This window comes from Streptomyces sp. NPDC014882 (genome assembly GCF_043081325.1).
In the GTDB taxonomy this organism is placed as follows: Bacteria; Actinomycetota; Actinomycetes; order Streptomycetales; family Streptomycetaceae; genus Streptomyces.
The window spans coordinates 1-57,671 of sequence record NZ_JBIBWL010000001.1; the positions used below are offsets into that span (position 1 = coordinate 1).

General features: G+C 71.8%; 44 protein-coding genes and 1 rRNA gene (1 of these 45 running past the window's edge). 13 read left to right on the plus strand and 32 right to left on the minus strand.

All coding sequences use genetic code 11. The features are described from left to right. The 4 genes from ACF09K_RS00005 to thyX all read right to left on the minus strand — a co-directional run. Window positions 1-79: ribosomal RNA gene (locus tag ACF09K_RS00005) — 16S ribosomal RNA — on the minus strand; the annotation flags it as partial. A 525-nt stretch (window positions 80-604) separates the two neighbouring features. Next, complete coding sequence (locus ACF09K_RS00010) at window positions 605-2,290, minus strand: ribonuclease J (protein WP_392240191.1); 1,686 nt, start codon at window positions 2,288-2,290, stop codon at window positions 605-607. Window positions 2,291-2,417: 127 nt separating this feature from the next. Next, on the minus strand, window positions 2,418-3,317 hold the full coding sequence (gene dapA / locus ACF09K_RS00015) for a 4-hydroxy-tetrahydrodipicolinate synthase (protein ID WP_392240192.1): 900 nt from the start codon (window positions 3,315-3,317) through the stop codon (window positions 2,418-2,420). 216 nt (window positions 3,318-3,533) lie between these two features. Then, window positions 3,534-4,274: an FAD-dependent thymidylate synthase gene (gene thyX, locus ACF09K_RS00020; protein ID WP_392240193.1), complete on the minus strand. Its 741-nt coding sequence runs from the start codon at window positions 4,272-4,274 to the stop codon at window positions 3,534-3,536. Window positions 4,275-4,465: 191 nt separating this feature from the next. On the opposite strand from thyX, the gene ACF09K_RS00025 reads away from it, so the two are divergent. Then, window positions 4,466-4,702 carry a hypothetical protein gene (locus ACF09K_RS00025; protein WP_392240194.1) on the plus strand — a complete coding sequence of 79 codons (237 nt, stop codon included), beginning with the start codon at window positions 4,466-4,468 and terminating at the stop codon, window positions 4,700-4,702. An 89-nt stretch (window positions 4,703-4,791) separates the two neighbouring features. Continuing rightward, complete coding sequence (locus ACF09K_RS00030; protein WP_392240195.1) at window positions 4,792-5,346, plus strand: hypothetical protein; 555 nt, start codon at window positions 4,792-4,794, stop codon at window positions 5,344-5,346. 117 nt (window positions 5,347-5,463) lie between these two features. On the opposite strand, the gene ACF09K_RS00035 is transcribed toward ACF09K_RS00030, so the two are convergent. From ACF09K_RS00035 to rpsO, 5 genes are all read right to left on the minus strand, one after another. Then, complete coding sequence (locus ACF09K_RS00035; protein ID WP_392240196.1) at window positions 5,464-5,922, minus strand: hypothetical protein; 459 nt, start codon at window positions 5,920-5,922, stop codon at window positions 5,464-5,466. A 13-nt stretch (window positions 5,923-5,935) separates the two neighbouring features. Next, a complete protein-coding gene (gene dapB / locus ACF09K_RS00040; RefSeq protein ID WP_392240197.1) occupies window positions 5,936-6,688 on the minus strand; it encodes a 4-hydroxy-tetrahydrodipicolinate reductase in 753 nt (250 codons plus the stop codon). A 58-nt stretch (window positions 6,689-6,746) separates the two neighbouring features. Beyond that, window positions 6,747-8,126, minus strand: coding sequence for a M16 family metallopeptidase (locus tag ACF09K_RS00045; RefSeq protein ID WP_392240198.1), 1,380 nt, complete (start codon window positions 8,124-8,126; stop codon window positions 6,747-6,749). Further along, window positions 8,123-10,342: a polyribonucleotide nucleotidyltransferase gene (locus tag ACF09K_RS00050; RefSeq protein ID WP_392240199.1), complete on the minus strand. Its 2,220-nt coding sequence runs from the start codon at window positions 10,340-10,342 to the stop codon at window positions 8,123-8,125. The genes ACF09K_RS00045 and ACF09K_RS00050 overlap by 4 nt, the downstream gene beginning before the upstream one ends. Window positions 10,343-10,635: 293 nt before the next feature. Beyond that, entirely contained in the window at window positions 10,636-10,926 is a 291-nt protein-coding gene (gene rpsO / locus ACF09K_RS00055; protein ID WP_363092053.1) for a 30S ribosomal protein S15, read from the minus strand. 319 nt (window positions 10,927-11,245) lie between these two features. Between rpsO and ACF09K_RS00060 the strand changes: the two genes are divergently transcribed. Continuing rightward, on the plus strand, window positions 11,246-11,539 hold the full coding sequence (locus tag ACF09K_RS00060) for a DUF397 domain-containing protein (protein ID WP_392240200.1): 294 nt from the start codon (window positions 11,246-11,248) through the stop codon (window positions 11,537-11,539). A gap of 36 nt (window positions 11,540-11,575) precedes the next feature. Here the strand turns inward: ACF09K_RS00060 and ACF09K_RS00065 are convergent, their stop codons facing one another. Together ACF09K_RS00065 and eccD are read right to left on the minus strand one after the other, a co-directional pair. Further along, on the minus strand, window positions 11,576-13,120 hold the full coding sequence (locus ACF09K_RS00065) for a PQQ-binding-like beta-propeller repeat protein (protein WP_392240201.1): 1,545 nt from the start codon (window positions 13,118-13,120) through the stop codon (window positions 11,576-11,578). A 577-nt stretch (window positions 13,121-13,697) separates the two neighbouring features. Next, window positions 13,698-15,203, minus strand: coding sequence for a type VII secretion integral membrane protein EccD (eccD, locus tag ACF09K_RS00070; protein ID WP_392240202.1), 1,506 nt, complete (start codon window positions 15,201-15,203; stop codon window positions 13,698-13,700). Between the two features lie 362 nt (window positions 15,204-15,565). Between eccD and eccCa the strand changes: the two genes are divergently transcribed. The 4 genes from eccCa (at window position 15,566) to ACF09K_RS00090 (ending at window position 23,008) form a co-directional block, all read left to right on the plus strand. After that, on the plus strand, window positions 15,566-19,537 hold the full coding sequence (eccCa, locus tag ACF09K_RS00075) for a type VII secretion protein EccCa (RefSeq protein WP_392240203.1): 3,972 nt from the start codon (window positions 15,566-15,568) through the stop codon (window positions 19,535-19,537). Between the two features lie 195 nt (window positions 19,538-19,732). Continuing rightward, a complete protein-coding gene (locus ACF09K_RS00080) occupies window positions 19,733-20,179 on the plus strand; it encodes a hypothetical protein (protein WP_392240204.1) in 447 nt (148 codons plus the stop codon). A 5-nt stretch (window positions 20,180-20,184) separates the two neighbouring features. Continuing rightward, the gene (locus tag ACF09K_RS00085) at window positions 20,185-22,356 is read left to right on the plus strand and encodes a hypothetical protein (RefSeq protein ID WP_392240205.1); all 2,172 of its coding nucleotides are present in this window, start codon (window positions 20,185-20,187) and stop codon (window positions 22,354-22,356) included. After that, window positions 22,349-23,008: a hypothetical protein gene (locus tag ACF09K_RS00090; RefSeq protein ID WP_392240206.1), complete on the plus strand. Its 660-nt coding sequence runs from the start codon at window positions 22,349-22,351 to the stop codon at window positions 23,006-23,008. The genes ACF09K_RS00085 and ACF09K_RS00090 overlap by 8 nt, the downstream gene beginning before the upstream one ends. Before the next feature lie 828 nt (window positions 23,009-23,836). Here the strand turns inward: ACF09K_RS00090 and ACF09K_RS00095 are convergent. From ACF09K_RS00095 to eccB, 7 genes are all read right to left on the minus strand, one after another. Further along, window positions 23,837-24,139 (minus strand): WXG100 family type VII secretion target, encoded by a 303-nt coding sequence (locus ACF09K_RS00095; RefSeq protein WP_392240207.1) that lies wholly within the window; start codon window positions 24,137-24,139, stop codon window positions 23,837-23,839. Between the two features lie 78 nt (window positions 24,140-24,217). After that, window positions 24,218-24,556: a WXG100 family type VII secretion target gene (locus tag ACF09K_RS00100; RefSeq protein ID WP_366061613.1), complete on the minus strand. Its 339-nt coding sequence runs from the start codon at window positions 24,554-24,556 to the stop codon at window positions 24,218-24,220. A 93-nt stretch (window positions 24,557-24,649) separates the two neighbouring features. Further along, on the minus strand, window positions 24,650-25,924 hold the full coding sequence (locus ACF09K_RS00105) for a S8 family serine peptidase (protein WP_392240208.1): 1,275 nt from the start codon (window positions 25,922-25,924) through the stop codon (window positions 24,650-24,652). A 27-nt stretch (window positions 25,925-25,951) separates the two neighbouring features. After that, window positions 25,952-27,664: a hypothetical protein gene (locus ACF09K_RS00110; RefSeq protein ID WP_392240209.1), complete on the minus strand. Its 1,713-nt coding sequence runs from the start codon at window positions 27,662-27,664 to the stop codon at window positions 25,952-25,954. Next, a complete protein-coding gene (locus tag ACF09K_RS00115) occupies window positions 27,664-28,098 on the minus strand; it encodes a hypothetical protein (protein WP_392240210.1) in 435 nt (144 codons plus the stop codon). The genes ACF09K_RS00110 and ACF09K_RS00115 overlap by 1 nt, the downstream gene beginning before the upstream one ends. A gap of 260 nt (window positions 28,099-28,358) precedes the next feature. Beyond that, entirely contained in the window at window positions 28,359-29,597 is a 1,239-nt protein-coding gene (mycP, locus tag ACF09K_RS00120) for a type VII secretion-associated serine protease mycosin (RefSeq protein WP_392240211.1), read from the minus strand. Between the two features lie 14 nt (window positions 29,598-29,611). Next, window positions 29,612-31,138, minus strand: a complete 1,527-nt coding sequence (eccB, locus tag ACF09K_RS00125; RefSeq protein WP_392240212.1) for a type VII secretion protein EccB — start codon at window positions 31,136-31,138, stop codon at window positions 29,612-29,614. 236 nt (window positions 31,139-31,374) lie between these two features. On the opposite strand from eccB, the gene eccE reads away from it, so the two are divergent. The 3 genes from eccE to ACF09K_RS00140 all read left to right on the plus strand — a co-directional run bounded on the left by eccE (window position 31,375) and on the right by ACF09K_RS00140 (window position 37,249). Beyond that, window positions 31,375-32,709: a type VII secretion protein EccE gene (eccE, locus tag ACF09K_RS00130; RefSeq protein WP_392240213.1), complete on the plus strand. Its 1,335-nt coding sequence runs from the start codon at window positions 31,375-31,377 to the stop codon at window positions 32,707-32,709. Further along, the gene (locus ACF09K_RS00135; RefSeq protein ID WP_392240214.1) at window positions 32,706-33,470 is read left to right on the plus strand and encodes a hypothetical protein; all 765 of its coding nucleotides are present in this window, start codon (window positions 32,706-32,708) and stop codon (window positions 33,468-33,470) included. The genes eccE and ACF09K_RS00135 overlap by 4 nt, the downstream gene beginning before the upstream one ends. A 386-nt stretch (window positions 33,471-33,856) precedes the next feature. After that, window positions 33,857-37,249, plus strand: a complete 3,393-nt coding sequence (locus ACF09K_RS00140; protein WP_392240215.1) for an SCO5717 family growth-regulating ATPase — start codon at window positions 33,857-33,859, stop codon at window positions 37,247-37,249. Window positions 37,250-37,320: 71 nt separating this feature from the next. Here the strand turns inward: ACF09K_RS00140 and ACF09K_RS00145 are convergent, their stop codons facing one another. The 9 genes from ACF09K_RS00145 to rimP all read right to left on the minus strand — a co-directional run bounded on the left by ACF09K_RS00145 (window position 37,321) and on the right by rimP (window position 49,399). Then, complete coding sequence (locus ACF09K_RS00145; protein ID WP_392240216.1) at window positions 37,321-38,271, minus strand: bifunctional riboflavin kinase/FAD synthetase; 951 nt, start codon at window positions 38,269-38,271, stop codon at window positions 37,321-37,323. Between the two features lie 179 nt (window positions 38,272-38,450). Continuing rightward, window positions 38,451-41,963: a trypsin-like peptidase domain-containing protein gene (locus ACF09K_RS00150; RefSeq protein ID WP_392240217.1), complete on the minus strand. Its 3,513-nt coding sequence runs from the start codon at window positions 41,961-41,963 to the stop codon at window positions 38,451-38,453. Between the two features lie 335 nt (window positions 41,964-42,298). Next, window positions 42,299-43,204, minus strand: coding sequence for a tRNA pseudouridine(55) synthase TruB (gene truB, locus ACF09K_RS00155; RefSeq protein WP_392240218.1), 906 nt, complete (start codon window positions 43,202-43,204; stop codon window positions 42,299-42,301). Next, window positions 43,201-43,653 carry a 30S ribosome-binding factor RbfA gene (gene rbfA / locus ACF09K_RS00160; RefSeq protein ID WP_392240219.1) on the minus strand — a complete coding sequence of 151 codons (453 nt, stop codon included), beginning with the start codon at window positions 43,651-43,653 and terminating at the stop codon, window positions 43,201-43,203. Before rbfA ends, truB begins: the two co-directional genes overlap by 4 nt. A 44-nt stretch (window positions 43,654-43,697) precedes the next feature. After that, complete coding sequence (locus ACF09K_RS00165) at window positions 43,698-43,994, minus strand: DUF503 domain-containing protein (protein WP_392240220.1); 297 nt, start codon at window positions 43,992-43,994, stop codon at window positions 43,698-43,700. A 179-nt stretch (window positions 43,995-44,173) separates the two neighbouring features. Then, window positions 44,174-47,275: a translation initiation factor IF-2 gene (gene infB / locus ACF09K_RS00170; protein ID WP_392240221.1), complete on the minus strand. Its 3,102-nt coding sequence runs from the start codon at window positions 47,273-47,275 to the stop codon at window positions 44,174-44,176. A gap of 147 nt (window positions 47,276-47,422) precedes the next feature. Next, the gene (locus ACF09K_RS00175) at window positions 47,423-47,719 is read right to left on the minus strand and encodes a YlxR family protein (RefSeq protein WP_392240222.1); all 297 of its coding nucleotides are present in this window, start codon (window positions 47,717-47,719) and stop codon (window positions 47,423-47,425) included. A 163-nt stretch (window positions 47,720-47,882) separates the two neighbouring features. Further along, a complete protein-coding gene (gene nusA / locus ACF09K_RS00180) occupies window positions 47,883-48,869 on the minus strand; it encodes a transcription termination factor NusA (protein ID WP_392240223.1) in 987 nt (328 codons plus the stop codon). A 2-nt stretch (window positions 48,870-48,871) separates the two neighbouring features. Further along, window positions 48,872-49,399 (minus strand): ribosome maturation factor RimP, encoded by a 528-nt coding sequence (gene rimP, locus ACF09K_RS00185; RefSeq protein WP_392240224.1) that lies wholly within the window; start codon window positions 49,397-49,399, stop codon window positions 48,872-48,874. Window positions 49,400-49,673: 274 nt separating this feature from the next. Here rimP and ACF09K_RS00190 point away from each other — a divergent pair, with 274 nt between their 5' ends. The 3 genes from ACF09K_RS00190 to ACF09K_RS00200 are packed head-to-tail and all read left to right on the plus strand — an operon-like array spanning window position 49,674 to window position 51,751. Beyond that, on the plus strand, window positions 49,674-50,291 hold the full coding sequence (locus tag ACF09K_RS00190) for a hypothetical protein (protein WP_392240225.1): 618 nt from the start codon (window positions 49,674-49,676) through the stop codon (window positions 50,289-50,291). Further along, window positions 50,288-50,830 (plus strand): ferritin-like domain-containing protein, encoded by a 543-nt coding sequence (locus ACF09K_RS00195; protein ID WP_392240226.1) that lies wholly within the window; start codon window positions 50,288-50,290, stop codon window positions 50,828-50,830. Before ACF09K_RS00190 ends, ACF09K_RS00195 begins: the two co-directional genes overlap by 4 nt. A 27-nt stretch (window positions 50,831-50,857) precedes the next feature. Further along, window positions 50,858-51,751, plus strand: a complete 894-nt coding sequence (locus tag ACF09K_RS00200) for an aminoglycoside phosphotransferase family protein (protein WP_392240227.1) — start codon at window positions 50,858-50,860, stop codon at window positions 51,749-51,751. A gap of 245 nt (window positions 51,752-51,996) precedes the next feature. Here the strand turns inward: ACF09K_RS00200 and ACF09K_RS00205 are convergent, their stop codons facing one another. From ACF09K_RS00205 to ACF09K_RS00225, 5 genes are all read right to left on the minus strand, one after another. After that, the gene (locus ACF09K_RS00205; RefSeq protein WP_392240228.1) at window positions 51,997-53,700 is read right to left on the minus strand and encodes a proline--tRNA ligase; all 1,704 of its coding nucleotides are present in this window, start codon (window positions 53,698-53,700) and stop codon (window positions 51,997-51,999) included. A gap of 122 nt (window positions 53,701-53,822) precedes the next feature. Next, window positions 53,823-54,353, minus strand: coding sequence for a GNAT family N-acetyltransferase (locus ACF09K_RS00210; RefSeq protein ID WP_392240229.1), 531 nt, complete (start codon window positions 54,351-54,353; stop codon window positions 53,823-53,825). A gap of 161 nt (window positions 54,354-54,514) precedes the next feature. Further along, window positions 54,515-55,363: a GNAT family N-acetyltransferase gene (locus ACF09K_RS00215; RefSeq protein ID WP_392240230.1), complete on the minus strand. Its 849-nt coding sequence runs from the start codon at window positions 55,361-55,363 to the stop codon at window positions 54,515-54,517. A 231-nt stretch (window positions 55,364-55,594) separates the two neighbouring features. Beyond that, window positions 55,595-56,752, minus strand: a complete 1,158-nt coding sequence (ispG, locus tag ACF09K_RS00220; protein ID WP_392240231.1) for a flavodoxin-dependent (E)-4-hydroxy-3-methylbut-2-enyl-diphosphate synthase — start codon at window positions 56,750-56,752, stop codon at window positions 55,595-55,597. A gap of 218 nt (window positions 56,753-56,970) precedes the next feature. Continuing rightward, window positions 56,971-57,671 carry the 3' portion of a M50 family metallopeptidase gene (locus ACF09K_RS00225; RefSeq protein ID WP_392240232.1) on the minus strand. 604 nt of this gene lie beyond the right edge of the window, so only the last 701 of its 1,305 coding nucleotides appear in the window; the start codon falls outside the window, past its right edge — the gene reads right to left on this strand; it ends in the stop codon at window positions 56,971-56,973.

A 57,671-nucleotide genomic window follows, 5' to 3' on the forward strand; every position in this document is an offset into this window, starting at 1 on the left:
AAGTGGTTCATCGTTCGACTTGCATGTGTTAAGCACGCCGCCAGCGTTCGTCCTGAGCCAGGATCAAACTCTCCGTGAATGTTTACCCGTGATCGGGTGCACACATCACGAGAGCGGAACAGCCAGGCGGAATAGGCCCGGCCGTTCACAGCGTCCTCGCTGTGTTTTTTTCAAAGGAACCTCATCTCCGACTATCACTGCCGGGGACGGGGTATCAACATATCTGGCGTTGATTTTTGGCACGCTGTTGAGTTCTCAAGGAACGGACGCTTCCTTCGTACTCACCCGAGAGACTCTCTCAGGCTTTCCTCCGGGCGCTTCCCTTCGGTCCTGCGTTTCCGACTCTATCAGACCGTTTCCCGGCCCGATCTCCTCGGCGCTTTCCAGAATCCCGCGCTTTTCTTCGCGGTTTCCTTTCCGGCGGTTCCGACTTTATCAGAAGTTCTGAGTCGGTTTTCCCGGCCCTTCCCGGTGGCCGATCCGACACACAAGGTGTCGGGGGCTTCCCGTTCAGGCGGAGCCGTAAACGTACTGGAGCGGGGCGCCCCGATGCAAATCGAGGTGCCCCGCCCCAGGTTGACGTCTGCGAGGAGTCGTCGGTCCGTCAGACCTCCACGACGACCGGGAGGATCATCGGCCTGCGCCGGTAGGTGTCGGAGACCCACTTGCCCAGGGTGCGGCGAATGAGCTGCTGCAGCTGGTGGGGTTCGACGACCCCGTCCTGGGCCGAGCGCTCCAGGACCTCGTTGATCTTCGGCACGACGGCCCCGAAGGCGGAGTCGTCGATCCCGGACCCGCGGGCCTGGATGTGCGGGCCGGCGGTGATCTTGCCTGTCGAGGAGTCCACGACCAGGAAGACCGAGATGATGCCCTCGTCCCCCAGGATCTTCCGGTCCTTCAGCGCCGGCTCGCCCACGTCGCCGACCGAGAGGCCGTCGACGTACACGTACCCGGCCTGGACCTTGCCGGAGATCCTGGCCCTGCCCTGGATCAGGTCGACGACGATGCCGTCCTCGGCGATGACGATGTGGTCGTGCGGGACGCCGGTGAGGGCGCCCAGTTCGGCGTTGGCGCGCAGGTGACGCCATTCGCCGTGGACCGGCATCAGGTTCTTCGGCCGGCAGATGTTGTAGAAGTACAACAGCTCGCCCGCGGACGCGTGGCCCGAGACGTGCACCTTGGCGTTGCCCTTGTGGACGACGTCGGCTCCCCAGCGGGTCAGGCCGTTGATCACGCGGTAGACCGCGTTCTCGTTGCCGGGGATGAGCGACGACGCGAGGATCACGGTGTCGCCGTCGACGATGCGGATCTGGTGGTCGCGGTTGGCCATGCGCGAGAGGGCGGCCATCGGTTCGCCCTGGGAACCCGTGCAGACCAGGACCACCTCGTGGTCCGGCAGGTCGTCCAGGGTGCGGACGTCCACCACCAGGCCGGGCGGGACCTTCAGGTAGCCCAGATCGCGGGCGATGCCCATGTTGCGGACCATCGAGCGGCCGACGAAGGCGACCCTGCGGCCGTACTCGTGGGCCGCGTCCAGGATCTGCTGGATGCGGTGGACGTGGCTGGCGAAGCTCGCCACGATGATCCGCTTGCGGGCGTTCGCGAAGACCGTGCGCAGGACGCTGGAGATGTCGCGCTCGGGCGGGACGAAGCCCGGGACCTCCGCGTTCGTCGAGTCGGAGAGGAGGAGGTCGATGCCCTCCTCGCTGAGCCGGGCGAACGCGTGGAGGTCCGTGAGGCGGTTGTCCAGCGGGAGCTGGTCCATCTTGAAGTCGCCCGTGTGGACCGCCATGCCGGCCGGGGTGCGGATGGCGACCGCGAGGGCGTCCGGGATGGAGTGGTTGACCGCGACGAACTCGCAGTCGAACGGACCGATGCGCTCACGGTGCCCCTCCGCCACCTCGAGGGTGTACGGGCGGATGCGGTGCTCCTGGAGCTTGGCCTCGATCAGGGCGAGGGTCAGCTTGGAGCCGATCAGCGGGATGTCCGGCTTCTCCCGGAGGAGGTAGGGGACGCCGCCGATGTGGTCCTCGTGGCCATGGGTGAGGACGATGCCCTCGATGTCGTCGAGACGGTCCCGGATGGACGTGAAGTCCGGCAGGATCAGGTCGATTCCCGGCTGCTCCTCCTCGGGGAAGAGCACTCCGCAGTCGACGATCAGCAGGCGACCGCCGTACTCGAAGACCGTCATGTTGCGGCCGATCTCGCCGAGGCCGCCGAGCGGGGTGACCCGCAGGCCTCCCTCGGGGAGCGGCGGGGGCGGGCCCAGTTCGGGGTGCGGATGACTCAAAAGACTCTCCTCAAACACGCGCGCCACGTACCGGTGGGGCACGTGGCGCGCGTGACGTTCGTGCAGAAGCAGTTGTCGATGTGCGCAGGCACCGGTGGCCTGCCGTATTCAGTTGTGAAGTCTGGTGTCAGAGCTGTACCCCGCCGGCGGCAAGATCGATCTTGAGCTGGGCGGTCTCCTCCGCGGTGAGTTCCACCATGGGCAGCCGCAGCGGGCCCGCGGGCAGGCCCTGGAGGGCGAGCGCGGCCTTCGTGGTCATGACGCCCTGGGTGCGGAACATGCCCGTGTAGACCGGGAGCAGCTTCTGGTGGATCTCCGTGGCCTTCTGGACGTCACCCGAGGTGAAGGCGTCCACGAGGGCGCGCAGGTCCGGGGTGACGACGTGGCCGACGACGGAGACGAAGCCGACCGCGCCCACGGAGAGCAGCGGCAGGTTCAGCATGTCGTCGCCGGAGTACCAGGCCAGGCCCGAGCGGGCGATGGCCCAGCTCGCGCGGCCGAGGTCGCCCTTGGCGTCCTTGTTGGCGACGATCCGCGGGTGCTCGGCCAGGCGGACCAGCGTCTCGGTGCCGATCGGGACGCCGCTGCGGCCGGGGATGTCGTAGAGCATGACCGGCAGCTCGGTGGCGTCGGCGACGGCCGTGAAGTGCCGGCGGAGGCCCTCCTGCGGGGGCTTGTTGTAGTACGGCGTCACGACGAGCAGGCCGTGCGCGCCGGTTCGCTGCGCCGCGCGCGCCAGCTCGATGCTGTGGTGGGTGTCGTTGGTGCCGACTCCGGCCACGACGTGGGCCCGGTCTCCGACGGCCTCCAGGACGGCTCGTACCAGGTCCGATTTCTCCGCGTCGCTGGTGGTGGGCGACTCGCCGGTGGTGCCGTTGACGATCAGGCCGTCGTTGCCCGCGTCCACCAGGTGGGTGGCGAGCCGCTGTGCGCCGTCGAGGTCGAGTGCGCCGTCCGCCGTGAAGGGCGTGACCATGGCGGTGAGGACCCTCCCGAAGGGGGTCTGCGGAGTGGAGGTCGGAGCCATGGGTAACACGCTACTCGTTGATCAGGGCGGGGTCTGCCCTCGGGGCGTACGACAAGTGGTGACAAATGCGGAGCCCGGCACTGCCTGCTCGGGGGTTCAAGCAGTGCCGGGTCCGTTTGATCAGGCTAGATGAACTTCTCTAAATGCCGCAATACGGACACTTCGCGCGGATGATCCGTACATACGTCTCCGTTGCGGAGCGGCTGACGGGACGGCTTACGGGGCCACCCTGCCGTTGGCGTTGAAGGCCGCGTGGGTGAGGGGCATGAGCTTCGCCCACTCGGCCTCCATCTTCTCGCCGACCATCTCGATCTCCCGCTGCGGGAAGGACGGGACCTTGGCCAGTTCGTGCTGGGTGCGCAGACCGAGGAAGTGCATCAGGGAGCGGGCGTTGCAGGTGGCGTACATCGAGGAGAACAGGCCGACCGGGAGGGTGGCGCGGGCGACCTCGCGGGCGATGCCGGCGGCGAGCATCTCGCGGTAGGCGGAGTAGGCCTGGCGATAGGAGTCCTCCATCGTGCGGTTGACCAGCGCCTGCTGCTCCTCGCTGCCCTCCACGAAGACGTACTTGCCGGGGCGCCCCTGCTGCACGAGCTTGCGGGAGGCGTCCGGGACGTAGAACACCGGCTGGAGCTCCCGGTAGCGGCCGGACTCCTCGTTGTACGACCAGCCCGCGCGGTGCCGCATGAACTCGCGGAAGACGAAGATCGGGGCGCTGACGAAGAAGGTCATCGAGTTGTGCTCGAAGGGGCTGCCGTGGCGGTCCCGCATCAGGTAGTTGATGAGCCCCTTGGAGCGCTCGGGGTCCTTCTTCAGCTCGTCCAGGGACTGCTCGCCGGCGGTCGAGACGCGGGCGGCGAACAGGACGTCGGCGTCGGACGCGGTGTGCTTGACCAGTTCGACGGTGACGTCGCTCCGGAGGTCGATCTTGAAATCGTCGTCGGGGGTGGGGGTCACGGTGCGGGGGTCCTTCCGTCGCGTCTTCGGAGCGGCGCCAACTTTACGACGGCCGAGGGGCCCGGTTTTCACGGGCGCCTCGGGATTCCCGGGTGACGTCTGCCGATATGGGGCACGTTTTCGGGCACTCGCTCGTCTGTACCGATGACGACGCCGACGTCACGTGAGTCCAGCAGGAGGACGTACCCGCCATGTTCCGCCGACGCGAGCCCGTACCCTTCGCCTTCCTCGCCGAGGCCGACGGATTCCGCAGCAACGTCGCTCCCCCGCCCCCGGAGCGGTCCTCGTTCGGGCAGCTGGCCGGGCGCTGGCTGCTGGGGCTCACCATCGTGGCCGCGCTGGTGGGCTCGCTGGTGATCGGGATGCCGGCGCTGTCCGCGGATCACTCCGTCCAGGACCAGCCGTCACAGGCCTCCCGGGGCCGCTGACCCCATCCGGACCCCCGAAGGTGGTGGGCGGGGACACGGACGGATAGCCTCACCGGCACAGCCCACGCATGGACGAGTGAGGACCAGCCGTGCCCCTGCCCTTCCTGACGGCCGACCGCGCGTTCGAGGCGGCGGACGAGGTCGCGCTGCCCTTCGACGACCGCGAGCACTGGCGGCGGCCCTACCGGCCCGGTCCGTGGCGGGTCGCGGCGGCCGCGCTGTGCCTGCTGCTCGCGTCGTACGTGCTGTTCGCGGCGGTGATCATCGCGTTGACCGGCTCGGTGTCCGAGGCCGGGGTCGTCTTCGGTCTGTCGCTGCTGGTGATCGCCGGCGCGCTGCGGCTGCTGCGGATGGGGGTGTGGGTGAGTGCGCGCGGGGTGCGCCAGGTGAACTTCCTCGTCACCAGGACGGTGACCTGGAACCGGGTCGTGGCCGTACGGACCGTGCAGCAGCCCGTGCGCTGGATGGGTCTGCCGCGGACCGTGCAGGGTCAGGCGCTGACCCTCGTGCGGCGGGACCGGGCCGCGGAGGGTGCCGTACCACTGCTCACCTCGCACGGGGCCGACTTCATGGCGCGGCCGGAGGCGTTCGACCGGGCCGCGGACTCCGTGGAGGCGTGGGCGGACGAGTACCGGCGGCCCTGACCCCGGGGACACGCGTGAGGCGGCCCGGTCCGGATGCGCGGACCGGGCCTTGTCGCGCCCGGCCCCGGGACCGGTGCACGGCCCCGGGACGCACGGTCTCGGGGAAAGTGCGCGGCCTCAGGAGGAGGCCGGGTGCCGTGGGGTGCCGTGCAGGCTGATGGCGCGCTGCATGGCCTTGCGGGCGCGCGGGGTGTCACGGGCGTCGTGGTAGGCGACGGCGAGGCGGAACCAGGTGCGCCAGTCGTCGGGGGCGGCTTCCGTCTCGGCCTTGCGCCGGGCGAACACCTCGTCGGCCGAGTCGCGGTCGACGCGGCCGCTGGGGGTGCGCTTCAGGTCGTCGACGGGCAGTCCGCCCTCGGCGTCGAGTTCGGCGGCGAGCTGGTTGGCCCGGCGGACGAACTGGGTGTTCTTCCACAGGAACCAGACGCCGATGACCGGCAGGATCAGCACCGCCACGCCGAAGGTGACGGTGAGGAGCGTGCCGGACCGGATGAGCATGACGCCGCGGCTGCCGGCCAGGACGAAGTAGAAGACCAGGACGGCGGCCGTGAGGGCGTAGGAGAGCTTCGCGCGCATGGCAGTCAGGGGCTCAGTTCAGGTCCAGGAAGTGCTCCAGGCCGAAGGTCAGGCCCGGAGTCGTCACCACGCGGCGGGTGCCCAGCAGGATGCCCGGCATGAAGCTGCTGTGGTGCAGGGAGTCGTGGCGGATGGTGAGGGTCTCGCCCTCGCCGCCCAGCAGGACCTCCTGGTGGGCCAGCAGACCGCGCAGGCGGACGGCGTGGACGGGGACGCCGTCGACGTCCGCGCCGCGGGCCCCGTCCAGGGCCGTCGCCGTGGCGTCCGGGGCGGGGGCGCAGCCGGCGGTGCGGCGGGCCTCGGCGATGAGCTGGGCGGTGCGCGTGGCGGTGCCGGAGGGGGCGTCCACCTTGTTCGGGTGGTGCAGCTCGACGACCTCGACCGACTCGAACCACGGCGCCGCGATCTGCGCGAACTTCATGGTCAGCACGGCCCCGATGGAGAAGTTCGGCGCGATGAGCACGCCCGTCTCCGGGGACCGCTCCAGCCAGCCGGTGAGCCGCGCGAGGCGTTCCTCGGTCCAGCCGGTGGTGCCGACGACGGCGTGGATGCCGTGCCGTACGCAGTAGTCGAGGTTGTCCATGACCGAGGCCGGGGTGGTCAGTTCCACCGCGACCTGGGCGCCGGTCCCGGCCAGCGTCTCCAGGTCGTCGCCCCGGCCGAGGGCGGCCACCAGCTCCATGTCCTCGGCGGCCTCGACCGCCCGGACGGCCTCGGCACCGATACGGCCCTTGGCGCCGAGGACCGCCACGCGCAGCTTGCTCATCTGTTGCTTCCTTACGGGAGGGGTGGGGACCTGTCCGGCGGATCGTGCCGGACAGACCCTAGGCGACGGCCTCGTGCAGTCGGGACGCCTGCTTGTCCTTGAGCGGGCCGATGACCGACAGCGACGGGCGCCGTCCCAGGATGTCGCGGGCCACCTCGCGGACCTCGTCCGGGGTCACGGCCTCGATCCGGGTCAGCATGTCGTCGACGGACATCTGCTCGCCCCAGCACAGTTCGCTCTTGCCGATGCGGTTCATGAGCGCGCCGGTGTCCTCCAGGCCGAGGACCGTGGAGCCGCGCAGCTGGCCGATGGCGCGGCCGATCTCCTCGTCGGAGAGGCCGTGTTCGGCGACGGTGTCGAGTTCGTCGCGGCAGATCTTCAGCACGTCGTGCACTTGGCTGGGCCGGCAGCCGGCGTACACGCCGAACAGTCCGCAGTCGGCGAAGCCGGAGGTGTAGGAGTAGACGCTGTAGGCCAGGCCGCGCTTCTCGCGGACCTCCTGGAACAGCCGGGAGGACATGCCGCCGCCGAGGGCGGTGTTCAGCACGCCGAGGGCCCAGCGGCGTTCGTCGGTGCGGGGCAGGCCGGGCATGCCGAGGACGACGTGCGCCTGTTCGGTCTTGCGGCCGAGCAGTTCGACGCGGCCCGCGGTGCGGATGGTGCGCCGGCCGTCGCGCGGGGCGATGGGGGCGGCGTCGGTCTCCCTGAGCGCGCCGGCCTTCTCGAAGGCGGCGCGGACCTGCCGTACGACCTTGTTGTGGTCGATGTTGCCCGCGGCGGCGACCACCAGGTGGGTGGGGTCGTAGTGCTTCTTGTAGAAGCGGCGGATGCGGTCCGCGGTGAGGGCGTTGACGGTGTCGACCGTGCCGAGGACGGGGCGGCCGAGGGCGTTGTCGCCGAACATCGTGTGCGCGAACAGGTCGTGCACGCAGTCGCCCGGGTCGTCCTCCGTCATCGCGATCTCCTCGAGGATCGCGCCGCGCTCGACGTCGACGTCCTCCTCTCGGATGAGGGAGCCGGTCAGCATGTCGCTGACGACGTCGATGGCGAGCGGCAGGTCGGCGTCGAGCACGCGCGCGTAGTAGCACGTGTACTCCTTCGCCGTGAAGGCGTTCATCTCGCCGCCGACCGCGTCGAGGGCGGAGGAGATGTCGAGCGCGGACCTGCGCCGGGTGCCCTTGAAGAGCAGGTGCTCGAGGTAGTGGGTGGCGCCGTTCAGCGCCGGGGTCTCGTCGCGGGAGCCGACGTGTGCCCAGATGCCGAAGGTCGCGGAGCGGACCGAGGGGAGGGTCTCGGTGACGATGCGCAGGCCGCCCGGGAGGGTGGTCTTGCGGACCGTGCCGATGCCGTTCTCGCCCTTGATGAGGGTTTGGGTACGGGCGACGGCCCGCGCCTCCGAAGAGGGGCGGGCCGTCACCTTGGAGCTACGGGACGTCACTGCTCGGCGTCGTCCTTCTTGTCGTCGTCGGACGATTCGCCCTCGATCACGGGGATGAGGGAGAGCTTGCCGCGGGAGTCGATCTCGGCGATCTCGACCTGGACCTTGGAGCCCACGCCGAGGACGTCCTCGACGTTCTCCACGCGCTTGCCGCCGGCGAGCTTGCGGATCTGCGAGATGTGCAGCAGACCGTCCTTGCCGGGCAGCAGCGACACGAACGCGCCGAAGGTGGTCGTCTTCACGACCGTGCCCAGGTAGCGCTCGCCGACCTCGGGCATCGTCGGGTTGGCGATGCCGTTGATCGTGGCGCGGGCGGCCTCGGCGGACGGGCCGTCGACGGCGCCGATGTAGATGGTGCCGTCGTCCTCGATCGTGATGTCGGCGCCGGTGTCCTCCTGGATCTGGTTGATCATCTTGCCCTTGGGGCCGATGACCTCGCCGATCTTGTCCACGGGGATCTTGACGGTGATGATCCGCGGGGCGTTGGGGGACATCTCGTCCGGCGTGTCGATCGCTTCCATCATCACGTCGAGGATGTGGAGGCGGGCGTCACGGGCCTGCTTGAGGGCGGCGGCCAGGACGGAGGCGGGGATGCCGTCCAGCTTGGTGTCGAGCTGGAGGGCGGTGACGAACTCCTTGGTGCCGGCGACCTTGAAGTCCATGTCGCCGAAGGCGTCCTCCGCACCGAGGATGTCGGTGAGGGCGACGTAGTGCGTCTCGCCGTTGATCTCCTGGGAGATCAGGCCCATGGCGATGCCGGCGACGGGGGCCTTCAGCGGCACACCGGCGTTCAGCAGCGACATGGTGGAGGCGCAGACGGAGCCCATGGACGTCGAGCCGTTGGAGCCGAGGGCCTCGGACACCTGGCGGATCGCGTAGGGGAACTCCTCGCGCGTCGGCAGGACCGGCACGATGGCGCGCTCGGCGAGGGCGCCGTGGCCGATCTCGCGGCGCTTCGGGGAGCCGACGCGGCCGGTCTCGCCGACGGAGTACGGCGGGAAGTTGTAGTTGTGCATGTAGCGCTTGCGGGTCACCGGGGAGAGGGTGTCCAGCTGCTGCTCCATGCGCAGCATGTTGAGGGTGGTGACGCCCAGGATCTGGGTCTCGCCACGCTCGAACAGCGCGGAGCCGTGCACGCGCGGGATGGCCTCGACCTCGGCGGCGAGCGTACGGATGTCCGTGACGCCGCGGCCGTCGATGCGCTTCTTCTCCTTGATCACGCGCTCGCGGACCAGCTGCTTGGTGAGCGAGCGGTACGCGGCGGAGATCTCCTTCTCGCGTCCCTCGAACTCCGGCAGGAGCTTCTCGGCGGCGAGCGCCTTGACGCGGTCCAGCTCGGCCTCGCGCTCCTGCTTGCCGGCGATGGTCAGCGCGGCGGACAGCTCCGGGCGGACGGCGGCGGACAGCGCCTCCAGGACGTCGTCCTGGTGGTCGAGGAAGATCGGGAACTCGCCGGTCGGCTTGGCGGCCTTGGCGGCGAGGTCGGCCTGGGCCCGGCAGAGCACCTTGATGAAGAGCTTCGCGGCGTCCAGACCGGAGGCGACGACCTCCTCGGTGGGCGCCTCGGCGCCGCCCTCGATCAGCTTGATGGTCTTCTCGGTGGCCTCGGCCTCGACCATCATGATCGCGACGTCGCCGTCCTCCAGGACGCGACCGGCGACGACCATGTCGAAGACGGCGTCCTCGAGCTCGGTGTGCGTCGGGAACGCGACCCACTGGCCGCGGATCAGCGCGACGCGGACGCCGCCGATCGGGCCGGAGAAGGGCAGGCCGGCCAGCTGCGTGGACGCGGACGCGGCGTTGATCGCCACGACGTCGTACAGGTGGTCGGGGTTGAGCGCCATGATGGTGGCGACGACCTGGATCTCGTTGCGCAGGCCCTTCTTGAAGGACGGGCGCAGCGGGCGGTCGATCAGGCGGCAGGTGAGGACGGCGTCCTCGGAGGGGCGGCCCTCGCGGCGGAAGAAGCTGCCGGGGATCTTGCCTGCGGCGTACATCCGCTCCTCGACGTCCACCGTGAGGGGGAAGAAGTCGAGCTGGTCCTTGGGGTTCTTGGAGGCGGACGTGGCCGACAGCACCATGGTGTCGTCGTCCAGGTAGGCCACGGCCGAGCCGGCGGCCTGGCGGGCCAGACGGCCCGTCTCGAAGCGGATGGTGCGGGTGCCGAAGGTGCCGTTGTCGATGACGGCTTCGGCGTAGTGGGTCTCGTTCTCCACTAGTGTTTTCTCCTCGTCTTCGTCCCCTGGGCTGCCCGTGTGGCAGGGGGACGGTGGCGGAGAGGCGCTCCGTGCGGTGCGGGCCGGTCTTCGATCGAAGCACCCGGGCTCTCTTTCCCCCGGGGGCCACTACCGAGGACCGGCGGCCGCTGCGTGCGCCTCTCCTCGTCGTGTCGTGCGTATTGCGTTCTGCTACCACACTACAAAGCGTGGGTGACACTCCGCACGTTTGCGTACGTACGGCAAAGGGAGCGGTCCCCGATGACGACGGGAACCGCTCCCTTCATGGCGTCCTACTTGGCGCCGCCGGCCGCACCGCGGCGGATGCCGAGGCGGTCGACCAGGGCGCGGAAGCGCTGGATGTCCTTCTTGGCCAGGTACTGCAGCAGCCGGCGGCGCTGACCGACCAGGATGAGCAGACCGCGGCGCGAGTGGTGGTCGTGCTTGTGGGTCTTGAGGTGCTCGGTCAGGTCGGAGATCCGACGGGAGAGCATGGCGACCTGGACCTCGGGGGAGCCGGTGTCGCCCTCCTTCTGGCCGAACTCGGCGATGATCTGCTTCTTCGTAGCGGCGTCGAGCGACACGCGTACTCCTCGTAGTCTGTGGTGGCCACCGAGTGCCCCCGGTCTGTGTCTCGGGGGAGCTTCCGTTACTCGGGAGGCGGGGATCCGCTGGGCGCGGCCTCCAGGACCATCAGGGACCGTCAGGATGTGCCGAGGGTCTGCTGAGGGCGATCCGGGGGTGCGTACACGAACGGCCGTCCATCAGGGTACCAGGAGGTGGCGGGCGCTTCGGCCGCGGTCCGCGAACCCCTGAGGGGGCGCCGGGGCGGCCACTAGGGTGGGCGGCTCGGATGGTTCTTTCGTCGGGTACGTCGGGAAGTCGGGAAGGGGTCGCTGCGGCATGGCGGAGACGGCAGAGGAGACCAAGGCGCGCAAGGAGCGGGAGAGGGACGAGCTGTACGCCCTCGACATCTCCGGCGTCGAGTGGCACAGCGCGCCGGGCACGGAGGAGCACGAGGAGCGGGTGGAGATCGCCGATCTCCCCGGCGGTGCCGTGGCGATGCGGTCGTCGCTCGACCCCGGCACCGTGCTGCGCTACACGGAGGCGGAGTGGCGTGCCTTCGTCCTGGGTGCGCGGGACGGCGAGTTCGACCTGGAGCCGGCGCCGCACAACGGCGGGCAGGCGGCGCGGTAGGCGGCGCGGGTCCGCGCCGCCGTCACCTCCCCGCCGTCACCTCCCCGCCGTCGCGCCCTGCAGGCCGAGGACCAGGTAGGTCCACTTCGGCCGGCCGGCGGCGGGGCCCTCGGCCTTCTTGACGCCGAAGAAGAGGCGGCCGTTCTGGACGACGACGTCGTGGTGTTCGGTCGTCGTCATCAGTTCGGCCTCGGCCGGCAGGCCGAAGAAGAAGTACGGCGTCTCGCGGCCGGTCTCCGGGTCCAGGGCGACCAGCGCGTTGGGCGCGATGTGGTCGGCGCTCACGCGTACGGCGAGGAGCCGGCTGCCGCTGGTGCGCACCGGGTAGAGCAGGGATCCGGGTCCGGAGTCGAACTTCTCGGTGGTGTTCCCCGTGGCCAGGTCGAAGCCGATGATCCAGTTGGCGTCGGCCGGGGCGCCCGCCTCCTTGCTGCGCAGGAAGACCTGGCCGGCGCCGACGGCGATGGTCGGGCAGTCGTCGACGACCAGGTAGTCGTCGTAGGAGCACTCGCCCAGGTAGGTGCCGCTCTGGAGGCGGATCGTGGCGCGGTTCTCGCCCTTGCCGTCGAGGGAGAGCAGCTCGGAGATCCCGGTCTCACCGGCCTGGACGGCGAGGACGGCGGGTTCGGCGGAGGGGATGTTCAGGTCCCGGACGCCCTTGGCGGCGGAGTAGGTCCACAGGACCTCGCCGGTTTCCGGGTCCACCTTGCGCGCCTTGTAGGCGAGGCGCTCCAAGGAGTCGACGGGCAGGCTGTCGTCGTCGTTCCAGCACTGCTGTCGGACGATCAGCGCGCGTCCGCCGGCGGCTCCCATGTCCTGGCAGGCGCCCGTGGACGTGGTGCGCCACAGGCGCCTGCCGGTGTCCATGCCGTACGCGTCGGTGCCGCCGCCCCAGGTCACGACGACCGTGCCGTGGGTGAGGGTCACACTCGGGGTGTCCTGCTCGTCGCCGTTCCTGGGCAGGCCCGGGGAGTCGGCGTACGGGGAGTAGGGGAAGTCGCTCTCCCAGACCTGCCGGCCGTCGTCGAGGTCGAAGAAGACGACGTGGTTGCAGTAGGCGCCGCCGCGGTCGTTGGCGCGGAAGAGGACGGCGGTGCGGTTGTCACCGGTCACGTGGCGGGTGTAACCGCAGATCGGGCCGTCGAGGGGGAGCTTCCACCTCTCGTCGCCGGGGGCGGCGTCGGTGCCGAGGGGCAGGCCGACGACGGTCTTGTTGATGCCCTTGGCGAGGATCTTGTCCGTGGCCCACATGCCGGGCATCTCGTAGTGCTCGCCGGGGCCCATGTCGTCCACGGAGAAACGGAAGGCCATGGTGCCGAGGGTGCCGGCGGGCGGCTTCTCGACCGTCTCGCGGACGTCGAGGCGGCTCTGGGCGGAGGGGGCGCTTCCCTTACCGCCGTCCCGGCCGCCGTCGTCGTCGCTGTCATTGCCGGTCAGGAGGAGCAGGCCGCCCGTGCCCAGCGCCACGACGAGGACGACCGCGAGGGACCAGCCCAGCAGCCTGCGGCGGCGCTCGGTCCGGACGGGCGCCGTCGTCGCGGAGGGCTGGGTGTACACGGACGGGGGCGGGCCGAAGCTCACGCTCTGCGTTCCTTCCTGTGATTGCTGCGGTTCCCGTGCCGGTCCGACGAACTGACGAACTGACGGCCGGACAGCCTGATGGCCTGATGACCTGACGACCTGACGACCTGACGACCTGACGAGCCGACGGTCGGCTGATCCGGCGACCGGACGACCCGGTGATCAGGTGATCAGGTGATCAGGCGGCCGGACGATCGGACGGTCCGAGGCCCTGGACCCTACGGCCGGACATCCCGGCGGCCGGCGGCCCGGTTGCCCGATTGCCCGGTACGGCTGGGGTGGTCGACGGCGGACGGGCTGACGGCAGACAGCCGGTCGGTCCGGCCAGCCGGACACCGGACAATCGGATGACCCGACGAGTCGACAGTCGGCCGATCCGGCGACCGGACAATCCGGTGATCCGGTGATCCGGTGATCCGGTGATCCGGCGGCCGGACGATCGGACGGCCCGAGGCCCTGGACCCTACGGCCGGGCACCCCGGCGTCCCGCGGCCCGGTCGCCCGGTGCGGCTGGGTGGTCGGCGGCAGAGTGACGGGCGGCGGGCGCTCGGCCGGGCCGGCCGGTCCGGCCGGCCCGTCAGCTCGTCATCGCCCGGGCGGCCGCGTAGACGTCGAAGACGGCCAGCGCCAGGGGGACCAGAGTGAGCAGGACGAAGCCTTCGGCGATCTCCGTGAACCGTCCCCAGAACGGCGTGAGACCGCCGCGCGAGCCGATCAGACCGATCGCGGTGATGAGCGCGGACGCCGCCGCGATCGCCGCGACCAGCCAGATCGTCCGCACGTCCAGGTCGGTGCGGTCGCCCATCAGAGCGTCACGGAACACCGACACGGGCGGGTTGAGCGCCAGTCCGAGGCCGAGCAGCACGAGGGAGGCGAGGCCGGCGGCGAGGACGGGGGCGACCTGCGCGGTGTAGCGGAAGAGGTGGGCGCGCATGAGCAGGGCGATGCCCACGGCCAGGGCCAGCAGTTGGGCCCAGAGGTCGTCGGAGAAGCCGAGGACCGAGCAGGCGCCGACCGCGATCAGGGCGCAGCCGCCGACCAGTCCGACGAGCAGTTCGTGACCGCGGCGGGCCTGGGCGGTGATCCGCTCGACGTCGACCGGTTCCTGGGGCGCGGGGTCGGCGCCGTACGCGCTGCGCCGGGTGGTGTCGGGGGTGTCGAAGCCGATGGGCAGCCGGGCGAAGCGCATGGAGAGGCCGGGCAGGAAGGCGAGGGCGCCCACGGCGACGGGCGCGCACAGGGCGGCGGTCTCGGACGGCGTCCAGTGCGCGAGGATCGCCGCGAACACCGCCGCGAGGCCGGCGCCGGACGCCACGACGAAGGCGACGAACGGACCGTCCCCGCCCGGCGAGCACAGCGTGAGGAGCACCGCGGCCAGCAGTACCGCCGCGCAGGCCAGGAGGAACTGGAGCTTGCCGATGCCCTGGCCGTCGGCGAGCGGGAGGAGCCCCGATCCGGCCACGCCGACGTTGGGCAGCGCGCCGAGTCCGAGGGCGACGGCCGAGGGCCGGTCGTCGTAGACGCGGGCGCGGACGCAGGCGAGGGCGACCAGCAGGACGCCGACGACCGCGGCGAGGATGCCGGGCAGGGAGTGCATGTCGTGGCGCGGGTCGCCCGTCCAGGCCACGAAGGCGAGCAGGACCGGCAGGACGCCGCCCCCGACCAGGCCCGCGGCCCGGGTCAGGTCGCCGCCCCACAGGGCGTGCTCGCGGGTCACGGCCGCGGCGACCGCCTCGGAGACGTCGTCGAAGACGGCGGGCGGCAGCGACTCCGAGAAGGGGCGCAGCGTGAGGAGTTCGCCGTCGAGGATGTGCTGCGCGGCGAACGAGCGGGAGCCGTCGAGGACGGTGCCGTCCCGGCGTACGAGGTGGTAGCCGACGGGGGCGCCCTCGGCGGGGCTCTGCCGGGAGAGCCGGAGGATCTCCGGGTAGAGGTCGACGACCGGGATGTCGTCGGGCAGCGCCACGTCGATCCGGCTGTCGGGCGCGACGATCGTGACCCGGCAGAAGCCGAGGCCCGTCCCGGAGACGGCGCCCGGTCCCTGCCCTCCTCCAGTGGCTGCCGCAGAAGCCGTGATGCTCACCTGCTGCTCCCCCTCCGTGATGGTTCCGCCTCGGCGACGGTTCCGCCTCGGTGGCGGTTCCGCGTCGGCGGTGTGAAGATTTCCGGGCCGTGCCGTGCCGCGTGGGACCGGTGGGTCCGGCCGGGCGGCGGAACGGACGCCGTCGGGCGGCCGGAGAGCACCGGACCGTTCCCGTTCTCACGGAATGTCCCGGCTCGTCCGGAGCTCGTCCGGACCGACTCGCATGTGCTCACGCGAACATCCGGCACCCTACCGCCCCCTCGTCGCACGAGAAGTCAGTAGGATCACGCGGCGGCCTGCGTCCGCCTGACACGGGGTGGCGGACGGTACTTTCCCGGGGCCGGCAAGGGAATTGGTGAGCAGTGAGCCACATCGTCGTGAAGCGCCCTCCCCGGGCCCTGCCGTCCGAGGTGCCCACGGGCGAGATCGCCGTGCAGCCCCCGCCCGAGCTGCCGCGGGGGCATCAGGAGAGCGTACTGATGCAACTGCTGCCCACGCTGGGCATGGGCGGTTCGGTCGTCTTCTTCTTCACGAGCGGTCAGCCGTTCATGCGCATCATGGGCATGGTCATGATCGCCTCGACGGTGGCGATGTCCATCGCGATGGTGGTCCGCTTCCGCCGCGGTACGCAGGGGCAGTTGGCGGACCTGCGCCGCGACTACCTGAGCTACCTGGCGCAGACCCGGCTGACGACGATCGCCACCGCCAAGGCGCAGCGGGACGCCCAGTACTACCTGCACCCCTCCCCCGAGCAGCTGTGGGCCCTGGTCGCCGAGGGCAGCCGGGTGTGGGAACGGCGTCCCGGTGACGAGGACTTCGCGCAGGTCCGCGTCGGCCTGGGCGCCCAGTCGCTGGCGACCCCGCTCGTCAGCCCGGAGACCGGCCCCGTGGAGCAGCTGGAGCCGCTGACCGCGGGCGCGTTCCAGCGTTTCCTCGCCGTCCACGGCACCCTGGACGCCCTGCCGATGGCGGTGTCGCTGCGCGCCTTCTACCACGTCACGGTGAGCGGCGATCCGCAGTCGGTACGGTCCTGCGCCCGCGCCATGGCCGGTTCGCTGGCCGCGCTGCACTCGCCCGAGGACCTCGTCCTCGTGATCGCGGCGGGCCGGGAGGAACTCGCGCACTGGGAGTGGGCCAAGTGGCTGCCGCACGTGCAGGCGCCGGGCACGGTGGACGGGGCGGGCAGCCGCAGACTGATCGGCGGTGACACGCGCGAACTGGAGGACCTGATCGCCTCCCGGCTCAGCGGCCGGCCGCGGTTCCACCCGGACGCGGCCCCGCTGCCGGAGGAGCCGCACGTCGTCGTCGTCCTCGACGGCGTCTCGCTGCCGCCCGACTCGTTCCTGGCCAACCCCGAGGGGCTCCAGGGCGTGACGGTCCTCGAGGTCGTCCCCGGTGAACTGACCGGGCCCGGCGGCGAGCTGTCCATCGTCGTGGAACCCGGCGTGCTGCACCTGGAGTCGGGGCACGGGACCGTCTACGAGGGAACGCCTGACGCGCTGTCGTACGAGTCCGCCGAGGTGCTCGCCCGGCAGCTGGCGCCGCTGCGGATGGCCTCCGGTGGCGACGACGACGAACCGCTGCTGGCCAACCTGGAGTTCACCGACCTGCTGAACCTCGGTGACGCGGCGTCCGTGGACCCCAAGCGCACCTGGCGACCGCGTTCGCTGGCCGAGCGGCTGCGGGTGCCGATCGGTGTGGGCGAGGACGGGCGTCCGGTGATGCTGGACCTCAAGGAGGCGGCGCAGGAGGGCATGGGTCCGCACGGTCTGTGCGTCGGCGCCACCGGCTCCGGCAAGTCCGAACTGCTGCGCACCCTGGTGCTGGGCCTGGCCGTCACCCACTCCTCGGAGACCCTGAACTTCGTCCTCGCCGACTTCAAGGGCGGCGCGACCTTCGCGGGCATGGCCCAGATGCCGCACGTCGCGGCCGTGATCACCAACCTGGCGGACGACCTGACGCTGGTCGACCGCATGGGCGACTCCATCCGCGGCGAACTGAACCGCCGCCAGGAGATGCTGCGCGACGCGGGCAACTACGCCAACATCCACGACTACGAGAAGGCGCGCGCGGCCGGCGCCCCGCTCCAGCCGATCCCCTCCCTCGTCCTGGTGATCGACGAGTTCAGCGAACTGCTCACCGCCAAGCCGGACTTCATCGAGATGTTCGTGCAGATCGGCCGCATCGGCCGGTCGCTCGGCGTGCACCTGCTGCTGGCCTCGCAGCGCCTGGAGGAGGGCCGGCTGCGCGGCCTGGAGACGTACCTGTCGTACCGCATCGGTCTGCGCACCTTCTCGGCGGCCGAGTCGAGGGCGGCGCTGGGCGTGCCCGACGCGTACTCGCTGCCCAACGTGCCGGGTTCCGGCTTCCTGAAGTTCGGCACGGACGAAATGCTGCGGTTCAAGGCGGCGTACGTCTCCGGCGTCTACCGCTCCGGCCCGCAGCGGGCGGCGCTCGGCGGCGGTCAGCTGCCGGTGGACCGGCGGCCGGTGCTGTTCACGGCGGCCGAGGTGGCGGTGCGGTACGCGCCCGTGCCCCGGCAGCGCCCCGCGGGGGACGATCCCGAGGTCGACGAGGCTCTCGCCGACACCGTCCTCGACGTCATCGTGCGCCGCCTGGAGGCGCAGGGTCCGGCGGCCCACCAGGTGTGGCTGCCGCCGCTGGACAGCCCGCCCTCGCTCGACGCGCTGCTGCCGGGTCTCACGGGCGTGCCGGGCCGCGGGCTCACCCAGCCCGGCTACGAGGGCGCGGGCCGCCTGGTCGTGCCGGTCGGCCTGGTGGACAAGCCGTTCGAGCAGCGGCGCGACGCCCTGTGGGTGGACTTCTCCGGCGCCGCGGGCCACATGCAGATCCTCGGCGGCCCGCAGTCCGGCAAGTCGACGCTGCTGCGCTCGCTGATCTGTTCCTTCGCCCTCACCCACACGCCGCACGAGGTCCAGTTCTACGGCCTCGACTTCGGCGGCGGCGGCATGGCCTCGCTGGCCGGGCTGCCGCACGTCGGCGGGGTCGCCTCGCGGCTGGACCCGGAGCGGGTGCGGCGCACGGTGGCCGAGGTGTACGGCGTGCTGGTCCGCCGCGAGGAGTACTTCCGCTCCGCGGGCATCCCCTCGATCGCCGACTTCCGCAACCGGCGGGCCAGGGGCGAGATCTCGGTCACCGACCAGCCGTGGGGCGACGTCTTCCTCGTCATCGACGGCTGGGGCAACTTCCGCTCGGACTACGAGGCGCTCGACCAGATCATCCACGAGATCGCGGGCCGCGGCCTCGGCTACGGCATCCACCTGGTCCTGACGGCCTCCCGTTCGATGGAGGTCAGGGCCGCCCTGAAGGACCACCTGATGAACCGCCTGGAGCTGCGGCTCGGCGACACGATGGACTCCGAACTGGACCGCAAGGCCGCCGCGAACGTCCCGACGGGCGTTCCCGGCCGGGGTCTGTCCCCGCAGAAGCTGCACTTCATGGCGGCGGTGCCGCGCATCGACGGACTCGCCTCCGACACCGACCTCGCCGACGCGACCCAGGCGCTGTCCGCCGAGGTCTCCCGCCACTGGGAGGCCCCCGGCGCTCCCGACGTACGGCTCCTGCCGCGCGAGTTCCCGGCCGGGCAGCTGCCCGCGGGCGACCGGTTCCCGCGGCGCGGGGTCGCCTTCGCCCTCGACGAGGACAACCTCGAGCCGGTGTACCTCGACTTCGACCAGGACCCCTTCTTCCTCGTCTTCGGCGAGAGCGAGTCGGGCAAGTCGAACCTGCTGCGCCTGCTGATCAAGCAGCTCTCGGAGCGGTACGCGGGCGACGCGTGCAAGTTCTTCGTGGTCGACAACCGGCGCTCCCTGCTGGACGCGACGCCGGCCTCGCACCTGGCCGAGTACATCCCCATGTCCAACGCGATGGACCACCACATGTCCGCGCTGGCCGACCTGATGAAGCGCCGCTCCCCGACGGCGGACGTGACGGCGCAGCAGCTCCGGGACCGCAGCTGGTGGCGCGGGCCGACCGTGTTCGTCGTCATCGACGACTACGACCTCGTCGCCACGTCCAGCGGCAACCCGCTGGCGGGACTGACGGAGCTGCTCCCCTTCGCCCGGGACGTCGGCGTCCGCTTCATCGTCGCCCGCTCGACGGCCGGCGCCGGCCGCGCCTCGTACGAGGCGTTCATGCAGCGCATCAAGGAACTCGGCGCCCAGGGCGTGGTGCTGGCCGGCGACCCCGGAGAGGGCGACCTCCTCGGCGGGGTACGCCCGCGTCCGATGCCCGCGGGCCGGGGAATCTTCGTGTCCCGTCGGCGGGGGAAGCCGTTGGTTCAGGTGGGGTTGATGGCTGAGGGTGAGTACTGAGGGCGGGGACGTACTGGAGCATCGCTTTACCGCCACGGCAGCCGTCGAGCCGTACGACGGGGGATGCGGAAAGTACGGTGGAGTCACGAACTCATTTGATCTGCAGTTGAGTTCGACGAACCGGCCTGGCGACGGTTCGGTGCTTCCGCACCGTCCGCCGCGCAGGCTTCACGGGGCACGGGGAAGGGTTCGTAGATGGCCTGGGACGAGTGGGAGCAGCTCAAGAGCAGGGCGGCAGAGCGGCACTCCACGCGGATGCAGCTCAACCAGTACCCCGCCGACCAGGGCGGGGACGGTACTCAGGGAGATCTCGTAGCGGGACACCAGGATCTCGAGGCGGTCGGCAAGGCGGCCCATGACCTGTTCGAGGACTTCACGACCTACAGCGGGCACGCGCGCGTGGCTTCCGCGGCGGCCGCGGGGGGCCTCAAAGGTGAGGGCTTCGCTCTGGGAGCCGCGCTGGAGCACGTGACGGAGCGTTGGAGCGAGCAGACGAAGACCCTGCTGGACGCCTGTGCCCACATCTCCAACCATCTGCGGTTCACGAAGAACCAGCATGCCGCCGACGACTCCTATATCTCCGGCACCGTCAGCAGCATCTCGCTGCTCGACGAGGGCTTCGACGACCGGAAGGGCCACTGACACCGATGGACCTCGACGCCCTGCGCTACGGGGATTTCTCCAGACTCGGTGAAGCGGTCACCGACTGGGAGCAGATGACGAAGAAGCTCGCGGACCTGCAGAAGGACGCCGAGAACAACCTCAAGGCCAAGGCCGACAAGGCCAAGTGGGCCGGCGTCAACGCCACCGTCAGCCGCGAGTTCATCACCAAGACCGCCGCCGAATTCGCCGACGCGCACACCCAGGCCGACTCCATCACCAAGATCCTCAGCGACACCCGCGGTGAACTCATCGGCTACCGCACGCAACTGAACGACGCGATCACGCGGGCCACGCAACAGAACCTGACGGTGGTCGACACGGGCGAAGGCACCTTCACGGTCACCGGCAACACCCGGCCCGACTGGGCCTCCGACCCCAGCGGAAAGACCGGCGCGACGGACCAGAAGGCGGCGAACGACCTCCGCGACGAGATCCAGGGCATCCTCACCAAGGCGACGCAGAGCGACAACAGCGCCGCCAAAGTTCTGCGCCTGCTCGTCGACCAGGCCAAGTACGGCTTCACCGACGCTTCCTACGCCGACCGGGACTCCGCGGCCAAGGCTGTCGCGGCAGCGGAGAAGCTGGCGAAGATGGCCAAGAACCCGGCCGACATGAGCCTCGACGACATCGCCGACTTCAACCGCACGATGGGGCTCTACAACGGCGACTCCCTGTTCGCGGAACAGTTCGCCACCCGCCTCGGCCCCAAGGGAACGCTCCAGTTCTGGACCGAGATGACCTCCGCGCACGCCGGTGCCAGGGGCTCGGAACTCGACACGATGAAGAGCCTGCAGAGCAATCTGAGCCTGACCTTGGCCACGGCGTCGTTCTCCGACTCGGAAGCCATGCAGGACTGGAAGAAGGACCTCGTCGCGGAACGGAACACCAACTTCCGCGCCGCGAACTCTTTCAGCCCCGTCGGTGCCCTCGGCTCCCAGGTGATCAGCAGCCTGATGCGGGAGGGGCAGTACGACACCGAGTTCTTGGACGACTACCGGAAGACGCTTTTCAAGGCGGACAAGGGAGCAGGGGAATCAAACACCGATGCGTTGTGGGTGAAGGGCTACGACGCTCTCGACCTCGTCTTCGGTGACGGCAACGGTCGGGATCCTCTGGAGGGGCTGTTCGAAGGTCTTTCCCACAACCCCGAGGCGGCGACGCACGCATTTGAGTCCAAGGCGGATCTGGACCACATGCTGGGCACCACCGTGTACACGGATCGGGGAGAGTCTCTGGGGGAGGCGCTGGAGGCCGCCGTCACCGGGGTCGCCGCTGGCGACTCCGCATCGCCGGTTCCGCCTCATAGCACCGCGCAGGTGGAGATCATGGCCAACATCATGAACGCGGTGGCACAGCCGGGCGGAGGCGCGGACCTGGTGAGCAAAGGGCTGGGGGACAGCTTCGGAAACATGGCGGCCTCCTACATGCCGGAGATCAGCCGAGCATTCGGAAGCGCCAACGCGGAGGTGTACCTCACCAACAGCGAGAACCCCGATGGGCTGGAGCCGACGAACGTGACCCGGTTCCTTTCGGCTGTCTCCCTCGATCCTGCGGGCAGAGCCGGGGTCATCTACGGAGAGAGCATCTACACCGGCAACCTCCTTGAAGCACACCTTTCGAATCCCTCCTTGTTCGATGGCGACCGGGAGCAGGTCCTTGCCGACATCGGCAGGAATGCGGGAATCATTGAGGGAATTGTCGGACATTCTGTCGCAGACGCGGAAGTCAGCAATGCTATTGCTGGACAGACAGAATACAACAACGCATTGAAGGCGAAGGGAGATTTCGCCAAAACCTGGGTTACGGTTGGTTCAACCTTCATCGAGGTCCCCGAAAGACTCGGAGGGGCTGGAATGGGAGCAGTAGTTGGAGGAATGACCGGAGCCGTCGCTGGAGCAGCAATTGACCGCATGGTCGAAGGTCAGCAACTCGAGGGCATCAAGGACGAGTCTTTGTATGGGAGCGCCAAGGACCTCTACAAGATGCGAGATTCAGTGAATCAGCAAACACAATGGTCGACCATGGACGCTCTTGAGCGGCATCATGCGGATCTCCCCAAGGGCGGGGCGGGCAACACCATCCGCGTAGCCGTCAATGAGGGGTGGGACGACGCCGGTGAATTCCTGACCAATTCCAAGGAGCGGCCGCATGTCTGAGGATCTTCAAAACAAGGAACGGGAGGCCACCAAAGCGAGTGTGAAAGGTTTCCTCGTCTGCCTGACGGTGCTCTGCCTTGTTGGCGCTGCTGCCTGGTTCGCGTTGACCACGGGGCTCGAACGCCTGCCGTCGAAAGTGTGCGACGGAGCCGTCGAACGGGATGTGGTAATCCAGACGCTCCCACGTACACGAACAGCGGAGGAGGGGGCTACCCGCCGCCACGAGGGGAAAGATCTGGAATTTTCCTGCCACATCTATACCAGCGCAGATCCGATCCTCTCCGGCAAGGCACGAGTCGACGATGCCTCCGCGGATACCTGGTTCAACCACTACGGGGGCACGACGGACGGTGACTCTGCCCGTGTCTCCGCCAACGGCGTCGAGGCTCTGGCTCGACTGGACCGGGACAGCGGCAGCTCCTATGTCTACGTTCCGTGTGTCCCCCGCGGAGTGCGGGCGAGCGACGCGTCGGAGTCCTACGCGGTCGTTGCCGAGGCCAGTGTGATCGGAGAGGGCAGGATCTCAGGAGCGGCGCTTCGCCAAGCGGTTACCGACTTCGCTTACCAACTCCTCAAACACACCTACGAGCTGGCCGAGTGCCAGGACATCCGCAACTTGCCCGAGGATCTGCCCCGTTACGAAGACGAATGAGATGAGGGAACCCGTGACGGACGAGGAGATCATCGCGTACTTCGACGGTCGCGGCCGTGTCGAGTTGCCTCCTAGCCGCATCAGCACGCCCCTCAAACGACGTATCGAGGAGATCAGCCACGCCCTCGGCTACCGGCTGTTCGCCACCGAGAACCTCGGCCGTCGTGCTGGCATCCGTCTCTGCTTCATTCGTGACGACTCCCCGAATGCCCGGCGTCGTGCAGAGCAGACCATCGTGCGACTGCACGCGGGCGGCCCGGTGCAGCCGCACATTCAGGAAGTCCCGCCTCCTTTTCCCCGTCCTGCGCCGCCCCTTACCCCTCACCAGTCGCCACCCCGCCTCCGAGAATCGCTGCACTCCGGACCGCCCCCAACCGCAGCCCCGCCCAAGCCAGGGATACCACCGATGCCAATGATTCCCCCCCGGCCGCTGATCCCACCGCCACCGTCTTCTCTTCCGCAAGCACCTTCATCAGATGATTGAAATGAGGCGGAGAGAAATCGATGAAGCGGCCTCATCCCATAACTTCAGGATCACGCGGGGATGAATCTCGGCCACCAGAGCGGGACGTTACCCAGACATGAGGGCGCTGGGTATGAGCCCGGCATAGCGAACCATGACACAAGGAACCAGGTAAACTACAGGGTGAAGACGAATCCTGCGGTGAGTGCTGCCAACGGCCCCGCGCCGTCTGATCACCGGCTGCACCCAGCAGGTACAGGTGGGAAGTGACTGCGACTGGGCCCGCGGTACGCGGCGGGAATTGAAACAGCCAGGGTGGGCACCTCCCGTGCGTGCCCACCCTGGTGTCGTGTCTGCGCGTTCCCCTACTGGAAGTAGCTCGCGCCCTTCAGGTCGCCGCCGCGGTAGTCGCCGCCGGCGGTGTGGACCTTGTGCGAGATCTGGACCAGCGCCGCGTGAATGCCCCGCGCGTGCTTGTTCCACTCCTCGCTCTTGCCCTGGAACGTCTGGAACGCCTCGCCGCCCCAGCCCGCGGACACGTTGAGCACGGCCTGCCTCAGGGCTTCGAGGTCCTCCTCGAGCTTCTTGGCCTGGTCGCCGAGCTCGGTGGCGAGCGCGTCCATGGTGCCGTACGTGACGGCAAGGTCGTCGTAGTGGGCCCCGGTCATGTTTCCTCGTTTCCTTGAAGGTTCCCGCCGGACTGCTCAGCCCGGACAACGGTGTGGCTCAGTGCCGCCACCGACCCGTCAGTAGCTGTTCAGCGCCGACGTCTTCCCGCCCAGGTCCTCGACCGAGATCTGCTTGAGGTCGGCCTCGATCTGGTCCTCGAGGTTGCGCTTGTCGGTCTTGTTCATGTGGATGCCCTCGAGGAAGTCGTCGAGCATCTTGCCGATCGCGACCATGTGGCCGTTGATCTCGGTCTGCTTGGTGTTGAACGCGTTGGCGCCCTGACCCGTCCAGGCCTTCTCGATCATGTCGATCGTGCCCTGCAGCTTCGCCAGCGAGGCCCGGATGTTGTCGTACCGGTCGATGACTTCCGTCTGGAGCTTCTGTACGTCGCCGTCATTAAGCTTGCGGTCGACCATTTCGGCACCCCTTTTCGTATGAGCTGTGGTTCGTTTCCGCGTGCGTCGCCGCAGCGGAACGGTTGTGTGTGGCTGATCGTGGTGCGTCGCCCGTCATGCGCCGCGCCGGGAACGCACCACCGCGAAGGCGCCGGCGCCGATCACCAGCACGGCCGCCGCGGCTCCGAGGGTGACCCACATCGTGGTGTTGTCGTCGGAGGAGTCCGAGGTCGATCCTGCTGCCGAAGTCCGGCCGCCTGAAGGGTTTTTCGAGGGCTGTGACGAGGTTGATGCGGACGGGGAGGCCGGCGCGTCTCCTGTGACGCCCGCAGCGTTCTCCTTGGCCAGCGGATCGGTGTCGGCCGCGCCGGGGTTGAAGTTCTTGTTCTCCAGCACCTTGCGGGGGCGGATCAGTCCGTAACCCAGGTACGTGCTCGGATCGTCCTTCGCCCAGTCACGGCCGGCCGTGTCGATCAGGCTGGCGAGGACCTGGTTCGCCGTCCAGTCGGGGTGGGCGGACCAGATCAGGGCGGCGGAGGCGGAGGTGACGGCGGTGGCCAGACTCGTTCCGATGCTGTCGTCGCAGTAGGAGCGGAAGGTCTCGTCGCACCAGGTGGGCATGTCGAGACCAGGGGCCGCCAGGTCGACGTAGTTGCCGTATTCCGAGAACTTCCCGACTTTTCCAGACTCATCCGAAGCGGCGACGCCGACGACATAGGGATAAGCGGCCGGATATCCAATAAAATTATCCCTCGCGGCGTCATTCCCAGTGCCGGCAACCATCAACTTTCCTTTACTTTGAGCATATTTGATCGCCGCAAAAACATCAGGGCGTTCAATGTCTTCAGTGAAGGACATGCTGATAATTTTAACGTCGCTCTCGGCAATTGCTCGAATCACGTCCGGAAGTGACGGAGCTTTCGCCTTCTCGCCCTTATCTCCCATGTCTTTCATTCCGATCCGATAAGGAACGATTTTCACCCCCGGAGCAAGCCCCTTCAGGCCACCTTGAGCACCGGTACCTGCAATAATTTCCGCCATGCTCGTACCGTGGCCATCGTAGTCCTCAGTCGCCTTGTAGCTTACCGCTTTCGGGACTTCAGTCGCGAGCACCTGCCCCTTAAGGGAGGGCGTATTAGGATTGACTCCCGTATCGACGACGGCAACCTTCACACCTTTACCGGTGCTCACCTTCCACATTTCCTCGGCTTTCATCGCCGACAGGTACCACTGCTGCGACTGGACATCGACAGCCGAAGCGCTCGGAGCCAGACCTGCCGAAAGGATTGCCAAGGCGCCGAGCGTTGAACAGACGGCGGACACCCGTTTCCCGTTTCGCCCTGCGAAAGACGTGCTGCGCCCGCCACGCCGACTGATCCCTGCCACCATGCCTCTGCCTGTCCTCGCTCTTGTCGGTCAGTCGGTCGACGACGCGCCATCGCGCCGCTCGTCCCGGCGCGAACGTTTCTTGTCGGAACGCTGATTGCCTGCGGCACCACGAGGCACGGCCGGATCACCTGACGTGTTTTCACCGCTCCTGTTGCCGGGAGTTCGACCCTTCGGCGTTCCGATCACGCCTTCAGTGCTGCCGATAGGGCGTCGAGCCGTCTGCCCCGAACCTTTACTCGTCGTAGGGCCAGACTTCCCGATCACCCCACGTTGGCCGGGCTTCTCCCCCGTGACGCGCGAGGTCCGCGCGCCCTCACTGCCGACGACCGTGCCGCGCGGCAGTCTGGAACCGTTGGTGCCGGAGGCCCCGCCGGTGACTGGCCTCCCGCCGACGACGCCATCGCCGGCACGCCCGGCTCCGGAGCGCCCAGCGCCTGAACGCGCAGGATTCGTGGCGCCCATGCCAGTGACTGGGCCACGGGGGACACCTCCCGTGCGTCCGGCGGCCTCCCCCCCAGACCTCGGCACTCCGCCAACTACGCCTCTCCCGATAGGGCCAGCGCCGCGTCCCCCTGCTTGCCCTGACGCGGTGGCGCGTCCTGTCGGTCCCATCGGACCGGTTCCCGTACGCCCTGTTACGGTGCCCCCCGGTACACCACCGACTCGTCCTTGTGCCGTGATGGGCAGCTTGCTCACTGGCACACCGCCAAACCTTGAGGTGTGCCCCGTCTGTCCTCGGAAGGCAGGAGGTGCCGCACTAGGGGCGAAGGGGGGAACAGTTCCCGTCGGAGTTCCGTTGGGACTGGTCGGCGACGGCGGCGTTATGGTCGTAGGCTTCCCGGTCTCCTGCACAGGCAATGTACCGACGCTGTCCATCTGTGTACCCACGTGGTGTTCCGGGGACGGGAGCGAGGCGTCAACGTTCTTAGGGACCGGCGACAGGTTCTCCGCATCTGGTCGCACCACCGCAGAGTTCGCAGAGTGCTGGCGCGTGCCTTCCGAAGCACTGGCGCGTGAAAGCGAGCCCGATGGCTTTCCAGGTTTAACCGGCGTAAAGCCCGGCGGCGGCGCCGGCACCCCCACATCCGGCATCTTGGGAAACACCGGTTCCTCCGCCAGCTGCATCATCCCGCTCGACACCGTGTAGAACGACGCCAGTCGGTACATCTGGTTGATCGCCTCTTGGCGGTCCTTCTCGGCCTTGACCGCCGCCGCGTAGTCCTTGTTGGAGTCGACCTGCGCGGGCACCGGGAAGTCGTCGACCGTCTTGCGGTCGGTGCGGGTGTCGCGCGGTGGCATGGACTTGCGTACGGAGGCGAGGCCGGAGCCCGCCGCCAGGATCTGGGTGCCCACCTGGTCGGCGTAGTCGGCGAGTGCCTGGGCCGTGGTGGTCAGGTCGGTGCCCCAGGTGTAGAACGCGTTGTGGGCCTCGCCCTCCCAGTCGACGGCGCCGAGGTTGCGGCTGAGTTCGTCGGCGGCCTCCTTGATGGCGTCCCGGGCGTCGACGAGGGCCTTGGCCGCGCTCTCCAGCGTCTCCGGGCTCGCCGACTCCACGATGTCGATCATCTCGTTGAGGTCGCGGCCCTCGAAGTTGCTCGTGCCGAAGTTGACGGGACCGCCGCCGTAGAACGGACTGACCGCGGCGGCCACGTTCCGGACGTTGTCCACGCTGGAGTTCTGCTGGGCCGCGTCCTGGCGTTCGGCCTGGTAGTGGTCGGGCTTCTTGTCGCCGCCGCTCATCAGTACCCCGCGTCCGTGTGGTCGGCCTTGTTGTCGCGCTTGAGGTGCTCGTCGAGCATCTCGGTGCGGTCCCGGTTGACCTCGGTCCGGATCTGGTGGAACCGGTAGCGCAGGTCGTCCTCGAGGTTGTCGAAGGTGACGTCCACGCCGTGGACGGCGATCTGCATCGCCTCGAGCTGGAGGCCGAGCGACTTGGAGAGCGTCGTGATGCGCTCGTGGACGCGCTCGTACTCCAGGTGAAGTGTCTTCGCTTCCGGGAAGTCGCCCGCCCCGAAAGCGGTCTCCGACAGGCTGTGCGCCGCGACCTTGGACGAGCCGCCCGCCGAGTCCTCGAAGGCGGTCAGCAGGTCGTCCACGCGCTTCTTGAACGTCGAAAGCGCCATCAGGCCACGCCGTACGTCGGCGGCACCACCGCCCGTGTCTGCAGGAAGCATGAAGCCTTCCCTCCCCGTTCCCCGTTGTCCGCGGCCGTCCTGAGCAGCCCACGCCCCTCAAGTGTTCATGACCGCAACATGTCCACTGTAGTGACTTCCACCGACAGCCCCAACTGCCATACGGAACAGGTCTGCTACCTCCCGGCGGGGCTTCACCGGTTCTTCACGGAAGGAGCAACGGTCGGTCCGTGGACCAGTCTTGCCGGGGACGGCACCGGATGCCGCCCGTGCAGATACCTATTCCGCACCCGCTCACGTACTCACCTCGCCCCCGCGACCCTCCGGGCCCGGCGCCGTGCGTCGCGGATCGCCACCGCCGTGCCGCCGAGGCCCGCGACGAGGACGGCCGCGGCCACGGTCACGTACGTGGCGAGGCGGGCGTTGCGTTCGTCGGGGGTCTCGCCCACCTGGAACTTCGCGGCCGTGGGGGCCTGGGCCCGGATGAGGCCGTCCTGGGGACTCGGGGACTCGATCGGGTGGTCGTCCTCCGTGAGGGCGCGGACCGGGTCGACGACTCCCCAGCCGACCCGGAGGTCGTGACCGACGATCGTGCGCTCGGCGGTCTGCTCGATCTGGGCGACGACCTGGCCGGCGGTCCAGTCGGGGTGCCTGGCCTTGATCAGGGCCGCCACGCCCGCGACGTACGGTGCCGAGAAGCTCGTGCCGTTGTCGGAGCAGTGGCCGCCCTGGGGCACCGTGGAGATCATGTCGACGCCGGGGGCCGCCACGTCGACGAAGTCACCGGACTGCGAGAACGGGGCGCGTTCGTTGTTGCGGTCCGAGGCGGCGACCGCGAGGACGCCCTCGTAGGACGCCGGGTAGGTCTTCTTGATGTTGCCGCCGGCGCCGTCGTTGCCGGCCGAGGCCACGACCACGACCTCCCGGGCCAGCGCCTCGTCGATCGCCTTCTTCAGGTCGGGGTCGGGCTCGGCCGCCTGCGAGGTGTCCTGGGAGATGTTGATGACCTGGGCCTTGGCCTGGACGGCGTAGCGGATCGCGTCGGCCAGGGTCCCGGTGTCGCCGTGGCCCTCCGCGTCGTTCTGCTGGATCGGGATGATCGTCGCCTCGGGGGCGAGGCCGACGAAACCGGTGCCGCCGACGGGGCGGGCCGCGATGATGCCGGCGACCTTGGTGCCGTGCCCGACGGTGTCGGTCGTGCCGTTCTCGGCGCCCCGCTCGATCGGTTCGCCGTCCTCGTCCTTGAGGTTCTTCGGCAGGAGGTTGCGGCCGCTCTTGGCGTCGACCGCGGCGGTGAGCTGCGGGTTCTTCACGTCCACGCCGGTGTCGACGACGGCGACCCGCACGCCCTCGCCCTTGGACCGGCTCCACAGCTCGTCCAGGAGGACGCGCTGGAGGGACCAGGGGCGGCCCGGGTACAGGCCGTTGGGGAAACTGCACTGGTCGGAGTAGGGCAGTTTGCCGGCCGCCTCGGCGGGGGGCGCGAGGACCGTGGCCGTCGTCAGCAGTGTCGCGGCCGCCGCCAGCGTCGTACGGAGCACGGCCGTCCCCCTCCTCACGAGCCCTGCGGCTGGCGTGCCGCGGCCGTCGACAGGCGCGGGCCCGTCGGCAGGAACTTCGACCAGGCGGCGGGGATCGGCGCCGGGGCGACGTCCTTGTAGCCGAGCCGGTTCTGGGCCTGCTGCGCCTCGCGCTGGAGCTGCTCGCGTTCCTTGGCCGTGGTGCCGATCCCGGCGTCGTCCGTGGCGCTGTCGGCGTTGGACTGCAGGACGTAGCGCAGGCCCGTGTCGGTGACGAGGAACACCGGGCCGGTCTTGGTCTGCTCGCCCTGGAACTGGCGGTAGAGCTGGCCGGAGCCGGGGGTGACGTAGGCGCTGGAGGCTCCGGTGGGCAGCTTGGCCGGGTAGTCCGTGCCCACCCAGGTGCTGAGGGTGGTGGCACCCGAGCCGGCGTCCACGTCGCGCAGGACGTTGCAGATCGTGCTGCGGCTGCCGGAGGCGGCCGACGCCTCGTTGACGGGCGCCGGGTCCCCGGTCGGCCAGTTGTGCTCGGTGCCGAAGGCCTGGCCCGGCACGATCGCGCCGGGGCTGACCTCGTGGGCCTGTCCGGCCTGGCCGAGGGGGGCCAGTTCCTCGCTGAACAGCAGCAGTTGGGCGATGAAGGCGGAGACCGGGGCGACCCGGCCGGGCAGCACCACGTAGTACTGCTCCGTGTTGTTGTCGAACGCCTTGAGGACCGTGCCGACCTTGTTGACCGAGGCGTCCAGCTGCCCCGGTGCCCCGGCCGCCGCGCCCGGCTGCCCGGTGACCGTCGGGAAGGTGATCGCGTCGCCCGGGTGCAGGGTGGCCAGCCACTCCGCGGAGACCCGCTGGGGCTCGCGGCCGGAGCCGACCACGGCGCGCAGCAGCAGTTCGTCGCTCTTGTCGACGGGGTAGACGGCGCCGCCCGCGTCCACGACGTAGCGCTTGCCGTCCGGGTCGGCGACGTACAGCAGTTGGCCGCCGTGCAGGCGTCCCTTGCCGTCGGTGAGCTTCATGTCGCGCGAGGAGAGCACCAGCGCGGCCTTCTGGACGGAGCCGTCGCCGCCCGCGCCCGGACGCTCGCAGACCGCCCAGCGCTTGCCGGTGCCCGCCTCGGACGCCGGGGGCAGCCGGTCCGGCGCGTACGGGATGCCGATGGTGACGCCGTGCGGGATCCTGCCGTTGTCGAGGACGGACTCGGCGACGGTCACGACGTCACCCTTCCCGTCGGCGAGGAGCAGTTTGGCGGAGGCCATGTTGAGGACCGGGTGGAGCTGGACCTGGCCGTCGGTCTTCAGGACGACGTACCGCGTCGTGGACTTGCTGGCCACGATCACCTTGGCGTTGGGCTCGTCCCAGCCCTTGGGCGCGGTCGGCTTGAACATGCCCCACGCCCCGAAGACCGCCATGACGATCACGCCGACGACGATGCCCGGCAGGACGGAGCGCAGGGGGCGCGGCGCTCCCTCCTCCGAACCGTCGGGCGACGACTGCAGGAAGGCCGCGAGCATGCGGCGCTTCGCGAAGGTGTAGGCATTGAGCTGATCGCGCCGGGATGCCATCTGTCTGTGTCTCTCCCCGTTCCCCGCTGTTCCCCGTTTTCCGTTTTCCGTTTTCTGTTTTCCGTCCGGGCCGCACGCGCGGGTGACGCGGTCCCTCGCCCCCGATGTCGGAGCGGCCCCCTACTATGCCTGGTATCCGTGCGGACTTGGGGAGCGGGTAGGGTTCCCGGGCCGTCAAGTGCCCTGTGGGGTGCTGGTTTACGGGCGGGTCGTGAGCAGAACGGGGAGATGGAGTGATGGCTTCGGGAACGCGCGTGCGCTCCGGTGGCCGGTCGCGGACGCGGGGCTCCTCGGCGTCCGGACCGCGGCCGCCGCGACCGCCGCAGGCTTCGCAGCGGCCGACGGCGTCGGGGGCGCTCCATCTCAGGGTGCGTTCGGGGCACGCCGGGGCGTTCCGGCTGCGACGCCTGGTCCTGTGGGAGACCGCGGCCGCCGTCCTGCTGGTCGGCTGGGCGATCGGCCCGGTGGCCCTGGGGGCGGCCGGTGTCGTCGCGGCGGTGCTGGTGGTGCTCTCGGTGGCGCGCCGCCGGGGCCGTTCCCTGCCGGAGTGGCTGGCCACCGCGCGGGCGCTGAAGGCACGCCGCCGGCAGGCCGCCGGGCTGGAGCTGCCGCCCGGGACCGAGCCGGGGTTCGCCCCGGCCCTGGAGTGCGACCCGAGCCTGCGCACCTACGAGTACGGCAGCCGTGACCGGCGGCCCGTCGGGATCGTCGGCGACGGCACGTTCGTCACCGCCGTGCTCCAGGTCGAGGCGGACGCGACGGCGCTGCGGGCCGAGCGCAGCCGGCAGCCGCTGCCGCTCGCCCTGGTGCACGACGCGCTCGACGTGGACGGGATCCGTCTGGAGTCCGCGCAGATCGTGCTGCACACCCAGCCGGCGCCCGCGCTGCACCTGCCGCGCCAGTCCGTGGCCGTCGCCAACTACGCGCCGCTGCAGGAGCAGACCGGCGCACCGGCGGTGCGCATCACGTGGATCGCGTTGAAGCTGGATCCGGAGCTGTGCCCGGAGGCCGTCGCCGCGCGCGGCGGCGGTCTGGTCGGCGCGCAGAAGTGCGTCGTACGGGCGGCCGACCATCTGGCGAGCCGGCTGACCGGCGCCGGGTTCCGGGCGACCGTGCTCGACGAGGAGGGGCTGACGGCCGCCCTCGCCACCTCGGTGTGCGCCAACCCGCTGGTGACGGCGGAGGCCGGGCGGACCGGGGCGGTGGACCGGCGCACCGAGGAGTCCGGCCGGAGCTGGCGGTGCGACAACCGGCGGCACACGACGTACTGGGTGCGCCGGTGGCCCGCGCTGGGCGGCGACGGCGGTCCGTCGCTGCCGCAGTTCGTCGCCCTGGTCACCGCCGTTCCGGCGCTGGCGACGACCTTCAGCCTCACCCTCGCGCGCGGCGAGCGGCAGGAGGTGTCCCTGAGCGGGCACGTCCGGGTGACGGGGCGCAGTGACGACGAACTCGTGGCGGCCAGGCGCGCGGTGCAGGGCACGGCCCGGCACACCGGTGCGGGACTCGCCCGCCTCGACCGCGAACAGGTGCCCGGCATCCTGGCCACGCTGCCCCTCGGAGGTGCGCGATGACGGCGACGACGGCACGGCCCGGCGCACCCGAGCCCTCCTCCGGCGCCCCGGGACCCCGGTTGCCGCGGGCCGGCTTCGGGCTGCTCGGCCCGCGGCACGCGCGGCACACGGTGTCCGTGGAGCAACTGGGCGCGCTGGCGCTGCCGATCGGGGACGACGGCGTCGTCATCGGCGTGGACGCCGAGGGGCGGCCCGCCGTCCTGGGCGTCAACCGGCCCACGCCGTACGACGTCGTCCTGATCGGGGGTCTGTGGACCGCCCAGGTGCTGGCGCTCAGGGCGGCGGCCACCGGGGCGAGGGTGGCCGTGGAGACGGGCCGGCCGCAGGCGTGGGCGCAGATGGTGCACGCCATGGGCGGCGGGCAGAACGGCCTGGCGGTGTACGAGGTCGGCCGGGTGCCCCCGCAGGGCGCGTCGGCGGGCACCCCGGTGCTGGTGGTGCGGGACTGCGGGATGCGCCCGCCGCGCGGACGCGTGGCCTCCGGGCCCTGGCAGGCCGTGCTCACCCTGCTGCCGTACCTCTCCCCGGTCGCCCCCCGGCTGCTGCGGCAGGCGAGGCTCGTCGGCGTGCAGCGGATCTCGCCGGACGAGTCGGCGGAGCTGGGTCGCGCGCTGACGCTGCCGCGGGCGGACGTGGAGGCTCTGCCGACGCTCGCCGACGGCTTCACCCTGTGGTGCGCCGACCGCGACCGGCAGTACGTGATGACGCAGCCCACGGACGCGGAGATCGGGTTGCTGGGCACGCCCCGGCGCATGGACTGAGCCGGTCCCCGGCCTTTCCCCGGTTTCCCTCCTTGCGGTTGCCCGGTTTCCCTCTTTCCGGTTGCCCGGTTTCCCTCTTTCCGGCTGTCCCGTACGGCAGTTGTCGCGTTATGGCCGTTTTGTTGGGGCGCGCGGCGCGCGAGCTCACTCGTCGGGAAGCCGGTGACGTGATGGACTGGTGCCGAGGGTGGGCGGGCCTGCCTGGACGGAGCGTCCGGTGATTAGGCTGGTGCCGGGCGCGATGCCGGAAACCGTGGGGTGGGCGTCGGTGTCCCGGGGGGAAGCCGGTACTCCGGACGCCCCCGGACGGCCTCGGACCACCGCGTACGACGAGAGACGGTCGCCCCGGCACGGCTTGAGGGTGCTCGACCACACCAGGAGGAACTGTGAGCAGCGATCGGGACGGGATCCGCGGGGGCTGGGCCACACCCGGCGATGACCAGACCGACGCGGAGTCCGCCATCGAGACGACGGGCGAGTTCACCATCGACTACGCGCCGCCCGCTTGGTACACGCAGAACGCGGCGGGTGACGCGGGGGCCCGGCCGGGCACCGGATCGGCCGCGGGTGGCGGTGGGTCGGCTCCGCCGGCCCAACCGGACGTGACGCCCGGCGCGCCGTACGCGCCCCCGGGTTACCCGGCGTCCGGAGGGCCCTTCACCCCGCCCCCGCCCCCGCCCCCGCCGGCACCGGCGCCCGCGTCCCCTCCCGCGGCCGGGGCGCCGTACCCGTCGCCCGCGGCACCCGCTCCGGAAGCGCCGTTCCCTCCGGAAGCGCCGTTCGCTCCGTCCGTGCCGCCCGTGGCTTCGCCGGCTCCCGTCGGTGAGCCGGTCGCCGTGCCCCGGTTGCCGGCGGACGGCGGGTTCGAGCCGCGGCAGCCGCAGCCCGCGGCGCCCGCCGCCGGGGAAGAGGACGGTTCCGGGAACGGTGACCTGGAGAGCGGCGCGACCATGCGCTTCTCGGCGGTCGCCCTGAAGCGGCAGCTCGCGGAGCGGGCCGAGGCTGCACAGCCGACGGCCGGCGGCGGGCCCGGGGCGGACGCCGCGGCCCCGGCCGGTGACGCCGGGACCGCCAGCGACGAGGCCCACCGGACTCCGCCCTCCGGCGCCTCCGAGATCCCCGGGACCTCCGGGACCCCCTCGGTCTCCGAGGCGGAGGCCGAGGGGACGGACGCCGAGGGGACGGACGCCGGGGGGACCGACGCCGAGGCCGGGTCCGGCGAAGCGGCGCCGGAGGGCGCCGCCTCCGACGCGGCGGGCGGGGTCCGGCAGGACGCCGGACCGGCCGCCGAGGACGACGCGGCGCCCGCGGACGTGTCCGCCGTCGCCGGGGATCCCGCCGCTTCCGCGACTTCCGCCGCCGGACCGGCCGACGCCGAGCAGGCGGACGAGGCCCCCTCGGACGGTATGCCCGCCGCCGAGCCGGACGCCCCGGCAGGGGCCGAGCCGTCGGCCGACGCGCCCGCGGACGCGGCCCCGGCCGCCCCGCCGTCGGACGCCGTCCTCACGGACGCGCCCGCCCCGCAGGACACCCCGCCGGCCGCTCCGCCCGCCTGGGCCCCCCCGCCGGCCCCGCAGAGCGGGCTGCCGCCGCTGCCGCCGTCGTACCAGCCCGCCGCGCCCGCGCCCGCGGCCGAGTGGCCGGCTCAGCCGCAGCCGGCTCAGCCCGCCCCGGCCGCTCCGCAGGCTCCCGCGCCGGCGGCCTGGAGCCCCGCGCCGCCCGCCGCACCGACGGCGGAACCCGCGCCCCAGTCGGCGTACGGCTTCCCCCGGCCGCCCGCCCCGGCCGCCCAGCAGCCGGGCACCCCGCCCGCGCCCGACGCGCAGGCCGGGTACGGCTTCCCTCAGCCTCCGCCCCCCGCGCCCGACGCCCCGGCCGGGTACGGCTTCCCCCAGCCCCCGGCCCCCGCCGCCCAGCAGCCGGGCACCGCGCCCGGCTCCCGGCCCGGCTACGGCTTCCCGCCGCATGCCGCGCCCAACTCCCAGCCGGGCTACGGCTTCCCCCAGCCGCCCGTCCCCGACTCCCGTCCGGGCCAGGGTCTTCCGCAGCCTCCTGCTCCCACGCCCCCCGCCGCTCCCGGTGGTTACGGCTTCCCCCAGCAGGCCCCGGCCGCCCCGGAGCCGCCCGCGCCCGGCCCTCACCAGGCCCCGGCCCCTCCCGCCCCGCAGGCACAGACCGCCCCGCCGGCGCCGACGGCACCCGCCGGCTACGGCTTCCCGCAGCCCCCGGCTCCGCAGGCCCAGCCCGGCGTCCCCCACCAGGCGGACGGCCCCCCGCAGGCCGCCCCGCCGCAGGGGTTCCCGCAGGGCGCCCCCCAGGGTTTCCCCGGACAGCCGCCGCACCCGGCGCAGGCGGCACAGTCGGCACACCCGGCGCAGCCGCCGCACCCGGCACAGGCGGCGCACCCGCCGCAGGGCGCACCCGCGCCGCAGCCTCCCCCGGCTCACCAGGCCCCCGTCGATCCCCGGGCCGGCGCCGCCTGGCCGCAGCCGATCCAGCACGATCAGCGGCAGCCGGTCAACCCCGGTGCCGCGCCGCTGGGTTACACCGCGGCCGTCGAGCTGTCCTCCGACCGGCTGCTCAACAACAAGCGGCAGAAGGCGAAGAGCAGCCGTCCGACGGCCGGCGGCGGCCGGTTCAAGATCGGTGGCAAGAAGGAGGAGGCGGAGCGGCAGCGGAAGCTGGAGCTGATCCGGACGCCGGTGCTGTCCTGCTACCGCATCGCGGTCATCAGTCTCAAGGGCGGCGTCGGCAAGACGACCACGACCACCGCGCTCGGCTCGACCCTCGCCACCGAGCGGCAGGACAAGATCCTCGCGATCGACGCGAACCCCGACGCCGGCACGCTCGGCCGCCGGGTGCGGCGCGAGACCGGGGCCACGATCCGCGACCTCGTCCAGGCGATCCCGTACCTCAACTCCTACATGGACATCCGGCGGTTCACCTCGCAGGCCGCCTCCGGCCTGGAGATCATCGCCAACGACGTCGACCCGGCCGTCTCCACGACGTTCAACGACGAGGACTACCGGCGCGCGATAGACGTCCTGGGCAAGCAGTACCCGATCATCCTCACCGACTCGGGCACCGGCCTGCTCTACAGCGCCATGCGCGGGGTGCTCGACCTCGCGGACCAGCTCATCATCATCTCGACGCCGTCGGTGGACGGCGCGAGCAGCGCCAGTACGACGCTGGACTGGCTGTCCGCGCACGGGTACGCCGAGCTGGTCTCGCGGTCCCTCACCGTCATCTCCGGCGTCCGCGAGACCGGCAAGATGATCAAGGTGGAGGACATCGTCAGCCACTTCGAGACGCGGTGCCGGGGTGTCGTGGTGGTGCCGTTCGACGAGCACCTCGCCGCCGGTGCCGAGGTCGACCTCGACATGATGCGGCCGAAGGTGCGGGAGTCGTACTTCAACCTCGCGGCGCTGGTCGCGGAGGACTTCGTCCGGCACCAGCAGATGCACGGCCTGTGGACCAGCGACGGCAACCCCCCGCCGGTCGCCGCCCCGCCCCTGCCGGGCCGGCCCCAGCCGGGCCAACCCCAGCCGTACCAGTACCAGGCCCAGCCGCAGCCGCAGCCGCAGCCGGGGCAGCCGTATCCCGTCGCGCCGCAGCAGCCCCACCCCCAGGCGCCGCAGCAGCCGTACCCGCAAGCGCCGCAGCCCGGCCCGCCCTACCCGAACCACGACCAGCAGCACCAGCAGCACCAGCCCGCCTACCCGCCCCACCCCCAGGGCCCGGACGGCCGGACCCCTCCCCCGCCGCCCCCGCAGCGGTAGCGGCGACGGGAGAGGGGCGGCCGGTGTCCTCGGACACCGGCCGCCCCTCTCCCGTCGTGGGGGCGGGCGGGCTACCGGCCCGCCTCCGCCACCAGTTCGCGGCAGCGCTTCACGTCCACCGCCATCTGCTCCAGCAGCCCGTCCAGGGACTCGAACTTCGCCTGGCCGCGGACGAAGGCCAGGAAGTCGACGGCCACGTGGAGGCCGTACAGGTCGAGGCCGACGCGGTCGATGGCGTACGCCTCCACCGTGCGCTCGGTGCCGTCGAACTGCGGGTTGGTCCCGACGGAGATGGCGGCCGGCATCGCCTCGCCGTCCACCTGCAGCCAGCCGGCGTAGACGCCGTCGGCCGGGACCGCGGTGTGCGGGAGGGTCTCCACGTTCGCCGTGGGGAAGCCGAGTTCCCGGCCGCGCTGCGCGCCCCGCACGACCACGCCCTCGACGCGGTGCGGCCGGCCCAGGATCTCCGCGGCGCCCTCGACGTCGCCCTCGGCGACGAGGCGCCGGGTCAGCGTCGAGGAGAACGGCTCACCGCCGCCCGCCTCTCCGCGGACGAACAGGTCGACGACCTCGACCTCGAAGTCGTCGGTCTTGCCCTGCTCGGTGAGGAACGCGACGTCGCCCGCGGCCTTGTGGCCGAAGCGGAAGTTGGGGCCCTCGACGACCGCCTTGGCATGCAGCCTGTCGACCAGGACCTTGACCACGAAGTCGGCGGGCGACAGCTTCGAGAACTCGGTGGTGAAGGGGAGGACGAGGACCGCGTCCACGCCCAGGTCCGCCATCAGTTCGGCGCGGCGGTGGTGCGGGGCGAGCAGCGGCGGGTGGCTGCCGGGCCGCACGACCTCGCTGGGGTGCGGGTCGAAGGTGACGACGACGCAGGGCAGGCCCAGCTCGCGGGCCCGGTCCACGGCGTGCCGGATGATCAGCTGGTGTCCGCGGTGGACGCCGTCGTAGGAGCCGATGGTGACGACGCTGCGCCCCCAGTCCTGGGGGATGTCCTCCAAGCCACGCCAGCGCTGCACTGTGACCGCTCCTCGAACCCGTGTCCGTATTTGTCGTATATTCGTATGTTCGTGCGTTCGTGTGTTCCGTTGACCGCGTACGCAGCTCTAAGGGTGCCATGCCGGGTGTCCCCGGCCCGCATCGGGCTTGGGCGCTGTGACCCGCCCCACTGCCCCGGACCGTCCGGCGCGGCCCCTGATCAGACGGGGACCCGCGCGCCCGCCAGGTGCTCGATCGCGCGGCGGGCGTCCGGGCCGACCAGGGCCGCCCACTCGGCCGGCTGCCCGGCGAGCACGGCCGCGAGCTGCGCGGCGAAGCCGGGGAGGTGACGGGCCAGGTCGACCAGGCCGCGGTCGAAACGGGCGGCGCCCTCCGGGGTGCGGCCGAGCAGGAGGCCGGTGCGGTGGACGAGGACGCGCAGGTCCGCGCCGCCGAGCCGGCCGGCCGCGTGCAGCACGGCGTCCAGGACGGCGACGTCGTGTTCGCGGGCGAGCAGGAAGTCCAGCAGTTCCCCGCGGAGGGCGCCCGGGCCGGTCAGGACACCGGCCAGGGCGGCCCGTACGGCCTCGGATCCGCCGTCCAGCAACCCGGTGACCAGGGGAGACAGCACGTCCGGGGCGGGGTGGCCGAGGTCGAGGCGCTCGTCGAGGCACGCGGCGAGGTCGCCGACGGCCTCCGGGCGCCGCTCCAGCACCTCGCGCAGGAGCGGGGCCACCCGGCGGGCCAGGGCGGGCGTGGTGGCGTCGACCAGGGCGCGCAGCAGGGGCCCGGTGTCCGTGCCGGGTCCGGCCAGCCGGGCGCGGCAGGCGTCGAGGACCGGTCCGGGGTGGGTGGCGAGGGCGGTGAGCAGCGCGCTCGGGAGGAGGTCCGGGTCCTCCCGGGCGAACCGCTCCAGGGCGCGGGGAAGGTGCCGGTCGCGGGCCTCGGGGTCGCGTACGAGGAGGGCGAGCGCGGCGCCGTGGAGGTCCCGGTCGGCGGGGCGGGCGAGGACGGCGAGGGCGGCGTGCCGCAGCAGTTCGCGGTCGGGGCGGGTGCGCGCGTGCGCCGCCGCGCGCGGTCCGTAGGCCATCGCCGCGGCCCGCCGCCGCGGTCGTTCGTCGCGCGCCCACCGCTCCACGGCCCGGCACAGGGCGGAGGGTTCGTCCTCGGCGAGCACGGCGAGGAGTTCGTCGGCCCGCGGGTGCGCGCGGTCCGCGAGGACCTCGGTGAGGTCGTCCAGGCCGCGGTGGCGGTGGGTGTGCAGCAGGGCCTGCGCGGCCGTCGCCACGGTGGCGTGCGGCGTCGCGGGAAGCGGCCGCTCGTCGTCGAACCAGAGCGCGAGCAGCGGCTGTACGGCGGCGGTGTCGTCGGCGAGCAGCCGGGCGACGGCATCGAGGTGGCGGGGCACGTCCTCGGCGTCCGGGGCCGGGTCCGCGAGGACCAGCCGGCGCAGGAGGTCGAGGCGAAGGCCGGCCGGGAGCGGCAGGTCGGCCCAGAAGTCCGGGCCGAACCGCTCCGGACGGTCGCCCCACTCCGGCCCGTCGCCCCGGTCCGGCCCGTCGCCCCACTCCGGCCCGTCGGCCGGCTCGGGCCGGTCGGGCCGGTCGCCCCGGGAGACGACGAGGTCGGCCAGGAGGCGCAGGACGCCTGTGTACGGGGTCGCGTCCGGGACCCGTGACAGGGTCTCGGCGAGCAGCCGGGCGGCCCACCAGGACCCCGGGTCGGCCTCCAGGGCACGGGTCAACTCCACCAGGCGCGCACCGAGTCGACCGGTCCCCTGCTGCCGGCCGAGGTGCAGCAGGGCCTGGACGACGGGACCGGCGCGGTGGTGCGGGACGGGCAGCGGGTGGCTGCCGCCGGCGGTCCGCGGGCGGTGGACGAGGGCGCGCAGGGCCTCGTCCAGGTCGAGGTGGAGGCCCTGGAGCCAGTCGGCGAGTTCCTCGTGGGCGAAGCGGTAGCCCTCGCCGGCGGGCACCAGGAGCCCTTCGGCGAGGACGGCGGGCGCCCAGCCGGTGCCGCCGCCGAGCCGGGCCGGCGCGGGCCCCCACGGGAACACCGCCTCGAACGACGTCCGGTCCAGCTCGCCCTGGCCCGGCCCGAGGCAGCGCCGGGCGGCCTCGTGGACCTGTCCGGACACCTTCGCGGCGAGCAGGCGTACGGCGGTGCCGCGCACGCCGTTCTCCGCGGCCAGCCGGACCGCGATCCGCAGGCACAGCAGGTCGAGGTGGGCGGCGAAGACCTCGTCGCGTCCGACGGGCCCGGCGGGGACGGTGTCGGGGAGGGCGGCGCGGACCTCCGCGTACAGGCGGAGGGTGAGGGGGTGCCGGGCGTCGGGGCCCGCGAGGGCGGTGTCCGGGACGCCGAGCCGGGCCCGGGCCTCCGCGGCCTCGTCCTCGGTGAGGTCGCCGAGCGGGACGTGGGGCGGCAGGCCCCGGTCCGCGCGGCCGTGCAGCACGCCCGCCGGGAAGTGCGGGCCCGCCTGCTCCCAGTGCTCCGGCCGGCACGCCGTCACCAGCCGGGCTCCGGTCTCCCGCAGCCAGCCGACGGTGCCCGCGGTCCACTCGGGGAGGCGGTGGGCCAGGAGGGGCGGCATCTCCTCGGGGCCGTCGAGGACGAGCAGCATCGGGCGGCCGGCGGCGCGGGCGAGGTGGGCGAGCCGCTCCGGGGTCGGGTCGTCGAGTGCGGGGACCGGGCGGGACGCGGCGACGATCCGGGCGGCGCGGGTCAGTGCGCGACGGGCCGCGTCGGCGACGGAGCGGTCCGCGTCCCGCAGGTCGGCGCCGCGCAGCCACAGCGTGGGCGCCGGCTGCGGGCCCCGGGCGCGCCGGCCGGCGAGGGCCGCGAGGGCGGTCGTACGGCCGCTGCCGGGGGCGCCGACGAGGGCGAGGACGGCGGCCCGGCTCTCGGTGAAGGCGGCGAACTCGCGTGCGGGCAGGGTCCGTTCGGCCGTGGTGTGGGGGTGGGCGGGCGGTCCGCCGGAGCCGGCGGAGGTGGCTGCGAGTTCGAGGACGCCCGCCAGGTTGAGGTCGGCGCCGTAGGCGGGGACGGTGGCGGCGTTGCGGGCGAGCAGGTCGGCGAGGGGGCCGCCCGGCGGGCCGGGGCGCAGGGGGACGGCGAAACCGGTGTCGTGGTGGTCGGAGCGCAGGGCGGTGCCCAGGACGGCGACGACGGCGCCGGTCCCGGCGTCGAGCACGGGCCCGCCGGCCGCTCCCCCGCCGAGCCGCAGCGCGTCCCGCCCCGCCGTGCCGATGGCCAGCTCCAGGCACCCGGCGAGGCGGTGGAGGCGGTCCGCGGCCGCGTACGTCGCGCAGGCCGACCCCAGCACCCGTGCCTCGCGCCAGCAGCCTGCGGGCAGCCGGACGTAGGTGCCGCTGCCGACGCCCTCGCGCACGGTGACCGGCAGGGGGTCCGCGTCGAGGCCCTGGGTGCGGACGAGGGCCAGGTCCAGTTCCGGGAGCGGGGTGACCTCGTCGGCGGTGACGACGCGGCCGCGGTCGCCGTCACCGTCGGCGTACAGGACGAGGCGGGTCAGGCCGTCGACGGCCTCGTGGCTGGTGACGACGGTGCCGTGGTGGTCGGCCAGGAAGCCGGTGCCGCGGGGGCGGCCGGCGAGGTCCTGGACGCGGATCAGCGAGGGTCCGGGGAAGGGGCGCGGGTCGTCCTCGTGCGCCGCCCGGGGGCCGTGCCGCGGTGTGCCGCGGTCTCCGCCGGTGTGCGGGCCCCGTCCCGCCATCGCCGTACCTCCCCGCCGCGCCCGTGTCCTGCGGTCGACGGTAGGCGCGCGGTGATCGGCGGGACGGACCGCGAGACGAACGCGCCCCCGTGCACTCCCCGGTTCACTCCGAGCGCCCGTCCGGACGGGTGAATGAACGGGGCTCGTCGGACACAGTCTGGAGGTGGGGGAAACCAGGGGGAACCGAGGGGGGACCGTGGAGCGGCGGCGGAACGGGCCCCCGTGCCCGCCGCTCCACGGGCGGCCGCCCCGCCGGCAGGCGCCCCGCAGAGAGACGCCCCGCCGGCGGGGCCGGATGTCTCCGGCGTGGTCCGCCGGACCGGCCCCGGGAGGCCTCAGCCGAAGACGGCCAGGCTCTTGGCCTTGCCCTTCTGTTCCTCCACCAGCGCCAGGAAGCGGCCCTCGGGGTCGAAGACCCCGACCGCGCCGGCGCCCGCGTACTCCTCGGGCATCTCCAGCCGCACCCCGTTGAGGAGCAGCCGGGCGCGCTTCTCGTCCACGTTCCAGCGGGGGAAGGCGGCCTCGGCGGCCTCCGCGACCGGCATCACCGTCAGCTCCTCCTGGAGCTGGTCCAGGGTGCGGGCGGAGTCCAGCTTGTACGGGCCGACGCGGGTGCGGCGCAGGGCCGTGAGGTGACCGCCGACGCCCAGGTCGGCGCCCAGGTCGCGGGCGAGGGCGCGGATGTAGGTGCCGGAGGAGCAGACCACCGAGACGATCAGGTCCAGGACCGGGGTGCCGTCCTCGGCGACGGCGTCCCGGACGTCGTACACGGTGAACGAGGAGATGGTCACCGGGCGGGCCGGGATCTCGAAGTCCTCGCCGTCGCGGGCGCGCTTGTAGGAGCGCACGCCGTCGATCTTGATGGCGCTGACCTTGGACGGGACCTGCATGATCCGGCCGGTCAGCTTGGCGACGCCGGCGTCGACGGCGTCCCGGCCGACCCCGGAGGCGTCGGTGGCGGAGGTGATCTCGCCCTCGGCGTCGTCCGTCAGGGTGTTCTGGCCCAGCCGGATCGTCCCCAGGTACTCCTTCTCGGTGAGCGCGAGGTGCCCGAGGAGCTTGGTGGCCTTCTCGACGCCGAGGACGAGGACGCCCGTCGCCATCGGGTCGAGGGTGCCGGCGTGGCCGACGCGGCGGGTCCGGGCGATCCCGCGCATCTTGGCCACGACGTCGTGCGAGGTGAAGCCCGACGGCTTGTCGACGATGACAAGGCCGTCGGGCGGGGTCTGCTTCCGGTTCATTCGGCGGCGTCGTCCGTCTCGTCGTCGTCACCGGGCTTCTTGTAGGGGTCGGCGCCGGCGGCGTACCCGGCGCCCGCGGAGGCCTCGCGCACCTTCTCGTCGGCCTGCCGCGCCCGGTCGAGGAGGTCCTCGATGGTGCGGGCGTTGTCCGGGAGGGCGTCGGCGACGAAGCTCAGCGTGGGCGTGAACTTCACGCCCGCCGCGCGGCCGACCTCGGAGCGCAGGACACCCTTGGCGCTCTCCAGGCCGGCGGCCGCGGCCGCCCGCTCCTCGTCGTCCCCGTACACGGTGTAGAAGACGGTCGCCTCCCTGAGGTCACCCGTGACGCGGGTGTCCGTGATGGTGACGTGGGAGCCGAGCCGCGGGTCCTTGATCCCGCGCTGCAGCTTCTGGGCCACCACCTCTCGGATGAGGTCCGCCAGCCTCTTGGCGCGCGCGTTGTCGGCCACTGGTCCGTCTCCCGTTCTTTCTTCTCTTGCGTTCTGTGGTGTGGTCAGCCGTCGTGTTCGCCGTGGAGACGGCGCCGGACCGACAGCAGCTCCACCTCGGGGCGGGCGGCGACCAGCCGCTCGCACCGGTCCAGTACATCGGTCAGATGCTCCGTGTCACCGGACACCACGGCCAGGCCGATGACGGCCCGGCGGTGCAGGTTCTGGTGGTCCACCTCGGCCGCGCTCACCGCGTACTTGCGCTGGAGCTCGGCGACGATCGGGCGGACGACGGAGCGTTTCTCCTTCAGCGAGCGTATGTCGCCGAGGAGGAGGTCGAAGGACAGAGTCCCCACGTACATGGGCAACCGGTTCACCCGCCGGTACGGGATCGATGGCCCTGTTCTGAGCGGACAGGGGCATCACGAACGGTACAACGATCCCGGCCGCGGCTCGACGGGGTTTTCCCCGCTCACCGCCGCCGGAACGCCGCACCGGCCGGCGGGGACAGCGCCCCGCCGGCCGGCACGAACCGTGGGTGTCACACCCGCGGCTTCTCCCGCATCTCGTACGTCGCGATGACGTCGTCGATCTTGATGTCGTTGAAGTTTCCGAGGTTGATACCACCCTCGTAGCCTTCGCGGATCTCGGTGACGTCGTCCTTGAAGCGACGCAGGCCCTCGATGTTGAGGTTCTCCGCGATGACCTTGCCGTCGCGGATGAGGCGCGCCTTGGTGTTGCGCTTGACCTCGCCCGAGCGGACCAGGACACCGGCGATGTTGCCGAGCTTGGACGACTTGAAGACCTCGCGGATCTCCGCCGTGCCCAGCTCGAACTCCTCGTACTCCGGCTTCAGCATGCCCTTCAGGGCCGCCTCGATCTCCTCGATCGCCTGGTAGATGACCGAGTAGTACCGGACGTCCACGCCTTCGCGCTCGGCCATCTGCGCCGCGCGGCCGGCCGCGCGGACGTTGAAGCCGATGACGATGGCGTCCGAGCCCATCGCGAGGTCCACGTCGGACTCCGTGACCGCACCGACACCGCGGTGCAGGACGCGGATGTCGACCTCTTCGCCGACGTCCAGCTGGACCAGCGAGGACTCGAGGGCCTCGACGGATCCGGACGCGTCACCCTTGATGATCAGGTTCAGCTGCTGGACCTCGCCGGCCTTCAGGGCCGCGTCCAGGTTCTCCAGGGAGAACCTGCGCGTGCGCTTGGCGAAGGCGGCGTTGCGCTCGCGGGCCGCACGCTTCTCGGCGATCTGACGGGCCGTACGGTCCTCGTCGACCACCAGGAAGTTGTCGCCGGCACCCGGGACGTTGGTGAGACCCAGCACCTGGACCGGAGTCGACGGACCCGCCTCGGCGACGTTGTTGCCGTTGTCGTCGAGCATGGCGCGCACGCGGCCGTAGGCGTCGCCCACGACCATCGTGTCGCCGACCCGCAGGGTGCCTCGCTGGACGAGGACCGTCGACACGGCACCGCGGCCGCGGTCGAGACGGGACTCGATCGAGATGCCCTGCGCGTCCTGGGTCGGGTTGGCCCGCAGGTCGAGCGAGGCGTCGGCCGTGAGGATCACGGCCTCCAGCAGCGAGTCGATGTGCAGACCCTGCTTGGCGGAGATGTCGACGAACATCGTGTCGCCGCCGTACTCCTCGGCCACCAGACCGAACTCGGTGAGCTGACCGCGCACCTTGGTCGGGTCGGCGCCCTCGACGTCGATCTTGTTGACCGCGACGACGATCGGGACCTCGGCCGCCTTCGCGTGGTTGAGCGCCTCGACCGTCTGCGGCATGACGCCGTCGTTGGCCGCGACGACCAGGATCGCGATGTCGGTCGACCGGGCACCGCGGGCACGCATGGCGGTGAACGCCTCGTGGCCCGGGGTGTCGATGAAGGTGATCTTGCGCTCTTCTTCGTTGACCTCGGTCGACACCTGGTAGGCACCGATGTGCTGCGTGATGCCGCCGGCCTCGCCCGCGATGACGTTCGTCTTGCGGATGGCGTCGAGCAGTCGGGTCTTGCCGTGGTCGACGTGACCCATGACGGTGACGACCGGCGGACGGACCACCAGGTCCTCCTCGTCGCCCTCGTCCTCGCCGAACTCGATGTCGAAGGACTCGAGCAGCTCGCGGTCCTCCTCCTCGGGGCTGACGATCTGAACCGTGTAGTTCATCTCGTCGGCGAGGAGCTGGAGCGTCTCGTCGGAGACGGACTGCGTGGCCGTGACCATCTCGCCGAGGTTCATCATGACCGCGACGAGCGACGCCGGGTTGGCGTTGATCTTCTCGGCGAAGTCGGTGAGGGACGCACCGCGCGACAGGCGAATGGCTTCGCCGTTGCCGCGAGGCAGCATCACGCCGCCGACCGACGGGGCCTGCATGGCCTCGTACTCCTGGCGCCTCTGCCGCTTCGACTTGCGACCGCGACGCGCGGGACCGCCGGGACGACCGAAGGCGCCCTGCGTGCCACCACGGCCGCCGGGGCCGCCGGGACGGCCGCCGAAGCCGGGACGGCCACCGCCGCCACCGCCCGGACCGCCGGGACGACCGGCGAAACCGCCGCCACCGGCACCGGGGGCGCCGGGACGGCCGGCGAAGCCGCCGCCGCCACCGCCGGGACGGCCGGCGAAGCCGCCGCCACCGGGACGACCGCCACCGCCGCCGGGACGACCGCCGCCGCCGGGACCGCGGCCGCCGGGGCCGCCGCCGGGACGGGGGCCGGCAGCCGGACGCTGCGGCATCATGCCCGGGTTGGGACGCGGTCCGCCCGGACGCGGAGCGCCGCCCTGGGGGCGGGGCATGCCGGACGGGGACGGACGCGCGCCGCCCGGAGCCTGCGGACGCGGACCGCCGCCCTGGGCGCCGGGCGCCTGGGGACGGGGACCGGCGCCGGGGGCACCACCGGGACCGCCGGGACGCGGACCGCCGGGGCCGCCCTGCGGGCGCGGGGCCTGCGGACGGGCCATGCCGGCGTTGCCGCCGGAGGTGAAGGGGTTGTTGCCGGGACGGGGACCGGCCGGACGGGCACCGCCCGGACGCGGGGCGCCGCCACCGGAGCGCTGGCCCTGCGCGGCGGCCGGGCGCTGGCCCTGACCGCCCTGCTGGCCCTGGCCGGCGGCCGGACGGCCGGCGGGACGGGGCGCGCCGGGACGCGGGCCCTGGGAGGCCGGCTTCTGGGCGGCCGGGGGCGCCGGCGGAGCGGTGAACTCCGGGGCGGCCGGGGCCGGACGCGGTGCGGGCCGGGGGCCCGGACGCGGGCCGGAGGCCGCCGGGGAGGGGGCCGCCGGAGCGGGGGCCGACGAGGCGGCCGGAGCCACGGGCGCGGCGGGCGCCGCGGGTGCGGCGGGCTGCGGGGCCGTCGGCGGCTTGGGGGCGGCCGGCCGCGGTGCGGCCGGACCCGGACGGGCCGCCTGCGCCGGCGAGGGCGCCGCGGGCCTGGGGGCAGCCTTGCGCGGGGCGGGCTTGGCGGACCTGCCGCTGCCACCGCCCTGGAAGGCGTCAGTCAGTTTGCGGACAACGGGCGCTTCGATGGTCGAAGACGCCGAACGGACGAATTCACCGAGTTCCTGGAGCTTGGCCATGACGACCTTGCTCTCCACCCCGAACTCCTTGGCGAGTTCGTATACCCGGACCTTAGCCACTTCGCTCCTTTTAGGTCCGGGTGTGTCCGGACCGTCGCTACTTCATGGGCGTACTCATCGCGTGCTCATCGAGTGCTCATCGCAATCTCGACCTACTTCCAACTCGCGGGGTACCAGAGCCGCACGGAGGTTCCGCGCGACGCCTTCTTACGGTGTTGCCTGCTCGGCAACGGTCGTCTGCTCGACGTACTGGCGCAACACCTTTGTGTCGAGCGCTCCCGGGGCTCGCAACGCCCTCGTGAACGCCCGTCGGCGTACCGCCTGGTCGAGACAGACCGGAGCGGGATGCAGATACGCACCCCGGCCGGGCAGCGTACCGCGAGGATCGGGGACGCATGCGTCCTCGATCGCCACGATGCGCAGCAGTTCCGTCTTGGCCGCCCGCTCCCGGCACCCCACACAGGTGCGCTCGGGGCGTACTCGGGCGTGCGTCCGGCCAGACACAGTTAAGTCTACCTCCCCGCGACGACCTCACCCCGTCGGGGCAGCGGTCGAACGGTTGCCGCGCGTACAACTGACGTGATCTGAGCGTGCTACGGCTTGGATATATTCCCCGGGGCGTCCCCGGAGCGGTCTCCGGGTTCGTCCGCGGGAGTGATCCCCCGGCTCACCCGCCGGGCTGCTCGGTGTCCGGCCGGATGTCGATCCGCCAGCCGGTCAGGCGGGCGGCGAGGCGGGCGTTCTGGCCCTCCTTGCCGATCGCCAGCGAGAGCTGGTAGTCCGGCACCGTCACGCGCGCGGAGCGGGCCGCCATGTCGACGACCTCCACCTTGGACACCCGGGCGGGCGACAGGGCGTTCGCCACCATCTCGGCCGGGTCGTCCGACCAGTCGACGATGTCGATCTTCTCGCCGTTCAGCTCGCCCATGACGTTGCGCACCCGGCCGCCCATCGGGCCGATGCAGGCGCCCTTGGCGTTCAGGCCCGAACGGGTGGACCGTACGGCGATCTTGGTGCGGTGGCCGGCCTCGCGGGCGATGGCGGAGATCTCGACGGACCCGTCGGCGATCTCCGGCACCTCGAGCGCGAACAGCTTCTTCACCAGGTTGGGGTGGGTGCGCGAGAGCGTCACGGACGGACCGCGCATGCCCTTCGCCACCCGGACGACGTACGACCGCAGGCGCATGCCGTGCGGGTACGTCTCGCCCGGGACCTGCTCCTGCACCGGCAGGATGGCCTCGAGCTTGCCGATGTCGACGAGCACGTTCTTCGGGTCGCGGCCCTGCTGGACCACGCCGGTGACGATGTCGCCCTCCCGGCCCGCGTACTCGCCGAGCGTCGCGTCGTCCTCGGCGTCGCGCAGCCGCTGGAGGATCACCTGCTTGGCCGTGCTGGCGGCGATGCGGCCGAAGTCGGACGGGGTGTCGTCGAACTCGCGGGGCTCCTGGCCCTCCTCGAGGTCCTCGGGGTCCTCCTTCGCCCACACGGTCACGTGACCGGATTCCCGGTCGAGCCGTACGCGCGCGTGACGGCGGCTTCCCTCGGTGCGGTGATAGGCGATGAGGAGGGCCGACTCGATCGCCTCGACCAGCAGGTCGAAGGAGATCTCCTTCTCCCGCACCAAGCCCCGCAGGGCGCTCATGTCGATGTCCACGGCTACGCCTCCTCCTCTTCCTTCATGTCCTTCTCGTCCTGCACGTCCTGCTTGTCCTTGCGGTTGAACTCGACCTGGACGCGGGCCTGGTCGATGTCGCCGAAGGCGAGCCTGCGCGTGGTGGCCCTGCGGCCCTTCACGCCCGGCACCTCGACGTCGAGGCCGTCGTCGTCCACTCCGAGGATGCGGGCGAGCACCTCGCCGCCCTCGTGGAGCCGGAACTTCACCAGGCGGTCCGTGGCACGGACGTAGTGGCGGTGTTCGGTGAGGGCGCGCTCCGCGCCCGGGGTGCCGACCTCGAGGGTGTACTCGCCCTCGCCCATCGCGTCCGTCTCGTCGAGCTTCGCCGAGAGCGCGCGGCTCACATCGGCGATCCGGTCCAGGTCCGCTCCGGTGTCGGAGTCGACGACCACGCTCAGCACCCTCTTGCGACCGACGGAGTCCACGGTGATCTCTTCGAGGTCCAGCCCCTGGGAGGTGACGAGCGGTTCGAGCAGTTCTCGCAGCCTCTCGCTCTGGGTGGTGCTCATCCGGGTGACTCCTCGGCCGCGTGTGCTGTTGTGGGACGGTGCGCGTGTCTGGTCAAAGGGTATCCGGTCGCGGGGTGTGTTGCCGTCCACCGAGTGGCCCACCGGCGTCCGGCCGCACCCGACGGGGCCCGACGGGGCCTGACGGGGCACGGACGGTGCCGGTGAGTGGTGCCGGGCCGACGCGCGGGTACGGTGATCACGGGCCTGCACGCGCGTGAGCGGCCCGCGATCGGTTCCTTTCGCTTTCGTACGAGATTCCCCGAGGACGTCTGCCGTGCCGTTCCCGCCGCCTGTGCGCACCCCTTCCGGGCCGCGCCGAAGAACTCTGCTCGCCTCGGCCGCCGGGGTCGTCCTGCTGGCCGGGTGCTCCTCCGGCGAGGGGGACGCCGGGGGGACCTCCGGCGGTGATCCGTCGGCCCCGGCGCGGGAGCGCGCACGCGCGCGTGCCGCCGCGGACAGCGCGGGACTGGTGGAGCGCTACGACGCCGTCCTCGCCGTCCATCCGGCGCTGGCGGCACGGCTGGCACCGCTGCGGGCGGAGGTCGTGCGGCATGTGACGGCGTTCGGCGGCGCGGTGGGGAGCGCCGGGACGTCGACGCCGACCCCCGCCTCCGCACTCCCGTCGGTCTCGGCGTCCGCCCCGGCGTCGGTGCCGGCCCCGGCGTCGTCGGCCTCGGTACCGGCTTCCGGGACGGTCCCGGCCGCGCCGTCCGCCGCCGTCCCCGCGACGGCGAAGGGCGCGCTCGCCGACCTGGCCGGCGCGGAGCGGGCCCTCGCGGACCGCAGGGTCGCGGCCCTGGCGGACGTGCCGGGCGAGCTGGCCCGGCTGCTGGCCTCGGTGGCGGCGGCCGGGGCCGCGCACGCGTACCTGCTGACGGAGGGGGACCGATGAGCGGGCGGAACACCGGTGAGGTGACGGCGCTCCAGGCCGCGCTGGCCGCCGAGCACGCGGCGGTGTACGGCTACGGGGTGGTCGGCGGCCGGATCCACGAGGGGCGGCGCACGGAGGCCCGGGCGGCGTACGACGCACACCGGGCGCGCCGGGACGCGCTGGCGCGCGAGGTCCGCGGCCTGGGCGCCGAGCCCGTCGCCGCGAGCGCCGCGTACGCGCTGCCGTTCGCGGTGCCGGACTCCGCCGCGGCGCTCCGGCTCGCCGTCGAGCTGGAGGAACGCGTCGCCGGGGTCTACTCGGACCTGGTCCGGGCGGCCACCGGTGCCCGGCGTCGTGAGGCGGCCGGGGCGCTGCGGGAGGCCGCGGTCCGCGCGGTGCGCTGGCGCGGTGGGAGCGTAGCCTTCCCTGGTCTCGCCGAGCGGGCCGGTACGCAGGCGGACCCGGCCGCCACCGGGGCCGGTCCCGCGGCGACGAGGGCGGGCACGGCGACACCGGCACCCGCCTCGACCACCGCGCCGACCCCCACACCGACGGCGTAGACCGGAGCAGGAGAGGACGACTCGCGTATGGCTTTCGAACCGCCGCAGCGTCTGGTCAGGGCGCTCGGCGAGAGCGCGCCGGGCGGTGACGACTGGTTGGAGAAGCTGCCGGAGACGGTCCGCCGGGCCGTCGCGCTACGCGAGTTGACCGTCGAGCGGGTGCAGGTGCCCGGCGGCCGCAGCAGCCTGGTGCTGCTGGTACGGCGTGCCGACGGGACGCCGGCCGTGCTGAAACTGGCCCCGCCACGGTTCCGGCCGGAGGCGGAGCGGGCCGCGCTCGCCCACTGGGGCGGCCGGGGCGCCGTACAGCTGGTGGAGGGGCCGGCGGGTGAGGGGGCCCTCCTGCTGGAGCGGCTGCACCCCGACGTGTCGGTGCGGTCGCTGCCGGAGGCGAGGGCGCTGCTGGAGGCGGCGGGGACGCTGCGGCGGCTGTGGGTGGAACCGCCCGCCGGGCACTCCTTCGAAACGGTGGCCGAGCGGACCGGGCGGCAGGCGGAGGCGATGCGCGCGCGGGCAGACGCGGACGTGGCGGGGCTCGTCGACGCGGCGCTCGCGGCCCGCGAGGAGCTGCTGGCCGCGCCGCCCGAGCACCGGCTGCTGCACGGGACGTTCCGGCAGAGCAAGGTGCTCGCGGGCGAGCGGACGCCCTGGCTGGCGGTGGGGCCGGACCCGGTGGTCGGCGAGTGCGCCTTCGACCTGGCACGGCTGGTCCGGGACCGGGTGGAGGACCTGATCGCCTCCTCGTCGGGGGCGACGACGACCCGGCGGCGGGTGAAGCGGCTCGCGGAGTCGCTGGAGGTGGACCAGGAGCGGTTGCGGGGGTGGACGCTGTTCCGGGCCGTGGAGTCGGGCGTGCGGGCCCTGCGCGTGGGACGGCCCAGGGACGCGGAGCTGTTGCTGGAGTTCGCCGGGTGGGTCTAGGGACCCGTCCGGCGGGTTCCCACGGGGTGGGGTGGCCCGAGGGCACGGGCCCGTCGTGACGACGCGCCCCGCCCCCGACGCCCTGAGGGCACGCCGTGCGGCCGTCGGCCCGGGAGCGGACCGGACGGGGTGGCCGTCGGTCGCCGGGCCGCCCGCGGGGGTCGCGGTCGCTCCCCCGCCGCCGGGACGTCTGTCACGTCCTGCGGCGGGGCGGGGGAACGGTCCGCGAAGGATCCGGAACGTGCTTACGCGGTCGTGAGGCGGGCGACGGCCTCGTCCACCGTCAGCTCCTCGCGCTCGCCGGTCCTGCGGTCCTTCAGTTCCAGGACGCCCTCGGCGGAGCGGCGGCCCGCGACCAGGATCTTCGGCACGCCGATCAGCTCGGAGTCGGTGAACTTCACGCCCGGCGAGACCCCGGCCCGGTCGTCGACCAGGACCCGCAGGCCGGCTGCCCGCAGCTTCTCGGAGACGTCCAGGGCCAGTTCGGTCTGGAGGGCCTTGCCGGCCGCGACCACGTGCACGTCGGCCGGGGCGACCTCGGCGGGCCAGCACAGGCCCTTGTCGTCGGCGCTCTGCTCGGCGAGGGCCGCGACCGCGCGGGAGACGCCGATGCCGTACGAGCCCATGGTGACGCGGACCGGCTTGCCGTTCTGGCCGAGGACGTCGAGCTTGAGGGCGTCGGCGTACTTGCGGCCCAGCTGGAAGATGTGGCCGATCTCGATGGCGCGGTCCAGCTTGAGGCCGGTGCCGCACTTCGGGCAGGGGTCGCCCTCCCGGACGACCACGACGTCGACGTAGGCGTCGACCTCGAAGTCACGCCCCGCGACGACGTTCTTCGCGTGCGTGTTCTCCTTGTTGGCGCCCGTGATCCACGCGGTGCCCGGCGCCACGCGCGGGTCGGCGATGTAGGTCACCTTCTCCAGGCCCTGCGGGCCGACGTAGCCGCGGACCAGGTCGGGGCGGCCGGTGAAGTCCTCGGCGGTGACCAGTTCGACGACGGCGGGCGCGAAGTGCGCCTCGACCTTGCCCAGGTCGACCTCGCGGTCACCGGGCACGCCGACGGCGACGATCTCGCCGTTCACCTTGACCAGGAGGTTCTTCAGCGTGGCGGACGCCGGCACGCCGAGGGAGGCGGCGAGGGTCTCGATGGTGGGGGTGTCGGGGGTGGGGATCTCCTCGGCCGCGGGCACGGCGGAGGGGTCGACCGGCTGCGACGCGTAGGTGATCGCCTCGGTGTTGGCCGCGAAGTCGCAGTTCGGGCAGTCCGCGAAGGTGTCCTCGCCGGCCTCGGCCGGGGCCAGGAACTCCTCCGACTTCGAGCCGCCCATGGCTCCCGCGGTCGCCGCGCAGATGCGGTAGTCCAGGCCGAGGCGCTCGAACACCTTCTGGTACGCCTGCCGGTGCAGGGCGTAGGAGGCGGCCAGGCCCTCGTCCTCGGTGTCGAAGGAGTAGGAGTCCTTCATCAGGAACTCGCGGCCGCGCAGGATGCCGGCGCGGGGGCGGGCCTCGTCACGGAACTTGGTCTGGATCTGGTAGAGGATGACCGGCAGGTCCTTGTAGGACGTGCACTGGTCCTTGACCAGCAGGGTGAAGATCTCCTCGTGGGTGGGGCCGAGGAGGTAGTCGCCGCCCTTGCGGTCGTTCAGGCGGAAGAGTTCGGGGCCGTACTCCTCCCAGCGGCCGGTCGCCTCGTACGGCTCCTTCGGCAGCAGGGCGGGGAGCAGCACCTCCTGGGCGCCGATCGCGTCCATCTCCTCGCGGACGATCCGCTCCACGTTGGCGAGGACCTTCTTGCCCAGCGGCAGCCAGCTCCAGACGCCGGCGGCGGTGCGGCGGACGTAGCCGGCGCGGACGAGGAGCTTGTGGCTGAGGACCTCGGCGTCCGCCGGGTCGTCGCGCAGCGTCTTCGCCATCAACTGGGACATGCGCTGGACCGGTGCGTTGGCCATGGTGTACGAACTCCTGCCGATCGGGATATTCGCCCCGCTCGGCACGGGCCGAGGGTGGGGAGGGTGCTGCCTGTTGCGGCACTAGGAGGTTAGCCGGGAGCCCCGCGCGGCCGGAAATCCGTTTACGCCCGGCGGAGCGGGAGGGGGGCGCCCATGACGGCGTACGGGCGGGGGGCGCTGGGGAAGAGGACGCGGCGGGCCAGGTCCCGGTAGCCCAGGGAGTGGTACAGCGCGCGGGCCGGGCTGTCGATGTCGATCGCGGAGAGGATCGAGCGCGGCTGGGTCGCGGTGTCGGTGATCGTGGTGATCAGGGAGCGGCCCGCGCCGCGGTTCTGGTGGGCCGGGTGGACGTGGAGCTCGGTGATGACGAAGGAGTCGTCGAGCCAGAAGTCGGTGCCGTTGGCGCGCAGGTAGGGCTCGACGACGGTGGACCACCAGTGGGAGCGGTCGTTGGGCATGCCGTAGACGAAGCCGACGAGCCGGTCACCGACGGTCGCCCCGTATGCCCGCGCGCCGGGGTTGGTCATGTGGCGCAGGACGATCTGCCGGCGGACGGCCACCTCGTCCGGGCCCAGTCCGAAGGCCACGGCTTGCACGGCGAGGGCCTCGTCCACGTGGGCGGGAAGGTCCAAGGGGCCGATGACGGGGTCCATGGCGGGAGCCTACAGGGGGGTGCCGGTCGGCGGGTTCCGGTCGGCGGCTGCCGGGTGGAGGGGGCGGGGCGGGCCCCCGCGGCGGGGCCGGACGCGGCGAGGGGGAGGCGGCCCCGGGCCTCCGGAACGGGACGCTCGGAGCGGAGCCCCCGACGGGACGCTCAGAACAGGACGCTCATGAACGCACCGACCTCTTCGAAGCCGACCCTGCGGTACGTCCGCCTCGCCGTCGTGTTGAAGTCGTTGACGTAGAGGCTGACCACCGGGGCGACGTCCGCGAGCGCGTAGCGCAGGACGGCCGCCATGCCGGGGGCCGCCAGGCCCCTCCCCCGGTACTCGGGGGCCACCCAGACGCCCTGGACCTGGCAGGCCTGGGGCGTGGCCGCGCCGATCTCCGCCTTGAAGACGACCCTGCCCCGGTCGTCGAGGCGGGCGAACGAGCGGCCGGAGCCGACGAGTTCGGCGACCCGCGCCTGGTAGAGCAGGCCGCCGTCGCCGGCCATCGGGGAGATGCCGACCTCCTCGGTGAACATCGCCACGCACGCCGGCATGATCGCGTCCATCTCGTCCTTGCGGATGCGGCGTACGTAGGGGTCCGGGGCGACGTCGTCCGGCATCCGGTCGGTGACCATCAGGGGCTGGCGGGCGCGGACCTCGCGGGCGGGGCCCCAGTGCGGTTCGAGGAGCCGCCACAGCAGGGCGGTGGCCTCGGCGGGGCCGACGATGGAGGAGCAGCGGCGACCGGCCCGGCGGGCGCGGTCGGCGAAGGCGCGGACGGCGCGGGGGGTGGCGCAGATCGGGACCAGGTTGGCGCCGGCGTAGCAGAGGGACGTCAGCATGCCGTCCTCGTACCAGCCCCACATCTCGCCGCCGAGGCGCCACGGGTCCAGGCCCGCGACCTGCACCCGGGAGGTCACGAAGGCGTTGGCGACCGGCTCACGGTCGAGGACGGCGAGGGCGGCGTCCAGGTCGCTCGGTTCGAGGACCCGGGAGGTGGTCTGCGTCAACACGTGCGGGGCCTCACACTGGGGTCTTCCTGACCTCCGCACTGTACCTGCCGGGGTTGTGCGGCGCCGCCCGTCGCAGGGGACCCTGTGCTACCAACGGATCCATGATCTTGCGAACCGTTTCCCCCCGCCCCTGGACGACGCCTGTGGCGGTCCACCACGCCGGACCCCGGGGCGTCCTGTCGGGAGGCGGCAGGGTGCCCCGGAGACCGGGGAGTGAGGGGACCGGGCGGGTCAGCCCGCCACCGACACCTGGGGTTCGCCGGAGGTCACGCCGTCGGATTCCATCTGTGCGGCGATCTTCATGGCCTCTTCGATGAGGGTCTCCACGATCTTGGACTCGGGGACGGTCTTGACGACCTCGCCCTTGACGAAGATCTGTCCCTTGCCGTTGCCGGAGGCCACGCCGAGGTCGGCCTCGCGCGCCTCGCCGGGGCCGTTGACGACGCAGCCCATGACCGCGACGCGCAGCGGGACCTCCATGCCCTCCAGGCCCGCCGTGACCTCCTCGGCCAGCTTGTACACGTCGACCTGGGCGCGACCGCAGGACGGGCAGGAGACGATCTCCAGTCCGCGCTGCTTGAGGTTGAGGGACTCCAGGATCTGGTTGCCGACCTTGACCTCCTCCACCGGCGGTGCGGAGAGGGAGACGCGGATGGTGTCGCCGATGCCCTGCGAGAGCAGCGCGCCGAAGGCGACCGCCGACTTGATGGTGCCCTGGAAGGCCGGCCCGGCCTCGGTGACGCCCAGGTGCAGGGGGTAGTCGCACTGCGCGGCGAGCTGGCGGTAGGCCTCGATCATCACGACCGGGTCGTTGTGCTTGACGGAGATCTTGATGTCGTGGAAGTCGTGCTCCTCGAACAGCGACGCCTCCCACAGCGCCGACTCCACCAGCGCCTCCGGGGTGGCCTTGCCGTACTTCTGCAGCAGCCGGCGGTCCAGCGAGCCGGCGTTGACGCCGATCCGGATCGGGGTGCCGTGCTCCTTGGCCGCCTTCGCGATCTCCCTGACCTTGTCGTCGAACTGCTTGATGTTGCCCGGGTTCACCCGCACCGCCGCACAGCCCGCCTCGATCGCGGCGAACACGTACTTGGGCTGGAAGTGGATGTCCGCGATCACCGGCAGCTGCGACTTGCGCGCGATCGTCGCCAGCGCGTCCGCGTCGTCCTGCGTCGGACACGCCACCCGCACGATCTGGCAGCCCGCCGCCGTCAGCTCCGCGATCTGCTGCAGCGTCGCACCGATGTCCGAGGTCCGCGTCGTCGTCATCGACTGCACCGAGACGGGAGCGTCCCCGCCCACCGCCACGGACCCGACCTGGATCCGCCGGCTCTTGCGGCGCTCGGCGAGCTTGGTCGGAACGGACGGCATGCCGAGAGAAATCGCAGTCATCTGCTGTGCAACCCCAAGTCGTGGATCAACGTCCAGGTCCCGTCGGTGGCGGGCTCCAGACTTCGAGATTACGGCACGGGCGCCCCTGTGCGGGCACTCCCCCGTCCTCGGAACGCTCGGGGGACACCCGGGCGGGGCACCCTCACCGGCCGTCGGACCCCGCTCGCGGGAGGGCGGCCCGGCACGGAGCGTGCCGGGCCGCCCCGGACGTCGTACGGCTAGGAGATCTTCACCGGGTTGACGACGTCCGCGATGAGGACGAGGACGGTGAAGCAGATGAAGATCCCGGCCACCACGTAGGCCACCGGCATCAGCTTCGCCACGTCGAAGGGGCCGGGGTCGGGACGGCGCAGCACCCTGGCGAGGTTGCGGCGCAGCGACTCCCACAGGGCGCCCGCGATGTGCCCGCCGTCGAGCGGCAGCAGCGGGAGCATGTTGAACAGGAACAGGGAGAGGTTGAAGCCGGCGAGCAGCATCACGAACATCGCGAGCTGCTGCGAGGCCGGGATGTCGAGGGTGGCGATCTCGCCGCCGACCCGTGCCGCGCCGACGACGCCCATCGGGGAGTCGGGTTCGCGGGGGCCGTCGCCGAAGGCCGCGTCCCACAGGGCGGGGATCTTGGAGGGCAGGGCGGCGAGGGAGTCGACGGCGTCGCCGACCCGTTCGGTCATCCAGACCGTGGACTCGCCGAAGTCCTGTTTGACGACCCCGGTGGCCGCGCTGAAGCCGAGGAAGCCGGCCTTGACGTACTCGCCCTGGACGTAGGAGCCGCTCCCGTCCTTCTTCGCGACCAGGTTGGTGGCGATCTTCGCGTTCAGGGTGAGCTCGCGGCCGTCCCGGTCGACGACGATCGCGACCTCCTTGCCGGCGCTGACCCGGATGAGGTCGGAGAGGGTGTCCCAGTCCTCGGTGGGCTTGC

Bases quoted from the DNA above. Each gene is read 5' to 3' on its own strand.
- dapA (WP_392240192.1), bottom strand. From the start codon at position 3,317: ATGGCTCCGACCTCCACTCCGCAGACCCCCTTCGGGAGGGTCCTCACC.
- ACF09K_RS00025 (WP_392240194.1), top strand. From the start codon at position 4,466: ATGTTCCGCCGACGCGAGCCCGTACCCTTCGCCTTCCTCGCCGAGGCC.
- ACF09K_RS00035 (WP_392240196.1), bottom strand. From the start codon at position 5,922: ATGCGCGCGAAGCTCTCCTACGCCCTCACGGCCGCCGTCCTGGTCTTC.
- dapB (WP_392240197.1), bottom strand. From the start codon at position 6,688: ATGAGCAAGCTGCGCGTGGCGGTCCTCGGCGCCAAGGGCCGTATCGGT.
- ACF09K_RS00060 (WP_392240200.1), top strand. From the start codon at position 11,246: ATGGCGGAGACGGCAGAGGAGACCAAGGCGCGCAAGGAGCGGGAGAGG.
- ACF09K_RS00080 (WP_392240204.1), top strand. From the start codon at position 19,733: ATGGCCTGGGACGAGTGGGAGCAGCTCAAGAGCAGGGCGGCAGAGCGG.
- ACF09K_RS00085 (WP_392240205.1), top strand. From the start codon at position 20,185: ATGGACCTCGACGCCCTGCGCTACGGGGATTTCTCCAGACTCGGTGAA.
- ACF09K_RS00090 (WP_392240206.1), top strand. From the start codon at position 22,349: ATGTCTGAGGATCTTCAAAACAAGGAACGGGAGGCCACCAAAGCGAGT.
- ACF09K_RS00095 (WP_392240207.1), bottom strand. From the start codon at position 24,139: ATGACCGGGGCCCACTACGACGACCTTGCCGTCACGTACGGCACCATG.
- ACF09K_RS00100 (WP_366061613.1), bottom strand. From the start codon at position 24,556: ATGGTCGACCGCAAGCTTAATGACGGCGACGTACAGAAGCTCCAGACG.
- ACF09K_RS00105 (WP_392240208.1), bottom strand. From the start codon at position 25,924: ATGGTGGCAGGGATCAGTCGGCGTGGCGGGCGCAGCACGTCTTTCGCA.
- ACF09K_RS00110 (WP_392240209.1), bottom strand. From the start codon at position 27,664: ATGAGCGGCGGCGACAAGAAGCCCGACCACTACCAGGCCGAACGCCAG.
- ACF09K_RS00115 (WP_392240210.1), bottom strand. From the start codon at position 28,098: ATGCTTCCTGCAGACACGGGCGGTGGTGCCGCCGACGTACGGCGTGGC.
- eccB (WP_392240212.1), bottom strand. From the start codon at position 31,138: ATGGCATCCCGGCGCGATCAGCTCAATGCCTACACCTTCGCGAAGCGC.
- eccE (WP_392240213.1), top strand. From the start codon at position 31,375: ATGGCTTCGGGAACGCGCGTGCGCTCCGGTGGCCGGTCGCGGACGCGG.
- ACF09K_RS00135 (WP_392240214.1), top strand. From the start codon at position 32,706: ATGACGGCGACGACGGCACGGCCCGGCGCACCCGAGCCCTCCTCCGGC.
- ACF09K_RS00150 (WP_392240217.1), bottom strand. From the start codon at position 41,963: ATGGCGGGACGGGGCCCGCACACCGGCGGAGACCGCGGCACACCGCGG.
- truB (WP_392240218.1), bottom strand. From the start codon at position 43,204: ATGAACCGGAAGCAGACCCCGCCCGACGGCCTTGTCATCGTCGACAAG.
- ACF09K_RS00165 (WP_392240220.1), bottom strand. From the start codon at position 43,994: ATGTACGTGGGGACTCTGTCCTTCGACCTCCTCCTCGGCGACATACGC.
- rimP (WP_392240224.1), bottom strand. From the start codon at position 49,399: ATGAGCACCACCCAGAGCGAGAGGCTGCGAGAACTGCTCGAACCGCTC.
- ACF09K_RS00195 (WP_392240226.1), top strand. From the start codon at position 50,288: ATGAGCGGGCGGAACACCGGTGAGGTGACGGCGCTCCAGGCCGCGCTG.
- ACF09K_RS00200 (WP_392240227.1), top strand. From the start codon at position 50,858: ATGGCTTTCGAACCGCCGCAGCGTCTGGTCAGGGCGCTCGGCGAGAGC.
- ACF09K_RS00205 (WP_392240228.1), bottom strand. From the start codon at position 53,700: ATGGCCAACGCACCGGTCCAGCGCATGTCCCAGTTGATGGCGAAGACG.
- ACF09K_RS00210 (WP_392240229.1), bottom strand. From the start codon at position 54,353: ATGGACCCCGTCATCGGCCCCTTGGACCTTCCCGCCCACGTGGACGAG.
- ispG (WP_392240231.1), bottom strand. From the start codon at position 56,752: ATGACTGCGATTTCTCTCGGCATGCCGTCCGTTCCGACCAAGCTCGCC.